The 56880-nt window shown below is 62.6% G+C and carries 50 protein-coding genes and 1 riboswitch (2 of these 51 only partly in view); of the genes, 36 read left to right on the top strand and 14 right to left on the bottom strand.

Going from position 1 to position 56880, the window contains the following annotated elements; translation table 11 throughout:
• The 6 genes from B9N88_RS13185 to B9N88_RS13160 all read left to right on the top strand — a co-directional run.
• Positions 1-240: the 3' portion of a lipopolysaccharide kinase InaA family protein gene (locus B9N88_RS13185; RefSeq protein WP_027604951.1), read on the top strand. Its footprint begins 513 nt before the window's first position; 240 of the gene's 753 nt are visible here — the last part of the coding sequence; its start codon lies beyond the left edge, outside the window; the stop codon is at positions 238-240.
• Positions 240-1682: a lipopolysaccharide kinase InaA family protein gene (locus tag B9N88_RS13180; RefSeq protein ID WP_027604950.1), complete on the top strand. Its 1443-nt coding sequence runs from the start codon at positions 240-242 to the stop codon at positions 1680-1682. Before B9N88_RS13185 ends, B9N88_RS13180 begins: the two co-directional genes overlap by 1 nt.
• A gap of 190 nt (positions 1683-1872) precedes the next feature.
• A complete protein-coding gene (locus B9N88_RS13175; RefSeq protein WP_027604949.1) occupies positions 1873-2859 on the top strand; it encodes a sugar ABC transporter substrate-binding protein in 987 nt (328 codons plus the stop codon).
• Positions 2859-4382, top strand: coding sequence for a sugar ABC transporter ATP-binding protein (locus B9N88_RS13170; RefSeq protein WP_027604948.1), 1524 nt, complete (start codon positions 2859-2861; stop codon positions 4380-4382). The genes B9N88_RS13175 and B9N88_RS13170 overlap by 1 nt, the downstream gene beginning before the upstream one ends.
• The gene (locus B9N88_RS13165) at positions 4375-5361 is read left to right on the top strand and encodes an ABC transporter permease (RefSeq protein ID WP_027604947.1); all 987 of its coding nucleotides are present in this window, start codon (positions 4375-4377) and stop codon (positions 5359-5361) included. Before B9N88_RS13170 ends, B9N88_RS13165 begins: the two co-directional genes overlap by 8 nt.
• Positions 5358-6284, top strand: coding sequence for an ABC transporter permease (locus B9N88_RS13160; protein WP_027604946.1), 927 nt, complete (start codon positions 5358-5360; stop codon positions 6282-6284). The genes B9N88_RS13165 and B9N88_RS13160 overlap by 4 nt, the downstream gene beginning before the upstream one ends.
• A gap of 180 nt (positions 6285-6464) precedes the next feature.
• Here B9N88_RS13160 and B9N88_RS13155 read toward each other — a convergent pair whose 3' ends face one another.
• Entirely contained in the window at positions 6465-8564 is a 2100-nt protein-coding gene (locus tag B9N88_RS13155) for a TonB-dependent receptor family protein (RefSeq protein WP_027604945.1), read from the bottom strand.
• A 284-nt stretch (positions 8565-8848) separates the two neighbouring features.
• On the opposite strand from B9N88_RS13155, the gene B9N88_RS13150 reads away from it, so the two are divergent.
• The 7 genes from B9N88_RS13150 to B9N88_RS13120 are packed head-to-tail and all read left to right on the top strand — an operon-like array spanning position 8849 to position 16943.
• Entirely contained in the window at positions 8849-10606 is a 1758-nt protein-coding gene (locus B9N88_RS13150) for a carbamoyltransferase family protein (RefSeq protein ID WP_027604944.1), read from the top strand.
• Entirely contained in the window at positions 10590-11720 is a 1131-nt protein-coding gene (locus B9N88_RS13145) for a glycosyltransferase (protein WP_027604943.1), read from the top strand. Before B9N88_RS13150 ends, B9N88_RS13145 begins: the two co-directional genes overlap by 17 nt.
• Entirely contained in the window at positions 11720-12616 is an 897-nt protein-coding gene (locus B9N88_RS13140) for a GNAT family N-acetyltransferase (protein ID WP_027604942.1), read from the top strand. Before B9N88_RS13145 ends, B9N88_RS13140 begins: the two co-directional genes overlap by 1 nt.
• Positions 12613-14010, top strand: a complete 1398-nt coding sequence (locus tag B9N88_RS13135; protein ID WP_027604941.1) for a PIG-L deacetylase family protein — start codon at positions 12613-12615, stop codon at positions 14008-14010. Before B9N88_RS13140 ends, B9N88_RS13135 begins: the two co-directional genes overlap by 4 nt.
• A gap of 23 nt (positions 14011-14033) precedes the next feature.
• Positions 14034-14990, top strand: coding sequence for a glycosyltransferase family protein (locus B9N88_RS13130; RefSeq protein WP_027604940.1), 957 nt, complete (start codon positions 14034-14036; stop codon positions 14988-14990).
• A gap of 51 nt (positions 14991-15041) precedes the next feature.
• Positions 15042-15806, top strand: a complete 765-nt coding sequence (locus B9N88_RS13125; protein ID WP_027604939.1) for a hypothetical protein — start codon at positions 15042-15044, stop codon at positions 15804-15806.
• A 39-nt stretch (positions 15807-15845) separates the two neighbouring features.
• Positions 15846-16943: a glycosyltransferase gene (locus tag B9N88_RS13120; RefSeq protein ID WP_027604938.1), complete on the top strand. Its 1098-nt coding sequence runs from the start codon at positions 15846-15848 to the stop codon at positions 16941-16943.
• Here B9N88_RS13120 and B9N88_RS13115 read toward each other — a convergent pair.
• The gene (locus B9N88_RS13115) at positions 16932-17498 is read right to left on the bottom strand and encodes a BUD32 family EKC/KEOPS complex subunit (RefSeq protein WP_027604937.1); all 567 of its coding nucleotides are present in this window, start codon (positions 17496-17498) and stop codon (positions 16932-16934) included. The genes B9N88_RS13120 and B9N88_RS13115 overlap by 12 nt on opposite strands.
• A gap of 148 nt (positions 17499-17646) precedes the next feature.
• Between B9N88_RS13115 and B9N88_RS13110 the strand changes: the two genes are divergently transcribed.
• The 6 genes from B9N88_RS13110 (at position 17647) to B9N88_RS13085 (ending at position 24558) form a co-directional block, all read left to right on the top strand.
• Positions 17647-18825 (top strand): O-antigen ligase family protein, encoded by a 1179-nt coding sequence (locus B9N88_RS13110; protein WP_027604936.1) that lies wholly within the window; start codon positions 17647-17649, stop codon positions 18823-18825.
• 9 nt (positions 18826-18834) lie between these two features.
• Positions 18835-20643, top strand: coding sequence for a lipid A export permease/ATP-binding protein MsbA (gene msbA / locus B9N88_RS13105; protein WP_027604935.1), 1809 nt, complete (start codon positions 18835-18837; stop codon positions 20641-20643).
• Between the two features lie 153 nt (positions 20644-20796).
• Positions 20797-21501 carry a sulfotransferase family 2 domain-containing protein gene (locus B9N88_RS13100; RefSeq protein WP_027604934.1) on the top strand — a complete coding sequence of 235 codons (705 nt, stop codon included), beginning with the start codon at positions 20797-20799 and terminating at the stop codon, positions 21499-21501.
• Entirely contained in the window at positions 21494-22102 is a 609-nt protein-coding gene (gene cysC / locus B9N88_RS13095; RefSeq protein ID WP_027604933.1) for an adenylyl-sulfate kinase, read from the top strand. Before B9N88_RS13100 ends, cysC begins: the two co-directional genes overlap by 8 nt.
• Before the next feature lie 103 nt (positions 22103-22205).
• Entirely contained in the window at positions 22206-23630 is a 1425-nt protein-coding gene (gene hldE, locus B9N88_RS13090; protein WP_027604932.1) for a bifunctional D-glycero-beta-D-manno-heptose-7-phosphate kinase/D-glycero-beta-D-manno-heptose 1-phosphate adenylyltransferase HldE, read from the top strand.
• A complete protein-coding gene (locus B9N88_RS13085; RefSeq protein WP_027604931.1) occupies positions 23623-24558 on the top strand; it encodes an NAD-dependent epimerase/dehydratase family protein in 936 nt (311 codons plus the stop codon). The genes hldE and B9N88_RS13085 overlap by 8 nt, the downstream gene beginning before the upstream one ends.
• Positions 24559-24576: 18 nt before the next feature.
• Here B9N88_RS13085 and B9N88_RS13080 read toward each other — a convergent pair whose 3' ends face one another.
• From B9N88_RS13080 to B9N88_RS13065, 4 genes are all read right to left on the bottom strand, one after another.
• Positions 24577-25545, bottom strand: coding sequence for a hypothetical protein (locus B9N88_RS13080; protein WP_027604930.1), 969 nt, complete (start codon positions 25543-25545; stop codon positions 24577-24579).
• Positions 25546-25586: 41 nt separating this feature from the next.
• Complete coding sequence (locus tag B9N88_RS13075; RefSeq protein ID WP_027604929.1) at positions 25587-26399, bottom strand: aldo/keto reductase; 813 nt, start codon at positions 26397-26399, stop codon at positions 25587-25589.
• Entirely contained in the window at positions 26396-27571 is a 1176-nt protein-coding gene (locus B9N88_RS13070) for an NAD(P)/FAD-dependent oxidoreductase (RefSeq protein WP_027604928.1), read from the bottom strand. The genes B9N88_RS13075 and B9N88_RS13070 overlap by 4 nt, the downstream gene beginning before the upstream one ends.
• A 119-nt stretch (positions 27572-27690) precedes the next feature.
• Entirely contained in the window at positions 27691-28026 is a 336-nt protein-coding gene (locus B9N88_RS13065; RefSeq protein ID WP_027604927.1) for a DMT family transporter, read from the bottom strand.
• A gap of 102 nt (positions 28027-28128) precedes the next feature.
• Between B9N88_RS13065 and B9N88_RS13060 the strand changes: the two genes are divergently transcribed.
• Both B9N88_RS13060 and waaA read left to right on the top strand, forming a co-directional pair.
• Positions 28129-29019 carry a LysR family transcriptional regulator gene (locus B9N88_RS13060; RefSeq protein WP_027604926.1) on the top strand — a complete coding sequence of 297 codons (891 nt, stop codon included), beginning with the start codon at positions 28129-28131 and terminating at the stop codon, positions 29017-29019.
• Between the two features lie 23 nt (positions 29020-29042).
• Positions 29043-30320, top strand: coding sequence for a lipid IV(A) 3-deoxy-D-manno-octulosonic acid transferase (waaA, locus tag B9N88_RS13055; RefSeq protein WP_027604925.1), 1278 nt, complete (start codon positions 29043-29045; stop codon positions 30318-30320).
• Between the two features lie 62 nt (positions 30321-30382).
• Here the strand turns inward: waaA and B9N88_RS13050 are convergent, their stop codons facing one another.
• The gene (locus B9N88_RS13050) at positions 30383-31822 is read right to left on the bottom strand and encodes a TolC family outer membrane protein (protein WP_027604924.1); all 1440 of its coding nucleotides are present in this window, start codon (positions 31820-31822) and stop codon (positions 30383-30385) included.
• Positions 31823-32018: 196 nt separating this feature from the next.
• Positions 32019-32124: riboswitch (TPP riboswitch) on the top strand.
• 149 nt (positions 32125-32273) lie between these two features.
• Here B9N88_RS13050 and thiC point away from each other — a divergent pair.
• Positions 32274-34178, top strand: coding sequence for a phosphomethylpyrimidine synthase ThiC (gene thiC, locus B9N88_RS13045; RefSeq protein ID WP_027604923.1), 1905 nt, complete (start codon positions 32274-32276; stop codon positions 34176-34178).
• A 158-nt stretch (positions 34179-34336) separates the two neighbouring features.
• On the top strand, positions 34337-35629 hold the full coding sequence (gene cytX, locus B9N88_RS13040) for a putative hydroxymethylpyrimidine transporter CytX (RefSeq protein ID WP_027604922.1): 1293 nt from the start codon (positions 34337-34339) through the stop codon (positions 35627-35629).
• Here the strand turns inward: cytX and B9N88_RS13035 are convergent.
• The gene (locus tag B9N88_RS13035) at positions 35598-36344 is read right to left on the bottom strand and encodes an RsiV family protein (protein ID WP_027604921.1); all 747 of its coding nucleotides are present in this window, start codon (positions 36342-36344) and stop codon (positions 35598-35600) included. The genes cytX and B9N88_RS13035 overlap by 32 nt on opposite strands.
• 193 nt (positions 36345-36537) lie before the next feature.
• Here B9N88_RS13035 and B9N88_RS13030 point away from each other — a divergent pair, with 193 nt between their 5' ends.
• From B9N88_RS13030 to B9N88_RS12995, 8 genes are all read left to right on the top strand, one after another.
• A complete protein-coding gene (locus tag B9N88_RS13030) occupies positions 36538-37155 on the top strand; it encodes an NUDIX domain-containing protein (protein WP_027604920.1) in 618 nt (205 codons plus the stop codon).
• The gene (locus B9N88_RS13025; RefSeq protein WP_017526444.1) at positions 37146-37595 is read left to right on the top strand and encodes a DUF1249 domain-containing protein; all 450 of its coding nucleotides are present in this window, start codon (positions 37146-37148) and stop codon (positions 37593-37595) included. The genes B9N88_RS13030 and B9N88_RS13025 overlap by 10 nt, the downstream gene beginning before the upstream one ends.
• 97 nt (positions 37596-37692) lie before the next feature.
• Positions 37693-38508 carry a 3',5'-cyclic-AMP phosphodiesterase gene (cpdA, locus tag B9N88_RS13020; protein ID WP_027604919.1) on the top strand — a complete coding sequence of 272 codons (816 nt, stop codon included), beginning with the start codon at positions 37693-37695 and terminating at the stop codon, positions 38506-38508.
• Between the two features lie 49 nt (positions 38509-38557).
• The gene (locus B9N88_RS13015; RefSeq protein ID WP_027604918.1) at positions 38558-39166 is read left to right on the top strand and encodes a YqiA/YcfP family alpha/beta fold hydrolase; all 609 of its coding nucleotides are present in this window, start codon (positions 38558-38560) and stop codon (positions 39164-39166) included.
• A gap of 44 nt (positions 39167-39210) precedes the next feature.
• Positions 39211-41115 (top strand): DNA topoisomerase IV subunit B, encoded by a 1905-nt coding sequence (parE, locus tag B9N88_RS13010; RefSeq protein WP_027604917.1) that lies wholly within the window; start codon positions 39211-39213, stop codon positions 41113-41115.
• On the top strand, positions 41115-42110 hold the full coding sequence (locus B9N88_RS13005) for an esterase-like activity of phytase family protein (protein WP_027604916.1): 996 nt from the start codon (positions 41115-41117) through the stop codon (positions 42108-42110). The genes parE and B9N88_RS13005 overlap by 1 nt, the downstream gene beginning before the upstream one ends.
• A 73-nt stretch (positions 42111-42183) precedes the next feature.
• Positions 42184-44448, top strand: a complete 2265-nt coding sequence (gene parC / locus B9N88_RS13000; protein WP_027604915.1) for a DNA topoisomerase IV subunit A — start codon at positions 42184-42186, stop codon at positions 44446-44448.
• 173 nt (positions 44449-44621) lie between these two features.
• Complete coding sequence (locus tag B9N88_RS12995) at positions 44622-45332, top strand: PqiC family protein (protein ID WP_027604914.1); 711 nt, start codon at positions 44622-44624, stop codon at positions 45330-45332.
• A 168-nt stretch (positions 45333-45500) separates the two neighbouring features.
• Here the strand turns inward: B9N88_RS12995 and B9N88_RS12990 are convergent, their stop codons facing one another.
• On the bottom strand, positions 45501-47033 hold the full coding sequence (locus B9N88_RS12990) for an AhpA/YtjB family protein (protein ID WP_027604913.1): 1533 nt from the start codon (positions 47031-47033) through the stop codon (positions 45501-45503).
• 133 nt (positions 47034-47166) lie between these two features.
• Between B9N88_RS12990 and serB the strand changes: the two genes are divergently transcribed.
• Entirely contained in the window at positions 47167-48381 is a 1215-nt protein-coding gene (serB, locus tag B9N88_RS12985; protein ID WP_027604912.1) for a phosphoserine phosphatase SerB, read from the top strand.
• 50 nt (positions 48382-48431) lie between these two features.
• Here the strand turns inward: serB and asd are convergent, their stop codons facing one another.
• From asd to B9N88_RS12970, 3 genes are read right to left on the bottom strand one after another with little or no spacing between them, the layout of a single operon-like run.
• A complete protein-coding gene (gene asd / locus B9N88_RS12980; protein WP_003171334.1) occupies positions 48432-49292 on the bottom strand; it encodes an archaetidylserine decarboxylase in 861 nt (286 codons plus the stop codon).
• Between the two features lie 16 nt (positions 49293-49308).
• A complete protein-coding gene (locus B9N88_RS12975; protein WP_027604911.1) occupies positions 49309-50124 on the bottom strand; it encodes a rhodanese-like domain-containing protein in 816 nt (271 codons plus the stop codon).
• A 58-nt stretch (positions 50125-50182) separates the two neighbouring features.
• Positions 50183-51718 carry an HDOD domain-containing protein gene (locus B9N88_RS12970; RefSeq protein ID WP_027604910.1) on the bottom strand — a complete coding sequence of 512 codons (1536 nt, stop codon included), beginning with the start codon at positions 51716-51718 and terminating at the stop codon, positions 50183-50185.
• A 167-nt stretch (positions 51719-51885) separates the two neighbouring features.
• On the opposite strand from B9N88_RS12970, the gene motA reads away from it, so the two are divergent.
• Together motA and motB are read left to right on the top strand one after the other, a co-directional pair.
• Positions 51886-52737: a flagellar motor stator protein MotA gene (gene motA, locus B9N88_RS12965; RefSeq protein ID WP_003171338.1), complete on the top strand. Its 852-nt coding sequence runs from the start codon at positions 51886-51888 to the stop codon at positions 52735-52737.
• A gap of 3 nt (positions 52738-52740) precedes the next feature.
• Positions 52741-53763 (top strand): flagellar motor protein MotB, encoded by a 1023-nt coding sequence (motB, locus tag B9N88_RS12960; protein ID WP_027604909.1) that lies wholly within the window; start codon positions 52741-52743, stop codon positions 53761-53763.
• A gap of 49 nt (positions 53764-53812) precedes the next feature.
• Here the strand turns inward: motB and rsgA are convergent, their stop codons facing one another.
• On the bottom strand, positions 53813-54844 hold the full coding sequence (gene rsgA, locus B9N88_RS12955; RefSeq protein ID WP_027604908.1) for a small ribosomal subunit biogenesis GTPase RsgA: 1032 nt from the start codon (positions 54842-54844) through the stop codon (positions 53813-53815).
• Positions 54845-54952: 108 nt separating this feature from the next.
• Between rsgA and orn the strand changes: the two genes are divergently transcribed.
• Positions 54953-55495, top strand: coding sequence for an oligoribonuclease (gene orn, locus B9N88_RS12950; RefSeq protein ID WP_027604907.1), 543 nt, complete (start codon positions 54953-54955; stop codon positions 55493-55495).
• 175 nt (positions 55496-55670) lie between these two features.
• Positions 55671-56285: a trimeric intracellular cation channel family protein gene (locus tag B9N88_RS12945; protein WP_027604906.1), complete on the top strand. Its 615-nt coding sequence runs from the start codon at positions 55671-55673 to the stop codon at positions 56283-56285.
• On the opposite strand, the gene queG is transcribed toward B9N88_RS12945, so the two are convergent.
• On the bottom strand, positions 56282-56880 hold the 3' portion of the coding sequence (queG, locus tag B9N88_RS12940) for a tRNA epoxyqueuosine(34) reductase QueG (RefSeq protein ID WP_027604905.1). 466 nt of this gene lie beyond the right edge of the window; the window shows 599 of its 1065 coding nt (coding positions 467-1065); its start codon lies beyond the right edge, outside the window; its stop codon occupies positions 56282-56284. The genes B9N88_RS12945 and queG overlap by 4 nt on opposite strands.

Genomic DNA, 56880 nt, shown 5'->3' with positions numbered 1-56880 from the left:
GCCACCGGGGACGGCTACGCCGCGCAGTTGATCGACCTGGAGAAAACCCGCCCGCTGCTGTTCGGCTGGCGTGACCGGGTCAAGGACCTGGAGCCGTTGTTGCGCCGGGCACCGCAGTGGTCGGACGCACAGGTGCGTCAATTGCTGGCGGCTTACCTCGATCAGCCCGAAGGCAGCGCGCTCGTCACCACCTGGCTGCAACGCCTGACGAAGCGGCGTAGCCACAAGGAGAACCGCTGATGCGCCTGTCCGAGTTGAAAAGCGCCGGCCGCACGCCGAGCCTGCCCCTCACTGTCGACCTGGCGGATGCCGCCGGCCCTGGCCAACTGCAACTGCTGAGCCTGTTGCGGGTGTTGCCGGGCGAGCGTTACGTGGGCGCGGCGATCTGGCGCGGGCGTCCGGTGCTGGCCAAGTTATTGGTGGGCGGCAAGGCCGCGCGGCATTTCCAGCGTGAACTCAGCGGCGTACGCCTGCTGGCCGAGCAAGGCCTGACCACCCCGCTGTTGCTCGCCGATGGCTTGCAGGACGGCGAGGGCGGCTGGCTGCTGTTCGAGTTTATCGAAGGTGCCGAGAGCCTGGCCGATGCCTGGCACGCCGTTGAAGCGCTACCGCCACTGGCCGACGAGCAAACCGCCGTGCTGGCCGAGGCCCTGGGTGCGATCGGCCAGATGCATGCCAAGGGCCTGTGGCAGGAAGACCTGCACCTGGACAACCTGCTGCGCCGGGACGGCAAGCTGTACTTGATCGATGGCGCCGGCGTTCGTGTTGAAGAGGCGGGCAAGCCCCTGTCGCGCGACCGCGTGCTGGAAAACCTCGGGGTGTTTTTCGCCCAGTTGCCGAAAAACCTCGAGCCGTTTACCGAAGAACTGCTGGTGTACTACCTGCTGAGCAACGGCGAGCACGCCTTGCCCCTGCAAGCCCTGGAAAAACAGGTGCGCAAGGTCAGCGCCTGGCGTTTGAAGGACTTGTTGAACAAAGTGGGGCGCGACTGCACGCTGTTCAGCGTGGTGCGTGGCGCCTTTGCCTTGCGCGCGATCCGTCGCGAGGAAGAGCCGGCGATGCTGCCGGTGCTGGAGCAGGCGGATGCGTTGCTCGACCAGGGCCACCTGTACAAGACCGGTGGTGCGGCCAGCGTGGCCAAGGTCGATGTGGCCGGCCGGCCATTGGTGATCAAGCGCTACAACATCAAGGGCTTCGCCCATTGGCTCAAGCGCTTCTGGCGCCCGAGCCGCGCCTGGCATTCCTGGCGCGAAGGCAATCGCCTGGCGTTCCTCGGCATCGCCACGCCCAAGCCATTGGCCGTCCTGGAAAAGCGCTGTTTCTGGCTGCGCAGCCGCGCTTACCTGGTTACCGAATACCTGCCGGGCCCGGACATCATCGAGCGTTTCGCGCCCTATATCGAACAGGGTGACGCGCCGGAAAACGAACTGCTGGCGCTGGACCAGTTGTTCGCCGAGCTGATTCGCGAGCGCATCAGCCATGGCGACTTCAAGGGCCATAACCTGTTCTGGGATAAGGATCGCTGGTCACTGATCGACCTCGACGCGATGTGCCAACACAGCTCTGCCGCCAGCTTCGCCCCGGCGTATGCCAGGGACCGTGCGCGGTTTATGCGGAACTGGCCTGAGAGTAGTGCGTTGTATCAGCTGATTGATCAGCGTTTGCCGAAGCAACCGACCTGATCGTTCCCTCCCAGGGTGAACGATCAAGAGCTGTTGCCTGAGCAACAGTTATCAGGCAGTTGTTGCCCCAGAACGACAGTCCGCCTTCATGCGGAAACGTTACCCCCTTGATTTAATGCAATAAAAATCCTGGCACGGGCTCTGCAATGCCTCCTGGTGAACCCTTTCACCGGTCGCAGCGGAGCCCTGTATGCCTTCCAGCCTTTCCTCGCTTTCCCGTTTGATCTGCCTTGGCGCCGCGCTGTTGCTGGGCCATGTCGTCAGTGTCCAGGCTGCCGAGGGCGATGAGGCCGTGCCGTCCCTGGCCGGCAAGCGCATTGCCGTGAGCATGACCGGCACCAGCCACTATTTCGATATCAAGGCGTTCCAGGCCCAGGTCGATGAGATCAAGCGCCTGGGCGGCACGCCGATCACCCTCGATGCCGGGCGTAACGACAAGAACCTGGTGACCCAGCTGCAAACCGTGGTCACCCAGAAACCCGACGCCGTGATCCAGACCCTCGGCACCCTCAGCGTGATCGACCCCTGGCTCAAGCGCATCAGCAAGGCCGGCATCCCGCTGTTCACCATCGATGCACCGTCCCAGTACAGCCTCAACAACACCACCTCCGACAACGTCGCCACCGGCAAGGCGTTGGCCGAACAATTGATCAAGGACGCCGGCGGCAAAGGCAAGATCCTGGTGTTCAACGGTTTCTACGGCGTGCCGGTGTGTGCGATCCGTTATGACCAGTTGAAGCTGGCGCTCAAGGATTACCCCCAGCTGGAAATCATCCAGCCGGAACTTCGCGACGTGATCCCCAACACCGTGCAGGATGCTTATTCCCAGGTCTCGGCGCTGCTCAACAAGTACCCGGCGGGCAGCGTCTCGGCGATCTGGTCGGCGTGGGACATTCCGCAGTTGGGCGCGAGCAAGGCGCTGATCGATGCCAAGCGCACCGAGATCAAGACTTACGGCGTCGACGGTACGCCGGAAGTGCTGGCGCTGCTCGGCCAGGCAAATTCGCCGGTGGGGGCGGTGGTGGCGCAGCAACCGGCGTTGATCGGCAAGACCGCTGTGCAGAACGTGGCGCGCTACCTGGCCGGGCAACGTGACCTGCCGAAGGAAACCCATGTGGCCACGCTGCTGACCACCGCAGCCAACCTGGACCAGGTTCAGCAACTGCGGGGTGACTGATGCTGGCATTGCACCTGCAACACCTGCATAAACGCTTTGGCGCCACCCTGGCGCTGGATGACGCAAGCCTTAAAGTCGAACGTGGCAGCATCCACGGCCTGGTGGGGGAGAACGGTGCGGGCAAGTCGACCTTGATCAAGATCCTGGCCGGCATCCACAAGGCGGACGCGGGGCAGGTGAGTATCGACGGCCAGTCGTATACCGCCTTGTCACCGCGCCAGGTGGATGCGCTGGGCGTGCAGTTCATCCATCAGGAGCGTCTGTTGCCCGCCAGTTTTACCGTGGGCGAGGCGCTGTTTTTCGGGCATGAATTGCGGCGCGGGCCCTTTGTGGATCGACGCCGGCAGCAACGTGAAGCCGAGCGCTTGCTGGCGGAATATTTTGATCTGCAATTGCCCGCCGGTGCGCTGGTGAGCGAGCTGAACAGCGCCGAACGCCAGGTGCTGCAAATCACCCGGGCGTTGATTCGCCAGCCCAAGATCCTGGTGTTCGACGAGCCCAGCGTGGCGTTGGTCAAGCGTGAAGTCGACCAGTTGCTGCGCATCGTCAAGCGCCTGCGCGACCAGGGTTTATCCATCCTGTACATCTCCCATTACCTGCAGGAAATCGACAGCCTGTGCGATGAAGTCACGGTGCTGCGCAATGGTCGGGACGTGGCGGTGGTGCAGCCCCGGCATACGTCCAGTGCCGAGATTGCGCGGCTGATGGTCAATCGCGAGGTGCAGGAGATGTACCCCAAGGCCAAGGTTGCACTGGGAGCGCCGCTGTTGCAGGTACGCGGGTTGAGCCTGGCGCGGCGCTATCGGCAGATCGATCTGGACGTGCGGCGCGGAGAAATCGTCGGCCTGACCGGGCTGGTCGGCTCGGGAGCCAAGGAGTTGTTCAAGGCACTCTTCGGTGTCGAGCGCGCCGACAGCGGCAGTGTACATCTGGACGGGCGTTTGCTGCGCCTGCGTTCGCCGGGTCAGGCGATTGCCGAGGGTCTTGCGCTGGTGCCGGAAGAGCGGCGCAGCCAGGGGATCTCGCCAGTGCTTTCGGTGCTGGAAAACCTCACGCTGGCGGGGCTCGGACGGTTCAGCCGCTGGGGCTTGTTGAGCCGCCGCAAGGAGCAGGGGGAAAGCCTGCGGCTGATCGACGAATTGGCAATCAAGGCGCCGGGTCCCCAAGCGGCGGTCAGCCAGCTCAGTGGTGGCAACCAGCAGAAGGTCGCCCTGGGGAAGTGGCTGAGCCGCCGCTCGGCGGTGTACCTGCTGGATGAGCCCTGCGTGGGCGTGGATGTGGGCGCCAAGGTGGAGATCTACCGCTTGATCGGGCGCTTGGTGGAAGAGGGGGCGGCGGTGTTGGTGCTGTCGTCGGATTTGCCAGAGTTGTTGGGGATCAGTGACCGAATCCTGGTGCTGCATCGGGGGGAGATCGCCGGTGAGTTCCGTGCCGGGGAGGCGGACAGCGATCAGTTGCTGGCCTGTGCGACGGGGGCCGTGGCTGCTGCGGCTTCAAATGCTCGCGAGGTGGAACATGCTTGAAGCGGCGACGCCTGGGTTATCGCAGCGGTTATGGGTGCTGGTGCTGCGCCGTGGTTCGGTGGGGGTGTTTGTGGCGATCCTGCTGGGGTTTGCCGTGGCTGCGCCGAATTTTCTGTCGGTGGGCAATCTGGCCAATGTGTTCAGCCAGTCGGCGATCCTCGGCGTGCTGGCCTTCGGGCTCACCTGCGTGATTATCGGCGGCGGCTCGAACGTGGTGTCCGGAGGACTGGATCTGTCGCTGGCGGCCAACCTGGGCTTGTGCGCGGCGGTATTCAGCCGCCTCAATAACGCCGGCCTGGATCTCGGGTTGACGTTGCTGCTGACCCTGGGCTGCGGTTTGGCGGTCGGCTTGCTGAATGGGCTGGCCGTGGTGGTGCTGCGTTTGCCGCCGTTGCTGGCGACCCTGGCGAGCATGAATGTATTGGCGGGGCTGGAGTTGGTGTTGACGGAGAACACGGTGGTCTCCACGGACTCGCCGCTGCTGGACCTGCTCAGTGGCGGCACCTGGTTGGGCGTACCGGCCCTGGCCTGGGTGCTGCTGGTGACGGCGGGCGCGCTGACGCTGCTGATTCAGCATTCGGCCTATGGGTTGCGCCTGCATGCGGTGGGCGAATACCCCCAGGCGGCCGAAGCGGCGGGCATTGGAGTGCCCGTCTACGTGTTGTCGAGCTATCTGCTGTCCGGTCTATGTGCCGGCGTGGCTGCGCTGTGTTCGGCGGCGTTCTTCAGCGGCAGTACCACCGGCTCCGGCGACATGCTGCTGTCGGTGGTGGCGATCGCCTTTCTCGGTGTGGTGTTTTCCCGCCGGCTGGTGGCGAGCATTCCGGGGACTTTGCTGGCGGCGCTGTTGATTGGTTTTCTGATCAATGGCTTTCAACTGCTTAACCTCTCCAGCTTCTGGGTCAATGGTGTGCAGGGCGTGTTGATCCTGCTGGTCGTCGCAGCCTCCAGTGCAGTGAACCGAGGGTCGACGGCATGAACGCACGCGCAGTATTACCGCTGACATTGCCACTGGTGTTCACCCTGATTGTCGTGGTGTTTGCGCTGCAAGCGCCGGGCTTCCTCAGTGCCGGCAACCTGCAAAGCCTGGTGCTGAACAACTTCGTGCTGCTGGCGATTGTCGCCATCGGCATGACCTACGCGGTGGCGGCCGGTGGCATCGACCTGTCGGTGGGCACGGCGCTGGACTTTGCCAGTTTCAGCTTTGTGGTGCTGCTCAATGGCGGCCATGGCTGGGCGGTGGCGGCCACCGGCGCGCTGGCGGCGGCGCTGCTGGTGGGGCTGGTCAATGCCGGCCTGATTGCCGGGCTGCGGATCAGTCCGTTCCTGGCCACCCTGGGCACATTGTTTATCGGCACCAGCGCCCAGCAACTGCTCTCGGACGGCGGCCAGCCGATCTATATCAGCCAAGGCTTGAAGCCTGAGCTCACTGGGCTGACACCGCTGCTGGTGGTAGTGGGGCTGGCGCTGTTCTACGGCCTGGCCCTGGCGCGCGGACGCCTGGGCCGCGAGTTGCTGGCCCAGGGCACCCAGCCGCTGCTGGCGTATTACTCGGGGTTGTCGGTGCGGCGGATCGTCACCATCGTGGCCCTGGCTACCGCCCTGGCCTGTGGGGTGGCCGGCGTGTTGCTCAGCTCGACAGTCAGCGCCTATGTGCCGCTGTCCGGGAACGCGTTTTTGCTCAACGCGATTGGCGCGGTGTTTATCGGCGCCACCTTGAGTCGACAGGGACGGGCGAATGTTCCGGGGACCCTGCTCGGAGTGCTGTTTATCAACGTGATCGCCAACGGGCTGCTGCTGATCGGCTGGAATTTCTACTGGCAGCAGGTGGCGACCGGGGTGCTGATCTTTATCGTGCTGAGCTTCAGTTTCGCCAGCCGGCGGATGCTGGAGCGCGTCTAGTGTTGCACCCCGAAAGCTGGACTCCATCCGACGCTTGGGGGCATGAGCAAACTCCCCTTATTGCATAAACAATTTCAGGCGACCGCATTCCTGTGGTGAGGGGGACAAGCCCGCTCGCCACAGGGGTTCCGGTTTGCTGCGCGACAGCGCGGGGCCTCCCACATTGAAGGTGTGGTGCGTTCAGAATTGATACTCGGCACCCGCCCCGGCGTACCAGGAGCGCCCGGGCGCCGCTTCGTAGTAGCGGCCATTGCCGTCGCCGACGATCACCGAACCGACGTACTGGCGGTCCAGCAGGTTATCCAGGCGCAGGGTCTGGTGGAAGGTCCAGTGTTCGACCTTCTGCTCGAACCGTGCGCGCCAGTTGAACACGCTGTAGCCCGGCGCGGCGTGTTGGCTGTTGGTGTCTTCGACGTAGACCTTGCTGCGGTACAGGCCTTCGACAGCGGTACTGACCCAGTCCCGGGGTTTCCAGTTCAGCTCGGCGAACAGCGTGGTTTGCGGCACGCCGGGGAGGTAGTTGCCTTTGTCCACGGCAGTTGTGCCACTGGTGAAGTCGCTGTCGTAGGTGGCTTGCAGGCGCGTGTAGGCGAGGTTGGTGCTCCAGTGTTCGGCGAGTTGGCTTTCGATGCCCAGTTCGAAGCCGCGACGCAGGGTGCGGCCGGCGTTTTGGTAAGTGGTGCGCCCTCCGCTGGATTGCTGCACTACCAGTTCGTCCTCGGTGGTGATCTGAAAGAGGGCCGCATTCACGCGGGTGTCCTGGCCAATGCGAGCTTTCAGGCCGATTTCATACTGTTTGCTGACCGATGGCTTGAGCGCAAAGTTGAAGCCGTTCGCCGTGCTGGAGTACGCGGACTCGGCCTGGGTTGGGGTTTCGAAACCTTTGCCCGCGCTTACATAACCGTGCAAGTCAGGTGTGAAGGCGTACATGACGCTGACCGACGGCGTGTTCTTCTGGTAGGTCTTGCTGCCGCTGTCGTTGCCGTCGCTGAGGAAGTGATCGTCTACGTCCATTTCCATGGTGCTGTGGCGCAGGCCGGCTTGCAGGGTCCAGTCACCCAGCAGCCAGTTGGCTTGCACGAACGGGTCGAGGCTGGTGGCGGTGTCGATTTCATCGCGGCCCAAGGCCCCTTTGACACCATGCACCCCATTGACGGTGTTGGAATAACCTTGGCGATCATCCTGGCTGCGGTCGTAGTCGAGGCCGGTGATCAGGGTCAGGTCGCCGGGTGCGCTGGTGATGGGTTGCAGCCAATGGATGGAGCCGCCATAGAACTTGCGGTCGAAAGCTACCACACCGCCGCGAGCGTTAGCCGGGTTGGCGGCGCCACTGCCGAACCTGTCCGGGATCGACAGATACTGAATCACACTCCGCCGCCCGGTATACCCGTTCACCTGCAGCGTCGCATCACCGAAATACCGCTCATAATTCATGCCCAATTGCTGATGATCGATACTTTTGCGCGTGTTGTACGTCAGCGCATTGCTGCTCACCGAGCGCGGGTCGGCCTTGTAGGCGTCCCAGGTCTGCCCCAGTGGATCCTGGGTACCGTTCTGCTCCAGGCTGCTGTAGATCAGCGCCAGCTTGCTGTCGTCATCCGGTTGGAAGTTGAGCTTGGCGAAGGTCTGGTCGCGACGGGCGCTGCTGTGGTCGCGGTAGCCGTTGGTATCCATGCGCGAGGCGTCGAGTACAAAGCCTGCGCCGTTCGCCGCGCCTTCAGCGCTCAGGTGGTTCTTGTTCAGGCCGTCGCTGCCCACCAGGGTTTCGGCGCCGATGCGCGGCGGGCCTTCGCCATCGCGGGAAAACATCTGGATCACGCCGCCGGCATTGCTGCCATACAGGGTGGCGGCCGGGCCGCGCAGCACTTCGATACGCTCGGCGGTGTCGAGGTTGAACGTGGCGGCCTGGCCCTGGCCATCCGGGGTGCTGGCGGGGATGCCGTCGGCGATCAGCTTGATGCCGCGCACACCGAACGCCGAGCGGGCGCCGAAGCCACGGGAGGAAATCTGCAGGTCCTGGGCATAGTTCTGGCGGTTCTGCACCACCAGGCCGGGCACGCGGGACAAGGCTTCGGAGGCGTTGATGCCCAATTGGCCGTCGCTGATCTGCTCGCGGCCGATGCCGTCCACGGAGTAGGGCAGGTCGAAGGTCGGGCTGGCGCTGCGCGAGCCGGTGACGACGCTGGGGTCGAGGATCAGCGCGGGGTCGTCAGCCTGGGCGACGCCGCACAGGGCGAGCAGGCCGGGCAGCAACAGGTTGAAGCGAGCGAGAGGGGTCATGAGTCAGCCGGAATCCGTGGCGCTTAGGGTGTAAACGCGCAAAAGGGCGCGAGTTTAGTGACTGGGAAGATTTTTATCATTCAGGAATTCGGCTACGCGCCCCATCAGCGCGCTCGCACTGTGCACACGGCGATGCTGCAGGCGACTCTTGCCGCTCGCCGCTAACAGCTTCCCACTGCTTTTGAGCTATAATCCCGCCCTTTAGCTGTTTCCTGCCCAGGCGGGAAGCACACTTTTTTCAGGCGCAACCCGCCTGCATGCAGACTAAAAGAGGCTAGACCCCTGTGGCATTGACGATTCTTGGCCTGTCCGGCGCCCTTAGCCATGATCCTTCCGCAGCCTTGTATATCGACGGCAAGCTGATCGCGGCCGCCGAAGAAGAGCGCTTCGTACGCGACAAACATGCAAAGAACCGCATGCCCTACGAGTCGGCGAAGTTCTGCCTGGAACAGGCCGGCATCAAGCCTTCCGACGTCGATGTGGTGGCGATCCCGTTTGCACCGATCAGCCTGTTCGGCGAGGCGCGCTGGCACTACGCCAAGCGTTACTGGTACGCCCCGGACCGCGCGCTTGACGCGATCCTGATGGGCAACCGTCGCTACAAGCGCTATCGCAACAAGATCGTCTGGTGCCTGGAGCAACTGGGCTTCGATCCGAAGAAAATCAAGATCGAACCGGTTGAACACCACCTGGCCCACGCGTCCAGCGCCTACCACTGCTCCGGCTTCCAGGAGAAGACCGCGATCCTCGGCATCGACGGCAAGGGTGAGTACGCCACCACGTTCTTCGGCTACGGCGAGAACGGCAAGATCCACAAGATCAAGGAATTCTACGATCCGGACTCCCTCGGCGGCCTGTACGGCGCGATCACCGAGTTCCTCGGTTTCGAGATGCTCGACGGCGAGTTCAAGGTCATGGGCATGGCGCCGTACGGCGATGCCAGCAAGTACGACTTCTCGCGCCTGGCCTCGTTTGAAAACGGCGAGTTGGTGATCAACACCGACTACGCCAACGTCATCGGCCTGCGCCGTTATAAAGAGAAGGGCAAGGGCTTCTACTTCTCGCCGAAACTGATCGAGTGGCTGGGCCCCAAGCGCGAAGGCGATATCGCCGACGAGCCTTACATCCACTACGCTGCCAGCATGCAGGCGCTGTTCGAAAAACTGGCCCTGCAGATGATCGACCACTACCTGGGCGACATCCTCAAGGACACCGGCAAGCTGGCCTTCGCCGGCGGCTGCGCGCTGAACGTCAAGCTGAACCAGAAGATCATTGCCCGTGACGACGTGAAAGAGCTGTTCGTGCAGCCGGCGTCCGGCGACGCCGGCACCGCCGTCGGTGCCGCCGCCTACGTGTCCCACGCCCGTGGTGTACCGGTGGAGAAGATGGAACACGTCTACCTCGGCCCGTCCTACAGCAACGAAGACGTGATCGCCGCCTGCGCCAAGCACGAGAGCAAGCCGAACTGGCGCAGGATCGAGAACATGCCCAAGCGCATCGCCAAGATCATGGTCGACGGCAACCCGGTGGCCTGGTTCCAGGGCCGCATGGAGTTTGGCCCGCGCGCCCTGGGCGGTCGTTCGATCATCGGTTGCCCAAGTGCGACCGGCGTGGCCGACCGCATCAACCACCAGATCAAGTTCCGCGAGCGCTGGAGGCCTTTCTGCCCGTCGATGCTCGACACCGTAGCGCCCCAGATGATCAAGGTCGACCACCCGGCGCCGTTCATGACCTTCACCTTTGAAGTGTCGGAAGAGTGGAAGACCCGCGTGCCGGAAGTGGTGCATGAAGACGGTACCTCCCGCGCCCAGGTGCTCAAGCGCGAATACAACCCGCGCTACTACGACATGATGAAAGAGCTGGAAGTACTGACCGGCAACGGCGTGTCCCTGAACACCTCGCTCAACCGTCGTGGCGAAGCGATGATCTGCTCGCCGACCGACGCGCTGAACATGTTCTTCGGCTCCGACCTGCAGTACCTGATCATGGAAGACATCCTGGTCGTCAAGGACGGCGTGGACCCTTATGACGCGCTCGGCTGAACGCCACGTCCTGCAGTTCTGCCATGGCTATGACGGGCCGTTCCTGGACTGCGCGCGACAGTACGCGAGCCTGTTCGCAGGCTCCGGCTACAAGGTGACCACGGTGTTTCTCACCGGGGTCGCCGACCCGCACGTGGCCGCCGGTTGCGCGTCCGATGAAGTGTTGTTCATGGAATTCAGCTCCAAGGCCATTCGTGGCCTGAAGCTGGGTGCCATCCGTGAATTGCGCAAGATCGCCGCATCGCGCAACTTCAGTTTTTGTATCGCGCACCGTTTCAAGCCGATCTACATCGCCTTGCTCGGCACGCGGCTGCCGGTGATTGGCGTGCATCACGCCTTTGGTGACTACCAGCGTCGCAGTCGCAGGCTGTTTGCCGGGATCTTCCGCAAGCGCCTCAGCCTGCTGGGGGTTTCCGACGCGGTGCGTGACGATATGCGCCGCTGCCTGCCGACCTGGCCGGCGGCGCGCATCCAGACGTTGTACAACCGCATCGACGTCGACGCCTTGCAGGCCACCCAGGTGCCTGCACATGAGGCGCGTGACGCGTTGGGGTTGTCGCCGGACGAATGGGTGGTCGGCAATGTCGGTCGCCTGCACCCGGACAAGGACCAGGCCACATTGCTCAAGGGCTTTGCCCAGGCGCTGGCGCACTTGCCGGCCGAAAGCCGCCTGGCCATCCTCGGCAGCGGGCGCCTGGAGCAGGACCTCAAGGCCCTCGCACGGGAGCTGGGCATTGCCGACAAGGTGTTGTTCCTCGGCCAGGTGCCGGAGGCGCGCCGCTATTTCCGTGCTTTCGATGTGTTTGCCCTGAGCTCCGACCATGAACCCTTTGGCATGGTGCTGCTGGAAGCCATGGCGGCCGGCGTCCCGTTGCTGGCCACGGCCTGTGGCGGCGCGAAGGAAGTGGTCGAAGGCGTGGGTATCCTGTTTCCCTTCGGCGATGCCGGACACCTTGCCCAGGGGCTGCGGCACCTGGCAGCGATGGACCAACACCAGCAACGGCAGTGCGCCGAGATGATGCTGGTGCGCCTGCGCGAGCGTTTCTCGGATCAGGCGGTACGCGATACCTTCTGGCAATTGCCGCACGTTATTGAACTGACCGCGGGGGCTTGATGCTCAATCGATTCCAAGGCTGGCGCGAGCGTGGCTGGTCCGTCGTCGACGCGCCGGTCTACAGCGATGCCTGGCAACGTTTTGGCGGCAGTGTCGCGACCCACCCGCAAGTGATCGAACGTCTGGCCGGGCTGGCCGACATCCCGGTGCGTTACCTGGCCTGGGAGCAGGGTGGCGAGCTTCAGGCCTGCATCGCGACCTGGGGGCGCGACCTGGCCTTGTCCAAGGATGTGCTCAAGCAGCGCGGCAAAAAAGGCCTGTTCGACCTGGGCAACGCCGAGTTGATCCTGCCCGCCGCGCCTGCAGCCCAGGCGCCCTTGCGGCACCGTGCACGCTATTTGTCGGCCCTGAATGAAGGCCGTTTCAGCGGCCTCAAGCCCCAGGCCGAACAGTTGGCCATGGCCCGCACCCCGGAAGAACTGTCGAAGAAGTTTCGCTACAACCAGCGTCGCGAACTGCGCTTGCTGGAAGAGGCCGGTGGGGTGGTGCGACCGGTGAGCGAGTTTTCCAGTGGGGAGTTGGCCGCGATCTACTGCGATCTGTTCCTGCGCCGCTGGGGCTTTGTCGCCACCGGCGCCGAGCGCATGGCCGAGGTGATCGAGCTGCTGCGCGAATGGCTGATCGGTTCGGTGATCTTCCTCAATGATGCGCCCATCGCTGTCCAGTTGGTGTACCGGGTCGAGTCGCCGGAGTGGATCAGCGTGGAGTACGTCAACGGTGGTGTCGACCCTGAAACCCGTGCGTTCAGCCCGGGCAGTGTCCTGAGCTTCCTCAACACCCAGGGCGCCTGGGAACAGGCCCGTGAAGTGGGCAAGCCGCTGCGTTTCTCCTTTGGGCGTGCCGACCGCGAGTACAAGGACCGTTGGTGCAACCCTGTGCCGGTGCTGACCGTATGAGCCGCAAACAGCAATTGCTCAAGCGCCATCGGCGCAACAAACGGGTCGGTTTGCTGATCGGCTTGCTGCTGCTGGTGGTGATCGGTATCTGGGTGGCGTGGTGGCTGCCGTTGGTGCTCGGTGTGCTGGCCTGGGTCGCCCACGAGGCATGGTTTGCCGACCATCTGTTTTATGCGCCCAACGAAGACTACCGATACCGGTTTTCGACGGATGCCGAGGTGGCTGGGGTTCGCTTCGACGGTGACCGGCTGCGGGTGGATTCGCTGCTGCAAGCCGAGGCGACCCTGGTATTGGCTATCAAGGTCAAGAGTGGTTGGTTGGGACGTTTCCTGGATCCGGCCATTGAGATTCTGGGCGGCGAGAGCACTGACCGACAGGCCTTCGAGCGCGGGGTGAATGGCGTTCGCTACCTGAACCTCAGTGGCTGGGCGCCGGCCCTGATGTCCGGTGAGCTGCGCTTGCGCGGGCGTTTTTGTACTGTGCAGGGCGCTCCTCGGCTGTGGGCCTGGGGCACGCCGGATTATTCGGCGCAGCGGGTCATGGTTATCGCGCCTCATGCCGACGATGCCGAATTGGCTGCCTTCGGTCTTTACAGCCAGGCCGAGAAGCCGTGGATCGTGACCCTTACCGCCGGTGAAATCGAAGCCGAGCACTATCAACGCATGGGCCTGGATCCGGTCGAGGCCGCGCGGACCAAAGGGCGTTTGCGCGCCTGGGACAGCATAGCCGTGCCGCTTTGGGCCGGTGTGCCACAGGCACACTGCGTGCAGCTGGGTTACTTCTGCCTGCAACTGCCGGCGATGCGCGCTGCGCCTGATCAGCCGATCGCTTCGCGCGAGGCCGACCTGTCGGATACCCGCCTGTTCCGCCAATTCAACCCTTTCCCGTTGCTGGCGGATGCCGATGGCCTGCCGACCTGGCAAAACCTGCTCGCCGATCTGCGTCAGTTGCTGCTGACCGCGCGCCCTGAAGTGATCGTCTTGCCCCATCCGGTCCTGGATCCCCATCCGGACCACATCTGCGCGCAGCAAGCGGTGATCGAAGCCTTGCAAGGTCTGGAGTGGCAGCCGACCACCGTGCTCGGCTACGCCAACCATCTGCATGACAACGACCGCTGGCCCATGGGCGACGCGGGCGCCGGAATTGCCCTGCCGCCGCTGTTCGATGACACGCTGGAACTGTGGCCGTGCAGCCTGTCGCTGTCGCCGGCCCGGCAGCGCGACAAGGCCATGGCGCTGGGCATGATGCATGACCTGCAACCCGCCCCTCCGTTCAAGCGTCGTGTGCGGCGCTGGCTGCAACGGGTCTTGGCGGGGCGGGCGCGGTCGCCTTATGGTGAGAACGAGTTTTTCCGCAAGGCCGTACGACGGCATGAGTTGTTCTGGCGTTTGTGACGGCAGTTGTGAAAGGGAAGGTCATGAAAGTTTTGTTTCTGGTACAGAAAGAACAGCGCGCGATTCTGGATCGCCTGTACGAAGGCATTGCCGAGCACTGCGAGTGTGATACCCGCTGGCTGAGCAGTGCTGAGCAGCGCAACCTGCGCGGTTACTTCAAGCGTGAAGTCGACGTGAGCCGTTATGACCGCATCGTGTTCTTCCTGCGGTTCAAGCAGGAGATTCGCCAGGTCGGCTTTATCCGTACGATCCCGAACCTGGTGATCCTCGAACACGATGCCTACCAGAACTACATTCCCTGCAAGTACACGGGCAAGTTCAGTGCCCATTACCGTCGCTTGCCGTGGGTGCGGGTTATCAGTTCGGGGCATATGGTGACCGAGCGCCTGCGCGCCGAAGGCTTCGATGCGGTGTTCGTGCCCAAGGGCTACGATCAGGCGCTGTTGCAGGCCCAGGGATTGGAGCGCGACATTGAGCTGGCATTTGTCGGCAGCACCAACAGCGTGGCCTACAGTGGTCGCAAGGCATTGCTCGATGAGTTGGCCCGCGTTGAACCTTTGGTGGTTACGCGCACCAAATCCGGTGAGGAATATTGCGCAACCCTCAACCGGATTCGTTTTTTCGTCAGTGCCGACGTGGGCATGGGCGAGTATATGATCAAGAACTTCGAAGCCATGGCCTGTGGTTGTGTGCTGCTGGCGTTTGACCAGGGCGCCGCGGAAAACCAGGCCCTTGGCTTCAAGGACATGGTCAATGTGGTGTTCTACAAAGACATTCCCCAGTTGCAGGAAAAACTCGCTGCATTGCGATCCAATCCTCAACTGGCGGCCGAGATTGCGCGCAACGGGCAGGACCTCGCGGTCAGCCAGTTCAGCTTTGCGCGCATCGGCCAGCGCATTGTCGAGGCGCTGAAGCCGCCGCTGCGGCCCCGGGCACCGTTGAGTTTGCTGGAAACGCTGCGCTTGAAACTAGGCGTTTGATATCTGCCAGGTGGCCGCGCTTGGTGGCCTTATGATATTATCGAGGCTTGAATGCAATTCTCCGCTCAAAGCGATATAACGCTCGTCGTGACCAGTTGTGGTCGCTTCGATTTGCTGAAGCGCACGCTCGCGAGCTTCGATCTGTTCAATACAGCGGCCATCCGCGAAGTCTTCATTACCGAAGACTCTGGCGATGACGCGGTACGCCTGGCGATTCCCGAGCATTGGCTCGGCCATTGCACGTTCCTGATCAACCGCCCGAAGCTGGGGCAATTGGCATCCATCGACTTGGCCTACGGGTCGGTCAAGACCCCGTACATATTCCATTGCGAAGATGACTGGGCGTTTTATCGACCCGGGTTTGTCGAGGATTCGAAGACCGTGCTGGAGCAGCGTCCCGATATTCTCCAAGTCTGGTTGCGCAATTACGTTTACGACTTGCAGGTGCACAGCCCCTATATTCATCTGGGGCCGCGCGAGGTGATTGGCGGGGTACCTTGTTATTCCTTGCTGTCCGATAAGCCTGAGTGGCAAGGGTTCTCGCTGAACCCGGGGCTGCGACGTATCAAGGAATACCGGTTATGTGCGCCCTATGCCGGGTTCGAGGGTGAGAAAGGGCTTTCCAGGCGTTACGCGCAGCTGAACCTGGGCGCCGTCACCCTGGAGGGCGATGCGGTCTTGCACACCGGTTTCGGTTTGCATGTGGCGACGGCGGAAGAGCGCTTGACCAAGGCGCGGCGCAAGCGGCGAGAGCGGGTCAAGCTGGTGCTCATGCTGATCCTGGGGGTCGGCATCGGTTGGTTGATCCGCCAGTAAATACGACGAGCCACACCAACGCCGCATAAGGTTTTTTCGATGAGTATTCTCAACATCATGTGGGCTGGTGGCTCTGCATTCGCTTCGGTGCAGAAGGTTCATCAGCAAATACTGGCCCAGGCCGACAGCGATGTACCGGTGCACACCTGGTTGCTTCAGGGCAGCGCCGCCGGCAGCGATGGCCTGGTAGAGCAGGCCGTCGAGTGGAACCTCTCATCCGCCAGGCTCAAGGGGCGGCACCTGTGGAAGTGGCTGATGCCGTGGATGCGTGCGCGCTTCCAGAAGGCCCTGCCTGAGGATGTGCAGGTTGTACTGCTGGATGGCATCGGTGTCGCGCGGGTGCTTTTACCGGTGCTCAAGCACCTGCCGCAGGTGCGGGCCGTGGTGATTTTTCATGGTGTCACGCGCTTGCGCAAAGCTGATCGCAAACTCTTCGAGCAACTCCCGGCGTCGCAACTGACGCTGGCGGCCGTGTCGCAAACCCTCGCCGGTTCCCTTGAGCGTTACCTGCAAAGGCCCGTGGCGGTGCTGCGCAGTGCCTTCGATCCTGCGGTGTTTCGTGCCGCCGCGCTTGCCCGTGAGCCGGCGCGATCCCGCCTGGGGCTGCCGTTGGATGGCTCGCCGGCAGTGGGGGCGGTAGGTAGACTGGTCGACGGCAAGGGGTTCGGCTGTTTGCTGGAGGCCTTTGCCAGTGCGACGGCCGATCGGCCGGATGCGCGCCTGGTGATCATCGGCGAGGGGCCGGCGAGGCCCAGGCTTGAGGCGCGTATCGAGGCGCTTGGCTTGCGCGACAAGGTGTACCTGCCGGGGCATATTCCTGAGGCGGCGACCCTTTATCGGGCGTTTGACTGGGTCGCCATTCCGTCGACGGAAGAGGGCCTGGGGTTGATCCTGCAAGAGGCGGTGATGGCCGGCGTGCCTGTACTGACCAGCGAACTGGCAGTGTTCCGCGAACAACTGGGTGATGCCGGCTGGTACGCGCCCGTAGACAGCGCCACGTCCTGGGGGCAACTCCTGGCACGCGCGTTCGTGAGTTCCGGCGTGCAGGTTGTCGAGGCTCAATCGCGGGCGTTGGCGCCGGAGCAGGCCTGGAACGATTTCACTGAAACCACCCGGCGGCTGTTCTCATGCCGCTAGCAGTGCTTGCTCCAGTGCTTGCATTGGAAAGTGTTCGTTCAGCTTCTCGCGCGCAATATAGCGGGCGAAGTGTTGCAGGTTGCGCCTTGCCAGTTCCGGGTTCAGGGGCGCGCGCAGGAAGCGCATGTCGGCCACGTCGATCAGGCCCATTTCATTGTCCGGTGTCACGACAATATTGCCCAGGTGCAACGAACGGAAGTAGATGCCCGCGCCATGCAGGCGGCGAATAAGGGCCACCAGCGGGTCGAGGTTGGTGTGCCAGTCAAAGCCTTCACGGTTGGAAATCTGGCGCAGCGTTTCGCCCGGCAAGGGGCGGTAGAGTACGGCGGTCATGCCGGGCGCCGTCAGTTGAAAGAACGCGAGCACGGTCAGGGTCGGGATGCCCCGTTGTTGCAACTGCGCCACGTTGTCGATGAAACGCTTGGAGTACGGGCGGAACAGCGCGGACGACAGCAGGCGCTTGCGGCGAAACAGCTTGAGGATGTTCCCGTCGGTCAGCAGGTAGACTTTGGGCCCGTAGCTGTCCTGTTCCAGGATTCTGGCACCTTCAATCATCGCGGTTAAATCGGCTTGGGAAAGCCTTGAACATTGCATCGTCGGAAAGCCTTGTGGGAGTCGCGGGCACAGTGATCGGTAATAATGCCGAAAGTTTTGGGTTTTAACCATGCCGGGTTGGCGGGTTGAACGTATTCAGGAGCGGGTGATGCAAGCAAGTCGTTGGGCGCAGGTATGGATGATTTTCGGGTTACTTTGGTTTTTGCTGGCGATTGCTTTTGCCCCGACCAATAAGATTTATCAACAGGGTTTGACGCTGTTCCTGTGGTTGCCGGCGATGGTGTTTGCCTGGTCGGCCCGTGAGCGTCTCATGGAGGTCTGGCGCGAGCAGCGCTGGCTCTGCGTGATGGTCGGGTTGCTGGCAGCTTGGGGGGCGATCAGCCTGACGTGGACCAATGCCGAGGACCCTTCGCGCGAAGCCAAGCGTCTGCTGTACATCGGCGTGTTCCTGCTGTTTTTCCCGGTACTCGCCTGTGGTCGGACCGAGCAGGTGATCCGCGTGATGCAATGGGGTGGTTTCGGCCTGGCCCTGTCGTCGCTCCTGGCGATCATCAAATTCTATGGCTTTGAGCATAACGACTGGTATGCGCGTCTCGAAGGCCTGGGTCAGTTGAGCCATCCCATCCTGGGTGCCTATGTGATCGGCCTGGCCGCCGTGTGGTTGCTGCACTGGCTGCCGCGCGGTCGCTGGATGCAGGTGGCATGGGCAGTGTCCATCGCGTTGCTTGGGTTGTTCGTGGTGCTGAGTCAAAGCCGCGGCGCCGCACTGGCGTTGTTGCTGACTGTCGTGGCAATGCCGGCCTGGTGCCGTGACCGCCGTAGCACGGTGATTGCCATTGGTGCGGTCATCGCGGCGCTGGCGGTGTTCTTCGCCATGCAGTCCCTGGTGCTGGCCCGGGGTGTGTCTTACCGCCCGCAGATCTTCATGGCCGCCGTGCAGATGATCAGCGAGCGCCCGTGGACCGGCCTGGGGCTGGGCGGGGACTACAAGGTATTTGCCGACAACCTCTTTTTCGATCACTCCCACAACCTGTTCACCCACGTGAGCATCGAGTTGGGCCTGCCCGGCCTGCTGCTGTGGTGCGGCCTGTGGTTCGGTGTGCTGTGGCAGGCCTGGAAGGCCCGCGACACGCTCTATGGCAAGGGCATCATCGGCATGTGGGTGTTTTCGTTCCTGGCCATGCAATTCGATGCCGCCAGCCTGACCGGCACGCCGCGGGCCGAGTGGTTTATCTCCTGGCTGCCGATTGCCCTGGCCAGTGTTTTGGTCTGGGCTCGGGCCAAACCCGACGCGTGTGATAAAGTTCGCGTCCTACCCAATCAGTGAGCTCGACACATGAGTGACGCACCGCCCAAAGCGGACCAGGAATCCAGCCTGAAAATCTATTTCCGGCTGCTGGGCTATGTGAAACCGTACCTCGGCATGTTCCTGCTGAGTATCGTGGGCTTCGTGATCTTCGCTTCGACCCAGCCAATGCTCGCCGGGATTCTCAAGTACTTCGTCGATGGCTTGAGCAACCCCGATGTGGTGTTCCTGCCCAAGATCCCGTTGTTCAAGGACCTGAAGTTGCTGATGGCCGTGCCGCTGCTGATCATCCTGATCGCCGCGTGGCAGGGGCTGGGGTCGTTCCTGGGCAACTACTACCTGGCCAAGGTTTCCCTGGGGCTGGTGCATGACCTGCGGGTCCAGTTGTTCAACAAGCTGCTGGTGTTGCCGAACCGCTATTTCGATACCCACAACTCCGGGCACCTGATTTCCCGTATCACCTTCAACGTGACCATGGTCACCGGTGCGGCCACCGATGCAATCAAGGTGGTGATCCGCGAAGGCCTGACGGTGGTGTTCCTGTTCGGCTACCTGCTGTGGATGAACTGGAAGCTGACCCTCGTGATGCTGGCGATCCTGCCGCTGATCGCGATCATGGTCGGCAGCACCAGCAAGAAATTCCGCAAGCAGAGCAAGAAGATCCAGGTGGCAATGGGCGATGTGACGCACGTCGCTTCGGAAACCATCCAGGGTTACCGGGTGGTGCGCAGCTTCGGTGGCGAAAGCTACGAGGAGCGTCGCTTTGCCGCCGCCAGCCAGGGCAATACCGACAAGCAACTGCGCATGAACAAGACCGGTGCGGTCTATACGCCGATGCTGCAACTGGTGATCTACACGGCCATGGCCGCGTTGATGTTCCTGGTGCTGCTGTTGCGCGGTGAAGCCACGGCGGGTGACCTGGTGGCCTACATTACTGCGGCGGGCCTGCTGCCCAAGCCGATTCGCCAGCTGTCGGAAGTCAGCTCGACGATCCAGAAAGGCGTGGCCGGTGCCGAGAGCATCTTCGAACAACTGGATGAAGAGCCCGAAGTCGACAGCGGCACTGTGGAGCGTGATCGCGTCAGCGGTCGCCTGGACGTGCGCAACCTGAGCTTCACCTACCCGGGTACGGAGCGTGAGGTGCTCAAGAACATCAGCTTCAGCGCAGCCCCTGGGCAGATGATCGCCCTGGTCGGCCGCTCGGGCAGCGGCAAGTCGACCCTGGCCAGCCTGATCCCGCGTTTCTACCATCACGAAACCGGGGAAATCCTGCTGGACGAGGTCGAGATCGAAGACTATCGCCTGCGTAACCTGCGTCGTCACGTGGCCCAGGTGACCCAGCATGTGACCTTGTTCAACGACACCGTGGCCAACAACATCGCCTACGGCGACCTGGCCGATGCACCCCGTGCCGACATCGAGAAAGCCGCCGCCGACGCCTACGCCATGGACTTCATCTCCGAGCTGCCAAAAGGCCTGGACACCGAAGTCGGTGAAAATGGCGTGCTGCTTTCCGGTGGTCAACGTCAGCGCCTGGCGATCGCCCGGGCCCTGCTGAAAAATGCCCCGCTGCTGATCCTCGATGAGGCCACTTCGGCCCTGGATACCGAGTCCGAGCGGCATATCCAGGCTGCACTGGACAAGGTCATGAAAGGTCGCACCACCCTGGTGATTGCGCACCGGTTGTCCACCATCGAGAAAGCCGACCTGATTCTGGTGATGGACCACGGCGAAATTGTCGAGCGCGGGACACATCTCGAACTGCTGGCCATGGGCGGCTATTACTCGCGCCTGCACGCCATGGGGCTGGACGAGCCGGCGACGGCAAACATCACCTGACCAGCCGGGGCGCGCAATGCGCCCCGGTGTTTGTATCGGGCCCGTTACAGGGCTTGACCAAAGCCAAATAATCCAGCGCTTGTCGTTTGTTATGTTGGCCTTCTCGATTCGAATGACGAACGAGAGGGCTAACCTTCTTGCGTGGGTATTGGAATGCTGCAACGTCTACTGTGGAAGCTGCTTCCCAAGCACCAGAGGGTGTTTCTGCTGGGGCGTTTGTCGGTGGTGGATCGCCAGGCGGTGAACAAATCCCTGTCTGGGGTAGCAACGCTTAACCCGGCTTTCGAACGACACCAGTGCGTGTTTATCCATGTGCCCAAATGCGCCGGTAGCAGCCTGTGCTCGGCACTTCTCGAGGGGCGCTGGCCGGGGCATCTGCCGTATTACTGGTATGAGCAGCAATTTCCCCAGCACTGCGAGCGCAGCTTCAAATTTGCCTTCGTACGCGACCCGCTGGAGCGTGCCTACTCGGCCTACACCTATTTGCGCGGCAACGCCATGGGCCCTCGCGACCTGCAAGCCCAGGCGCTGGTTTCCAGCTACCGTGACTTCGACCATTTCGTTGCCGGCTGGCTGCACCCGGATAACCTGCGACGCCAATTGCACTTCGCTCCCCAGACCGACTTCCTGGTCGACCATATGGGCCAGATGGCCATGGACTTTCTCGGGCGCCAGGAGTCTTTGCAGGAGGACTTCCTGCACCTGTGCGAACGCCTCGGGGTGGACTCATCCCTGCCGCATCTGAATGTTTCACTGGGGCGTCGCCACGAGGCGGTCAGGGACTTTTGCTCCTCGCGAACGCGCCGATTGGTCAGGCGTGCCTATCAACGTGACTACGAGGTGTTGGGTTATGAATAGCCAGTTGCTGACCGGCGGTTGCGCTGCCATCCGTCCCTTTTCCCTATCGCTGTCCGTGGCCGCACGGGCGGCGCTCAAGCATCAGCAGCCCTGCTGCGTATGGCTGACGGGGCTGTCCGGGTCCGGCAAGTCGACCCTGGCCAATGCCCTGGAGGTGCAACTCAATGAGCAGGGACGGCACACCTTCGTGCTCGATGGCGATAACTTGCGCGCGGGGCTGTGCAATGACCTGGGCATGAGCGATGCGGCGCGCAAGGAAAATATCCGGCGTATCGGCGAAGTGGCGCGCCTGATGGTGGACGCCGGCTTGATTGTCATTGTGTCGGCGATCTCGCCGTTCAGCGTCGATCGCGCGAGCGCCAGGGCGCTGTTCGGGCCGGAGCAGTTCTTTGAGATTTATGTCAGCACGCCCTTTGACGTATGTGCCCGGCGCGATCCCAAGGGCTTGTACCGCGCCGCACTGGAGGGGCGCATCAAGGCCTTCACCGGGTTGGACAGCCCCTATGAGGCACCGCTTGCGGCCGACTGCGAAATCAATACCGATGAGGTCGAGCTGGCCGAAGCCGTGGAGCACATCCTGGCGACACTGTTTAAAAAGTGATCAGTTTCAGTGCCTGATGCATCGCGGATAAAGCTCTCGAACTAGGCGGCGCTCACCCTGTGCTAATATCGCGCCCCTGTTCATTTTGTATGTGGGTTGCTCCATGAAGTTGTCCATGCCGCGATTCGATCAAGCCCCTGTCTTGGTGGTCGGCGATGTCATGCTCGACCGTTACTGGCATGGCGGTACCTCACGGATTTCCCCTGAGGCGCCGGTACCGGTAGTCAAGGTCGAGCAAATCGAAGACCGTCCAGGTGGCGCTGCCAACGTTGCCCTCAATATTGCCGCCCTCGGCGCCCCGGCCTCCCTGGTCGGTGTGACCGGCGACGACGAAGCCGCCGACAGCCTGGCCAACAGCCTGCGCGGCGCCGGCGTGCGCGCGCTGTTCCAGCGCATTGCCCATCAGCCGACCATCGTCAAGCTGAGGGTGATGAGCCGTCACCAGCAATTGCTGCGTATCGATTTTGAAGAACCCTTCGCCACCGACGCCCTGGCCCTCAGCGGCCAGGTCGACGCGTTGCTTGAAGGTATCAAGGTGCTGGTGTTGTCCGACTACGGCAAAGGCGCCCTGAAGAACCACCAGGAACTGATCCAGGCCGCCAAGGCGCGGAACATTCCGGTACTGGCCGATCCCAAGGGCAAGGACTTCTCGATTTATCGAGGTGCCAGCCTGATCACACCGAACCTCAGCGAGTTCGAAGCCATCGTCGGCGGTTGCGCCGATGAGCACGACCTGGTGAGCAAAGGCGCGGCACTCATGGCCGACCTTGACCTCGGCGCCTTGCTGGTGACCCGTGGCGAGCACGGCATGACCCTGCTGCGTCCCGGTCACCCGGCGATGCACCTGCCGGCGCGTGCCCGTGAAGTGTTTGACGTCACCGGTGCCGGTGACACCGTGATTTCCACCCTGGCGGCCTCCATTGCGGCCGGCGAAGAGTTGCCCCACGCCGTGGCCCTGGCCAACCTGGCGGCGGGTATTGTGGTCGGCAAGCTGGGGACGGCCGCGATCAGCGCGCCTGAACTGCGCCGGGCGATCCAGCGCTCCGAAGGTTCGGAACGTGGTGTGCTGAGCATCGAGCAATTGCTGCTGGCGATTGACGATGCCCGTGCCCACAACGAAAGCATTGTGTTCACCAATGGCTGTTTCGACATCCTCCACGCCGGCCATGTGACCTACCTGGAGCAGGCTCGCGCCCAAGGTGATCGGCTGATCGTCGCGGTCAACGATGACGCGTCGGTCAGCCGCCTGAAAGGCCCTGGCCGTCCGATCAACAGCGTCGACCGACGCATGGCGGTATTGGCCGGGTTGGGCGCGGTGGATTGGGTGATCAGCTTCCCTGAAGCCACCCCGGAAAACCTGCTGGCCCAGGTCAAGCCGGACGTGCTGGTCAAGGGCGGCGACTACTCCGTCGACCAGGTGGTCGGTGCCGACATCGTCAGCGCCTACGGCGGCAAGGTCAAAGTGCTGGGCCTGGTTGAGAACAGCTCGACCACCGCCATTGTCGAGAAGATCCGCAGCAATGAGTAAGGCTGATCCGTTGGTCCTGATCACCGGTGGCGCGGGCTTCATTGGCTCGCACCTGGTCGACGCGCTGCTTGCCAAGAGCTACGCAGTGCGAGTGCTGGATAACCTGTCCACGGGCAAACGCAGCAACCTGCCGCTGGACAACCCGCGCGTCGAGCTGCTCGAGGGGGATGTCGCCGATGCCGGAATGGTGGCGCGTGCCGCTGTCGGTGCGACGGCGGTGGTGCACCTGGCGGCGGTCGCTTCCGTGCAGGCTTCGGTGGATGACCCGGTCAGCACGCACCAGAGCAATTTCGTCGGTACCTTGAATGTCTGCGAAGCCATGCGCAAAGCCGGTGTGAAGCGGGTGGTATTCGCTTCCAGCGCGGCGGTGTATGGCAACAACGGCGAAGGTGCTTCCATTGACGAAGAGACCGCCAAGGCGCCGTTGACGCCCTATGCCTCGGACAAGTTGGCCGGCGAGCATTACTTCGACTTCTACCGGCGCCAGCATGGCCTGGAACCGGTGATTTTCCGCTTCTTCAATATCTTCGGCCCGCGCCAGGATCCGTCATCGCCGTACTCCGGCGTGATCAGCATCTTCAGCGAACGGGCTCAGCAAGGCCTGCCGATTGCCGTGTTCGGCGATGGCGAGCAGACCCGCGACTTCATGTACGTGGAAGACCTGGTGGACGTGCTGGTGCAGGCCATCGAAGCCCCGGACGCGCCGTTGGGGGCGATCAACGTCGGCTGGAACCGCACGACTACCCTCAAGCAGGTGCTGCAGGCGCTGGAAGAGGCCATTGGTACGTTGCCTGCCGTGACTTACGGCCCGGCACGCTCGGGAGACATTCGGCATTCGCGGGCAAATAACCAGCGTTTGCTGGCCAGCTTCAAGCTGCCTGAGCCGACCCCGTTGACGGTTGGCCTGGCGCGGTTGCTCAAGGGCTGATCCAGCAGAAACCAGCCCTCATCGGCTGGTTTTTTTCTTTGGCACGATCTTGCGCAGCATCTGGCGCGCCTTGCCGGTCAGGCGCTTCAATTTCGATTCTTTCTCAGGCTCCGCCAGGCCTTGCTGCCGCAGCCAATCCTTCCAGCGAATGCGTTCGTCGCGCACCAGCCAGCCTTCCTGCTGGGCGAAGCTTTCCGCCAGGTACAGACCGCGGGTGCTGGCGGGGTAGAGCTGGTCTTTCTTGACGGTGTAGAGCTCGGCGAGCGGTTGGCCGTCTTTCAATGGCATCAGGTACAGGTCCGGGCGCTGGCGGTCCAGGCGTGCCACCAGTTGGTCGCCTTCAAGCCGCTCATCCACATGGAACAGGCTCAGGGATTTGGCTTCCTTCGGCACTTCCAGGCGCAAGTCATAAATCAGTTGCAGCGACGCGGTCGGCACATGCACATAGGCCCGCGGGCGCTCGATCAGTTGGGTGGTTGCGCAACGTACCGGGCGTGCGGCCCCTGACAAAGGGCTCAGGCGAAACGGCAAGGCTTCGCGGTAATGCAGCGCGGCGGAGTAGGGGGCCGGCAACCAGGTGTCGTTGAAGCGCCCGCCGAGCCAGCCTTCCGGGGTCTCCAGCAGGCACTCCTCGGCAATCTCCTGGATGGCGGTGTGCAGCGGCAGGTTCAGTTCATGGGCGGGCACGTAGCCGGAGATCAGCTTGAGCACCACATCGCCACGGTCCTGGCGACGCTGGCGCACCAACACCCAGTAATCCTTGTTTTGCCAGTGCAGTGTCAGGCGCACCGATACGCCGAGGTTGGCCAGTTCCAGGGCGAAGCGTTCGGCATCCGGCACCTCTACCGGCTTGCGCCGTTGCAGGGTCTGGGCGAAGTTGAGCGGCATACCCACGCTCTGGTAGCTCAGGCCTTCGGGGGTGGCTTCGACGTGCAGGGGCAGTGTCTTGAAGTTGCTGGGGTTTTTTCTTATGAGCGTTCGCGGCATGTCGGCTCCTTCTTGCGACGGGGTCGGCCGCGTCGGCGGCATCAGAGTTGACGAATGACCTTGGCAGCGGTCGCCACGTTATGGGCCAGGTGCAGCGGATTGATGGTCCCGACAATAGCACTGGCGACGCCCGTTTGCGCAAACAACAGCATGAAACTGGCGTGTATTGGATCCATTCCCGGTTCCAGGCAGACGTGGCCGCTGGCCAGCGCCTTTTTGACCAGGATGCCCTTGCCATGGGCCGCCGCATGCTCAATGACGGCTTTTTCCGCCTGTTCGTTCAGATTGTAGGTGACCATCGCGCAATCACCTTGTTCCAGAGCCCTCACGCCACCTTCGACGGTTTTGCCGGAGAAGCCGAAACCGCGAATCTTGCCCTCTTGTTTCAACTGCGCGAGGGTCGGGTACACCTCACAGTCGTTGAGGATGTGCAGGTCGTTGCCATCGGAGTGCACCAGCACCAGATCGATAAAATCCGTTTCAAGTCGTTTCAAGCTGCGCTCGATCGACATCCGTGTATGGGCAGCGCTGAAATCATGGCGGGACAGGCCTGCTTCGAACTCCTCGCCGACCTTGCTGACAATCACCCAGTCCTGGCGCTGGCCGCGCAGCAGTGGCCCCAGGCGTTCTTCGCTGCGCCCGTAGGCGGGTGCGGTATCGATCAGGTTGATGCCCAGCTGGCGGGCCTGGCGCAGCAACATCCGTGCTTCGTCGTCATCGGGAATGGTGAAACCGCTGGGGTACTTCACACCCTGGTCGCGGCCCAGCTTGACGGTGCCGAGGCCGAGCGGCGACACCAGCAGGCCGGTGCTGCCCAAGGGGCGGTGCAGGTCGTGCAGGGTCGGCAGGCTCATGGCAACAGTTGCTCCCAGGCCGGTACGCCGATGGCGGGTTTTGGCAGGTCGGGCAAAGGCTCCGATGCGGTTGGGCGGATGCCGTCGCGTTCGAGGCTGTTGATCACGCGATCGGCGAAATCCGGCGCCAGCGCCAGTTTGGTCGGCCAGCCCACCAGCAGGCGGCCCTCTTCGGCGACGAAGGCGTTGTCAGGCCGGCTCAGGCCCGATTGCAGGGGTTCTGCGCGGTCGACCCGCAGCGTCGCCCAGCGGGTCTGGCTCATATCGATCCAGGGCAGCAGGTGCGCCAGCTCTTTCCGGGCGGTGGCTATCTGTTCTTCGGGTGTGCGTGCCACGCCGTCGGCCTCGGCAATGTCGCCGCCCAGGTACCACACCCAATTGCCATCGGCAGCCGGGTGCGTGGTGACGGTGATGCGCGGCTTGGTACCGCCGCCCAGGCAGTGGGCGTACAGCGGCTTCAGGCCTGGGCCCTTGGCGATGATCATATGCAACGGGCGTTTCTGCATGGCCGGCTGGCTCAGGCCGAGGGCGGCGAGCAGTTCGGCGGTACCGCCGCCGGCGCTCAGGACGATGCGCTGGGCGCGGATTTCGCGGCCATCGACCTTCAGGCCCACCAGGGTGTCGCCTTCGCGCAGTGGTTCGATGCGCTGCCCGGCGAGCAAGCCGTCACCGGCCAGTTGCGCCAGGCGTTCGATCACGCTGGGTACGTCCACCACCAGTTCGGCCAGGCGATAGACCTTGCCCTTGAAGCCACGGTCTTGCAGGGCCGGCGGCAGGTCGTCGCCCTTGACCTGATCGACACGGCCGCGCACGGCCTTGCTGGCAAAAAAGCTGGTGAGGTTGCCGGCGATCGTGCCAGGGGACCACAGGTAATGGGCTTGCGAGAGCACGCGCACGCCGGACAGGTCCAGCTCGCCGTCACCGGCCAGGGCTTCACGCCAGCGGCGCGGCATATCGGCAATGGCTTCGGAGGCGCCGGTGAGGGCGCCGTGCAGGGCATATTTGGCACCGCCGTGGATAATCCCCTGGGATTTCACGCTTTGCCCGCCACCTAATGTGGCGTTTTCCACCAGCACCGTGGAAAACCCCTGGCGGCGTAGGCGCGCATTCAGCCAGAGGCCGGCAACTCCGGCGCCGACAATCAGGACGTCGGTGGAAATAACGGATGGCATGGGCGACCTCATTTCAAAACAAGGCCGCAAGTATACATCCCGCACCATGCACACCGCAGGCGCTGTCGCGCTTTAGCGAGGCGGCGAGTCCTGGATTCAATGGAGGCTCAAGTGAACACTCAATGCCCGGCGGTTTTCGAAAACAGCTGGATGACCACCACGCCCAGCACAATCAGGCCCATCCCCAGCATCGCCGGCACATCGAGCTTCTGCCCATAGATAAACAGCGCGGCAATGCTGACCATCACGATGCCCATCCCGGCCCATACCGCATAGGCCACGCCGACGGGCACGGTACGCACCACCAGGGTCAGCATCCAGAACGCCACGCCATAGCCGACGATCACCAGCAACAGCGGGATGGGAGTACTCCAGCCCTTGATGGCTTTCATGGAAACGGTAGCGATCACTTCCGAGCAGATGGCAATAGCCAGGTAGCAGTAGGCGGCGTTCATGGGTGAGTCCTCGGTGTAAAGCAATCTGATAAGGCCGGCATTCTAGAGTTTTATCAGATGGGGTAAAGTCATTACCTATCCGAAATTAAGATGGGTTGTGGCATGAGCATGCAATGGAACCTGGAGCAGATGCGTTTGTTTGTCAGCGTCGCCGAGCAGCGTTCGTTTTCAGCGGTGGCGCGCGGGCAGCGCAAGGCGCAATCGGCAGTCAGCAACGCGATTGCGATGCTGGAGACGGACCTTGGCGTGAGCCTGTTCGACCGTAGCAGCGGCCGCCAGCCCAGCCTGACCGAAGCCGGCAGTGTGTTGCTGGAGGAGGCCCGCGAAGTGCTGCGCCAATGTGAGCGCCTCAATGGCCGGGCACTGTCACTGACCCGCGGTGAAGAAGCCTGCCTGCGCCTGGCCCAGGATGAAGCCATGTTGTTCCAGCCGGTACTCGACAGCCTTGAGGCGCTGGCGGGGCAGTACCCGCTGCTGGAAGTACAACTGTCCAGCGCCGCCCAGGGCGATGTGGCGCGCAAGTTGGTGGAGCGCCAGGCCGACCTGGGCCTGCTGTTCTATCACGACCAGATCCCCGAAGCCCTGGAGCGGCGGGTGGTGGGCAGTGTGGAGATGGTCACGGTGTGCGGCGTGAACCACCCGCTGGCCAAGGAGTCGTACGTGACCTGCCAGCACCTGGCCCAGTTTCGCCAGTTGTTGATGTCGACCCAGACCAGTGTCTACCCCGGCAGCGAAGCGGCCAGCCCGCTGGTGTGGCGTGCCGACAGCTTCTACGTACTGGCCGAGTGGCTGATGAGCGGCCTGGGCTGGGCGTGGCTGCCACGGCATATCGTGCAATACCCGACCTATCAGCAGCAGATGGTGGAATTGGACAGCGAATGGACGCCACCGGCCCTGGTGGTGGAGCTGGTCTGGCGGCGCGACGAGCACCTGGGCCCCGCCGCGCGCTTTCTCGCCAAACGTTTTGCCGAGTGCTTGCAGGCGATCGACTGAAAAAGCCGATAAACTCCGCCGCCATGAATAGAACTCTCTACAGCTGTCTGTTTTACCTGGCGCTGCCGTTGGTGGCCTTACGTCTCTGGTTGCGTGCACGCAAGGCGCCGGCCTATGCCCGGCGCGTCGGCGAGCGGTTTTCCTATGGCTTGCCGGTGATGCAACCGGGCGGGATCTGGGTGCATGCGGTGTCGGTGGGCGAGAGCATTGCCGCGGCGCCGATGATCCGCGGTTTGTTGGCGCGTTATCCACAGCTGCCGGTCACCGTCACCTGCATGACGCCCACCGGTTCCGAGCGCATCCAGGCGTTGTTCGCCAACGAGCCGCGCATCCAGCATTGCTACCTGCCTTACGATTTGCCCTGTGCAGCCAAGCGTTTTCTCGATCGTGTACAGCCCAGGCTGGCGGTGATCATGGAGACGGAGTTGTGGCCCAACCATATCCACGCCTGTGCCCGGCGCGGTATTCCGGTGGCTTTGGCCAATGCGCGGCTGTCGGCGCGCTCGGCCAAGGGCTATGCGCGTTTTGCCAGGCTGACGGCGCCGATGTTATCGGAAATGAGCCTGTTCGCGGTACAGACCGAGACCGAGGCCCAGCGCTTCCTGAGCCTGGGCGCACGCGCGGAAACCGTCGAAGTCACCGGTTCGATCAAGTTCGACCTGACCATCGACCCCGAGCTGCCGCTGCGCGCCGCCGCCCTGCGCGAGCAATGGGGCGCCGCCGAGCGCCCGGTGTGGATCGCTGCCAGCACCCACGAAGGCGAAGATGACGTGGTGCTGGCGGCCCACCGGCAACTGCTCGAGAGCTATCCCAACGCGCTGCTGATCCTGGTGCCGCGTCATCAGGAGCGCTTCGGCCCGATGTTCGAGTTGTGTGCGCAACAAGGGTTTGCCACGGTGCGTCGCTCCAGCGGCGAGCCGGTGACCGCGCAAACCTCGGTACTGCTCGGCGATACCATGGGCGAGCTGTTGTTTCTCTATGCCCTGGCGGACAGTGCCTTTGTCGGCGGCAGCCTGGTCGCGACCGGCGGGCACAACCCGCTGGAACCGGCGGCGCTGGCCAAGCCGGTGATCATGGGGCCCCATGTGTTCAACTTCCTCGAAATCAGCGCGATGATGCGCGAAGCGGGGGCGTTGCGAGAGGTGGAGGACGCAGAAGGGCTGGCCGAGGCCGTACGCCAGCTGTTCGAACTGCCGCAGGATGCACGCCGGATGGCACAGGCGGGGCTCAAGGTGATGCAGGCTAACCAGGGGGCGCTTAAGCGCTTGCTGGATGGTTTGGATCGACTGATAGCTCACTGACTTAACACCGTTACCAATATGGGAGGGAACAAGCCCGCTCCCACATTGGTTTCGCGGTGCGCTCAGTAGCCCGGGCGAGCCTTGAGCTGCTCGGCGGCCGCCTTGGCCAGGTCCGGTGGCAGGAAGTCACGATCCGGGTTGTAGTCGGCCTTGAGGTAGCGCGTCAGGTCCTGCAGGTCCCCTGGGTTCAAGGTGCCCGCCGCCTGTTTCAGGCGCAGGTTGTCGAGGATGTAGTCATAGCGGCTGTTGTTGTAGTTGCGCACCGACGCGTAGAGCTGGCGCTGTGAGTCCAGCACATCGACTATATTGCGCGTACCCACCTGGTAACCGATTTCCGTGGCTTCCACGGCGCTCTGGTTGGAGATGATCGACTGGCGGCGCGCCTGGACCTGTTCCACATCGGTGTTCACCGCACGGTGCAGGTTGCGCGTGTTTTCCACCACCTGGCGACGCAGGCCTTCGCGTTGCTGCTCGGTCTGGCCCAGGCGCGAATACGACTCCCGCACCTGCGAGCTGGTCAGGCCGCCGCTGTAGATCGGGATGTTCAGGCGCAGGCCGATGGTGCGCTGCTCCACATCGCCACGGTAGGGCGTGCCAAAGGCATTCGGGTTGCTGAAGCCAAGGGCGTCGTTGTCACCTTTTTCATACTGTGCGACGGCGTCCAGGGTCGGTGCGTGGCCGGCCTTGCGCTGCTTGAGGGTTTCTTCGGCGGCCGTGACGGCGTAGTTGCTGGCCAGCAGGTTCAGGTTCTGGCGACCGGCGGTCTCGACCCAGGCCTTGGCGTCGTTGGGCAGCGGCGGCAACACCGGTAGCGTGTGGACAATGCCCTGGATCGAGTTGTACTGGCGGTTGGTCAGGGTAATCAGCGCTTCAAAGGCATCGTCCACCTGGCGCTGGGCCAGGATCCGGTTGGCCCGTGCAGTGTCATAGCTGGCCTGGGATTGCAGCACATCGGTCTTGTCCGACAGGCCCACGTCGAAGCGCTCGTTGGATTGATCCAGCTGGCGCTTGAAGGCATTTTCCTCGGCCTTGGTCGAGGCCAGGTTGTCCTGGGCGCGCAGCACGGCGAAGTAGCTCTCGGCGCTTTGCAGGATCAGGTTCTGTTCGGTGGCCGAGAGTTGCAGCGCCGCCTGTTCGTTGGTGGCTTCGGCGGCTTGCAGTTGGAACCAGCGATCGGCGCGGAACAGCGGCTGGCTCAGGGTTGCGCGCCAGGAGTGGGCATCGCGGTTGGCGGTGGCGGCGGGTGTGTCGATCTGGGTGCGCACGTTATTGATGTCGGCACCGCCCGACAGGTTCGGCAGCAACCCCGCGCGGGCCTGGGGCACGACTTCTTTCTGCGCGCCGTATTGGGCGCGGGCGGCGGCCAGGTCGGCGTTGTTGTCCACTGCTTCCTGATAGACGCTGACCAGGTCAGTTTTGGCGGACAAGGGCGCTTCAGCTGCCCAGACCATTCCGTTGGTCGCACAAGACACGGCGAGAGCCAGTGAGAGTTTGCGCAGCATGAGGCGATCCCTAGTGTGAATATTACGGCGATAATTTAGCGCCCAAGGCTAAGACGGGCCATTCCTGGCGTCAAGCATTGTGGCGGCAATCGAGTGTAGTGGCGCTGACTCGGCGCAACAATCCCGCAATCACGCCATTCATCACGCTGAATGCACCGCTATTGGCAATTTGCCCACGGCATGGTCTAGACTGGCCAAGTTCTTGTCGGGGTGCCTTGTTGGAAGGCTGAGATCGGTAAATACCGGATCCCGTTGAACCTGATCAGGTTAACGCCTGCGTAGGGAACAAGATTTCTCGTCCCCCGGCGAGTCCTCTTGTGCTTCGTCCGGGATGTTGTTCGACCTTCGAACAACCCTCGTGCACCAAGCACAGCACTGGTTTCAGTGCATCCGTCCGTCACAGGTTCGCTCCGACAAAAAATCCACCGCCTGGATAGTTGGAGAGCCCGTGATGAGCACAGAAATAAAAAGTACAAAACTGAAAAACACCGTGCACTTGAGTGAATCGGCCAAGGTCGACTCCGGCTCTGTGCAGCCGTTTACCCGCTCGCAAAAAATCTACGTGCAGGGCACTCGCCCGGACATTCGCGTACCCATGCGTGAAATCAGCCTGGACGTGACCCCCACCGACTTCGGCGGCGAAATCAATGCGCCCGTGGTGGTCTACGACACCTCCGGCCCGTACACCGACCCGAATGTGATCATCGACGTGCGCAAAGGCCTGGGCGATGTGCGCTCGCCGTGGATCGAAGCGCGTGGCGACACCGAGCGCCTGTCGGGCTTGAGTTCGCACTTTGGCCAACAGCGCCTGAGCGATGCGGAGCTGACTGCGCTGCGTTTCGCCCACGTGAAAAACCCGCGCCGCGCCAAGGCCGGGGCCAACGTCACCCAGATGCACTACGCGCGCAAAGGCATCATCACCGCCGAGATGGAATACGTCGCCATCCGCGAAAACATGAAGCTGGAAGAAGCCCGCGCCAGTGGCCTGCTCGACCAGCAACACGCCGGCCACAGCTTCGGCGCCAGCGTGCCGAAAATCATCACCCCTGAATTCGTGCGTGAAGAAATCGCCCGTGGCCGAGCGATCATCCCGGCCAACATCAACCACACCGAACTGGAACCGATGATCATCGGCCGTAACTTCCTGGTGAAGATCAACGGCAACATCGGCAACAGCGCCCTGGGTTCGTCCATCGAAGAAGAAGTGGCGAAACTCACCTGGGGCATTCGCTGGGGCTCGGACACCGTGATGGACCTGTCCACCGGCAAGCACATCCACGAAACCCGTGAGTGGATCATCCGCAACTCGCCGGTGCCGATCGGTACCGTGCCGATCTACCAGGCCCTGGAAAAAGTCGGCGGCGCGGCCGAAGACCTGACCTGGGAGCTGTTCCGCGACACCCTGATCGAACAGGCCGAGCAGGGCGTCGATTACTTCACCATCCACGCCGGCGTGCTGCTGCGCTACGTGCCGCTGACCGCCAAGCGCGTCACCGGCATCGTGTCCCGTGGCGGTTCGATCATGGCCAAGTGGTGCCTGGCGCACCACAAAGAGAACTTCACCTACACGCATTTCGACGAAATCTGCGAAATCATGAAGGCCTATGACGTCAGCTTCTCCCTCGGCGACGGCCTGCGCCCGGGCTCGATTGCCGACGCCAACGACGCCGCGCAGTTCGGCGAACTGGAAACCCTTGGCGAGCTGACCAAGATCGCCTGGAAGCACGACGTGCAAACCATGATCGAAGGCCCTGGCCACGTGCCGATGCAGTTGATCAAGGAGAACATGGACAAGCAGCTCGAATGCTGCGACGAAGCGCCGTTCTACACCCTTGGCCCACTGACCACCGACATCGCGCCGGGCTATGACCACATTACCTCCGGCATCGGTGCGGCGATGATCGGCTGGTTCGGTTGCGCCATGCTCTGCTACGTCACGCCCAAGGAGCACCTGGGTCTGCCGAACAAGGATGACGTGAAGACCGGGATCATCACCTACAAGATCGCCGCCCATGCGGCGGACTTGGCCAAGGGGCATCCGGGCGCGCAGATCCGCGATAACGCCTTGAGCAAGGCGCGCTTCGAGTTCCGCTGGGAAGACCAGTTCAACCTCGGCCTGGACCCGGACACCGCGCGTTCGTACCACGACGAAACCCTGCCGAAGGACTCGGCCAAGGTCGCGCACTTCTGCTCCATGTGCGGGCCGAAGTTCTGCTCGATGAAAATCACCCAGGAAGTGCGCGAGTACGCGGCCAACCAGCGCATTGACGCGGTGGATGTGGACGTGGCCAAGGGCCTGGCGGAGCAGGCGGAGCGGTTCAAGCAGGAAGGCAGTCAGTTGTACAAGAAGGTCTGACCCAGAGACGGCGGTGCCTGTACCGCCGTCATCGGGGGCAAGCCCCCTCCCACATTTTGAATGGCGAACACATTCAAGTGTGGGAGGGGGCTTGTCGAGTCGTCGCACCGCCCCGATAGCAATCTTTCAAACAAAAATGCCCCTCAGAGATAACACCCTTGAGCATTCAACCCAGCACCTACTCCCCCGACATCGCGGTGCCTGCTGACAAACGCGTCTTCGGCGCCCGCGACCTGTTCTCCCTGTGGTTCTCCCTCGGCATCGGCCTGATGGTCCTGCAAACCGGCGCCTTGCTCGCGCCGGGCCTGGGCTTGTCCGGTTCCTTGCTGGCGGTTTTCCTCGGCACCCTGGTCGGCGTGCTGTTGCTGGCCGCCGTCGGTGTAATCGGCAGCGACACCGGCCTGTCCGCCATGGCCGCGCTCAAGCTCAGCCTCGGGGCCAAAGGCGCGAGCCTGCCGGCGTTGCTGAACCTGCTGCAACTGATCGGCTGGGGCTCGTTCGAGATCATTGTGATGCGCGATGCCGCCAGCCTGTTGGGCGTACGCGCGTTCAGCGACGGCAGCCTGTTGGCCAGTCCGTTGCTGTGGACACTGTTCTTCGGTGGTTTGGCGACCTTGCTGGCGGTCAGCGGGCCATTGACCTTCGTACGGCAGATCCTGCGCAAATGGGGGATCTGGCTGCTGCTGGCGGCCTGCCTGTGGCTGACCTGGAACCTGTTCGCCAAGGCTGACCTCGGCGCACTCCGGGCCCAGGCCGGTGACGGTTCGATGCCCTTTGCGGCGGGCTTTGATATCGCCATCGCCATGCCGCTGTCGTGGTTGCCGCTGATTGCCGATTACTCCCGCTTCGGCAAGCGCGCCAAAAACGTGTTTGGCGGCACGGCGCTGGGCTTCTTTATCGGCAATTTCTGGCTGATGAGCCTGGGCGTGGCCTACACCCTGGCGTTTGCGCCCAGCGGTGAAGTGAATGCGCTGCTGCTGGCGCTGGCCGGGGCCGGCCTGGGGATTCCGCTGCTGCTGATCCTGTTGGACGAGTCGGAAAACGCCTTTGCCGATATTCACTCGGCGGCGGTGTCCAGTGGGATGCTGTTGCGTGTGAAGGTCGAGCACCTTGCCCTGGCCATTGGTGTGATCTGCACCCTGATTGCCTGTTTTGCCCCGTTGGCGCAATACCAGAACTTCCTGTTGCTGATCGGCTCAGTGTTTGCGCCGTTGTTCGGCGTGGTGCTGGTGGATCATTTCATCCTGCGCCGTCGTGGTCATCATGGCACGCTCGCCGGCCTGCGTTGGCCGGCTCTGTTGGCCTGGCTGGGTGGCATCGGCACGTATCACCTGTTGGCCAACCTGTACCCGGACATCGGCGCAACCCTGCCGGCGCTGGTGCTGGCAGGGTTGTTGCAGTTCATCCTGGGACGGGCCTTCAGCGGCGCGCGGGCACCAGCTCAGGCTTGAGGATGCCTTCCAGGCGCGAGTAGGGGATCTGCAACTCGACATGGCCCAGGGCGTACGGCGCGATGGTGCTGGTGGGGTACTTGAGGATCACGCCCCCGTAGGTCAGCGCCACGTTCGGGGTTTTCTGGAACGGGTAGGTTTTCACGAACTCCGGTTCCAGGCTCAGGCGGGTGCTGATCAGCCAGCTGTTATGCGCCACCTGGGCGGCTTTCCAGAACGCGTCTTCCTTGCCTGGCAGCAGCATATCGCTCAGCCACAGGGCCTTTTGCTGCTGGCGCGAATAGTTGATGAACGCGCGGCCAGGCTCGCCGTGGGTGGCGCCCTGATCCAGGTAGCTGGACAGCTCGATGATTACCAAACCGTCATGCTGCTCCCGTACCTTGGCCTGCAAGTACATGCTGTTGCGTGGGGCGGCGGTGCCGAGGAATTGCTCGCGATAGGACTCCAGGCTCGACGGCAGCGGGTCGCCCGCGTTGGTACGGGTCATTTCCAGCAGGCGTTGTTCGATCAGGGCATCCAGCTTGGGTTCCTTGGCAAAGTGCACGGTGTCGATATTCACCAGCGGGCAATCGCTGGCGGCGCAGCCCGGCTTGCTCTGCTCGCTGGCGTCGCGGGTGGCTTCCAGCGGTGTGCGATAGCTGGGTTGGAACAGGCTTTGGCAGGCGCCGAGGGTCAGGGCGATGCAGGCCACGGAGGCGATTTTTAAAAGCGACATGGATGTCCTTCGTCTATCGATAAGAGCGAAATTGTGCAGCTTCGACTACCAGCAAGGCAGTCAGTTCGCCACTAAGCTGATTGAGCGTGAGTTTGACCTCCTCCGTCTGGCCCGGCAACCGCAAAGGGGCTGCACCAAGGGGCACGAGCGCGTTAGGATGGCGCGAATTGCACCGGACATGATGAGGAAGGGTATGACAGACATTGCGAAATCGACGCCGAGCACGATCGAGATTGTTCAGCGCGACAATGCCTACAAGGGCTTCTACCAGCTCGATCGCGTGCAATTGCGCCACGAAAAATTCGCTGGCGGCATGAGCCGAGTGATCAATCGCGAAGTCTTCGTCCGTCACGACGCCGTGTGTGTTCTGCCCTACGATCCGCAGCGTGATGAAGTGGTGCTCAACGAGCAGTTTCGCGTGGGTGCCATGGGCCGTACCGACAATCCATGGTTGATCGAGATGGTCGCCGGCCTGATCGACAGGGATGAGCAGCCGGAGGAGGTTGCACACCGCGAGGCCGAGGAGGAAGCTGGGCTGACGTTCTCCGCACTGTGGCCGATCACCAAGTATTTCCCGTCGCCCGGTGGCAGTACCGAATTTGTCCACTTGTACCTGGGTCGCTGCGACAGCTCGGGGGCCGGTGGTGTCCATGGACTGGAAGAAGAGGCAGAAGACATCCGCGTCACGGTCTGGGCTTTTGAAGACGCCCTGCAAGCCGTGCGCGACGGCAGGATTTCCAACGCAGCCAGCATTATCGCCCTGCAATGGCTTGCGCTTAATCGCGCGGAAGTGAGGGGGTTATGGCAGTAAAGGCACGGGAACGTTATCGAGTCGACCTGATCGGGCTGCAAGCCGCCTGCGAGGCCAACTATGCGCGGCTGATGCGCCTGTTGCCCGACATGCGCCACACCCCGGAGGCGCGCCGCATCGGCGTGACCCATGGCGACCAGATGCTGGGCGTGCTGGCCCTGGAAGTCATCGTCAATTGCCCGTACACCACCACCCTGCGGGTGCGCCAGGAACACAGCCTGCCGTGGCTGCCGGTGCCGCAGCTGGAAGTGCAGGTGTACCACGATGCGCGGATGGCCGAAGTGATCAGCGCCGAACATGCGCGGCGCTTTCGCAGCATCTATCCTTACCCGAATGTGTTCATGCACCAGCCCGATGAGAAAGCACAGCTCAATGTGTTCCTTGGTGAGTGGTTGAGCCATTGCCTGGCCCTGGGCCACGAGTTCGAAGTCGTGCGGTAGATGTGAACTGCGTCTGCTTCCTGGGTTTCCTCTTTGTATCCTGCCCCAGCATAATCGCCCTACCTCCATTTTCCTGTGATTGCCCTGGGAGAGCGCCTTGCCGAGCGTATCCACCGTGAACCCCGATGCGCCGGCGTTGCTGGTGCAATTGTCCGACAGCCACCTGTTTGCCGAAGCCGACGGCACGCTGCTGGGCATGAACACCCGCGAGAGCCTGCAGCGGGTGGTTGAGTTGGTGCGCCGGCAGCAGCCGCACATCGACCTGATGCTGGCCACTGGGGATCTGTCCCAGGACGGCACGCTGGAGTCATACCAGCAGTTTCGCGCTCTGACCGCGGCCATCGGCGCTCCCATGCGCTGGATTCCCGGCAACCACGACGAGCCGCAGATCATGGCCCACGCCGCGGTACACAGCGACTTGCTCGAACCGGTGGTGGATGTCGGCAACTGGCGCGTTACCCTGCTGGACTCCGCCGTTCCCGGTTCCGTGCCCGGCTACCTGCAGGACCAGCAACTGCAACTGTTGGCCCAAGCGCTCAGCGAGGCGCCGAGCCGGCACCATCTGGTGTGCTTCCATCATCACCCTGTGCCCATCGGCTGTGCCTGGATGGAACCGATCGGCCTGCGCAACCCCGAAGCCCTGTTTGCCGTGCTCGACCGTTTTCCCCAGGTCAAGGCCGTGCTCTGGGGCCATGTGCACCAAGAGATCGACCGCGAGCGCAACGGCGTGCGCCTGCTGGCTTCGCCGTCCACCTGCATTCAGTTCGCGCCGGGCAGCGAGGATTTCAGCGTCAGCGAGCAAGCGCCGGGTTATCGCTGGCTGCGCCTGCATGCCGACGGACGGCTGGAAACCGGGGTGGAACGCCTGGTCGGCTTCGCGTTTACGGTGGATTACGGTAGCAACGGCTACTGAGATTTACCTGTAAACTGCGCCTCTTTGGCTGAAGCACGGAGAGCCCGGCATGTCCGCTTCGATCCTGTATATCCACGGTTTCAACAGCGCGCCCGCGTCCAACAAGGCCTGCCAACTGGTGACCGTGATGGATGCCCTCGGCTTGGCCGACCAACTGCGTGTGCCGGCCCTGCATCACCATCCACGTCAGGCAATTCCTCAATTGGAGGAAGCCATTGCCCAGCTGGGGCGGCCGCTGCTGGTCGGCAGCTCGCTCGGCGGCTACTATGCAACCCATCTTGCCGAGCGCCATGGCCTCAAGGCACTGCTGGTCAACCCGGCGGTCAGCCCCCATCGGATGTTCGACGGTTACCTGGGTACCCAGAAGAACCTCTACACCGATGAAACCTGGGAACTGACCCACGACCATGTCACGGCGCTGGCCGAGCTGGAAGTACCGGCGCCCCAGGACGCCGCGCGTTACCAGGTGTGGTTGCAGACCGGCGATGAAACACTGGATTATCGCCTCGCCCAAGGGTATTACCGTGCCTGTGCCTTGCGCATCCAGGCCGGTGGCGACCATGGTTACCAGGGGTTCGCCCGGCAATTGCCGACGCTGTTGAGTTTTGCCGGCATTGGCGCAGATCAGTATCAATCCTTCGACTTTGCAGCACTGTAAAGCCGCAGGTCACTTTTTAATCGAACGACTCACGACGAGACCCCATGGCCACTCCCAGCGCTAGCTCTTATAACGCCGACGCCATCGAAGTCCTCTCGGGCCTCGACCCGGTGCGCAAACGCCCCGGCATGTACACCGACACCAGTCGGCCGAACCACCTTGCCCAGGAAGTCATCGACAACAGTGTCGACGAAGCCTTGGCCGGGCACGCCAAGTCGGTGCACGTCATTCTTCACGCCGACCACTCCCTGGAAGTGTCCGACGATGGTCGCGGCATGCCGGTGGACATTCACCCGGAAGAGGGCGTGTCGGGCGTCGAGCTGATCCTCACCAAGCTGCACGCCGGCGGTAAGTTCTCCAACAAGAACTACCAGTTCTCCGGTGGCTTGCACGGTGTGGGTATTTCCGTGGTCAACGCCCTGTCCACGCTGGTGCGGGTCAAGGTCAAGCGCGACGGCAACGAGTACGAGATGACCTTCGCCGATGGCTACAAAGCCACCGACCTGCAGGTCATCGGTACCGTCGGCAAGCGCAACACCGGCACCAGCGTGTACTTCGCGCCGGACCCTAAGTACTTCGACTCGCCGAAATTCTCCATCAGCCGCCTCAAGCACGTGCTCAAGGCCAAGGCCGTATTGTGCCCGGGCCTGTTGGTGACCTTTGAAGACAAAGGCACTGGCGAGAAAGTCGAGTGGCACTACGAAGACGGCCTGCGTTCCTACCTGGAAGACTCCGTCAGCGATTTCGAACGCCTGCCCAACGAGCCGTTCTGCGGCAGCCTGGCCGGCAACAAGGAAGCCGTCGACTGGGCGCTGCTGTGGCTGCCCGAAGGCGGCGACAGCGTGCAGGAAAGCTATGTCAACCTGATCCCCACCGCCCAGGGCGGCACCCACGTCAACGGTTTGCGCCAGGGCCTGCTGGATGCCATGCGCGAATTCTGTGAATACCGCAGCCTGCTGCCCCGTGGTGTGAAGCTGGCGCCGGAAGACGTGTGGGAGCGCATTGCGTTCGTGCTGTCGATGAAAATGCAGGAACCGCAGTTCTCCGGTCAGACCAAGGAGCGCCTGTCGTCCCGCGAAGCGGCGGCGTTTGTCTCCGGTGTGGTCAAGGATGCTTTCAGCCTGTGGCTCAACGAGCACCCGGAGCTGGGCCTGGCCCTGGCGGAACTGGCGATCAACAACGCCGGCCGTCGCCTCAAGGCCAGCAAGAAGGTCGAGCGCAAGCGTATTACCCAGGGCCCGGCATTGCCGGGCAAGCTGGCCGATTGCGCCGGGCAGGACCCGATGCGCTCCGAGCTGTTCCTGGTCGAAGGTGACTCCGCCGGTGGTTCCGCCAAGCAAGCGCGGGACAAGGAGTTCCAGGCGATCCTGCCGTTGCGCGGCAAGATCCTCAATACCTGGGAAGTCGATGGCAGCGAAGTCCTTGCCAGCCAGGAAGTGCACAACATCGCCGTGGCCATCGGCGTCGACCCGGGCGCAGCCGACATGAGCCAGCTGCGCTACGGCAAGATCTGCATCCTCGCCGACGCCGACTCCGACGGCCTGCACATCGCGACCCTGCTGTGCGCGTTGTTCGTGCAGCACTTCCGGCCGTTGGTGGATGCCGGTCACGTCTACGTCGCCATGCCGCCGCTGTACCGGATCGACCTGGGCAAGGAGATTTTCTACGCCCTGGACGAAGCCGAGCGCGATGGCATTCTCGACCGCCTGGTGGCCGAGAAGAAGCGTGGCAAGCCGCAGGTCACCCGATTCAAGGGCCTGGGTGAAATGAACCCGCCGCAACTGCGTGAAACCACCATGGACCCCAACACCCGGCGCCTGGTGCAGTTGACCCTGGAAGACTTCGCCGCCACCTCGGAAATGATGGACATGCTGCTGGCGAAGAAACGCGCGCCGGACCGCAAGTCCTGGCTGGAATCCAAAGGCAACCTCGCCGAGGTCCTGGGCTGATGCGCACAGGTTTCGCCCTGGCGATCCTGATGTTGAGCGGGCTGGTGGCCACTTCGGTAGTTGCCGCGCCCTTGGCTGAGCTCAAGCTGGTGTCTGAACACCCGGTGGACGGCATGCGCGGCGGGAACCTGTCGGGCCTGGCGCTGTGTGGCAAGGCGCTGTGGACGGTTTCCGATCGTGATGACGACCAGATCTACCGTCTCGATACCCGTGCGCCGACCTGGCAAGCCGAAGCGGTAAGCATCGATGTGCCGCCGGTGCCGGAATCCGGGTTGCCCTGGGGGCTGCGTTCGCGCACTAAGGCTGCGTCGTTCATTCGCGGTGGCGACCTGGATTTCGAAGGCATCACCTGCGATGCCGCCGGCAATCGCTACATTGTCAGCGAAGCCCATGCGGCGGTGCTGCAGGTGCCGGTGAACGGTGCGCCTGAATGGTTGAAGATCGCCCCGGGCATGGTGCGTGAAGCCCGGGCCAGTGGCATGTTGCTGCACTTCAATGCGTTGTTCGAAGGCCTGGCAATCAACCCCGAGGGCAATCAGCTCTGGCTGGCTGCGGAGCGTGAGCGGCGCGGCCTCATCTCCATCAAGCGCCCGCAAAGCCTTTGGGATTGCGACGGCCCTTGCGTGTTGCTGAGCGAGGCCGGCCAGGAGATGCAGCCGGCCAAGTTCGTCGGTGCCAAGGCGGTGTCCAAGGATTTCGCCGATCTGTCACTGTTCAACGGCAAGCTGTTTACCCTGGAGCGCAATGCGTTCCAGATCTGCCGGCGCGATACGGTCACGGCCAAGGTCGAGCTGTGCTGGTCGTTCGCCGACGAAACCCTGACGCCCGAGCGGCGTTACGCCCAGCCCTATGGCCTGGCCGAAGCCCTGGTGGTGGACGCAGACGGTGCCTGGCTGGGCATCGACAATAATTTCGGCCCCCGCGCCGATGGGGAAAAACGCCCCATGGTCTATCGTTTTGCCGCCCCCGCCGGCGGCTGGAGCGCCCAGCCATGAGCGGCTACTTTTTTGAATCGATCCGGCGCGGCGGCATTTCCGCTGCGCCTTACCAAACAATGATGAGGCCCGCATGAGTGACATCCTCGCAGACAGCTTAGATGGCGTAGAACGCCGGTCGCTGGCTGACTTCACCGAAAATGCCTACCTCAACTACTCCATGTACGTGATCATGGATCGTGCCTTGCCGCATATCGGCGACGGCCTCAAGCCCGTACAGCGGCGCATCATCTACGCCATGAGTGAGTTGGGCCTGGACGCCGATTCCAAGCACAAGAAGTCGGCGCGTACCGTCGGTGACGTGCTCGGTAAGTTCCACCCCCATGGCGATTCGGCGTGCTACGAAGCCATGGTGCTGATGGCCCAGCCGTTCAGCTACCGCTACACCCTCGTCGACGGCCAGGGTAACTGGGGTGCGCCGGATGATCCCAAGTCCTTCGCGGCCATGCGTTACACCGAGGCGCGCCTGTCGCGCTATTCGGAGGTGTTGCTCAGCGAACTGGGCCAGGGTACCGCGAACTGGGGGCCGAACTTTGACGGTACTCTCGACGAGCCCCTGGTGTTGCCCGCACGTTTGCCGAATATCCTGCTCAATGGCACCACCGGTATCGCGGTCGGCATGGCCACCGACGTACCGCCGCACAACCTGCGCGAAGTCGCCACCGCCTGCGTGCGCTTGCTGGATGAGCCAAAGGCCACGGTCGAGCAGCTGTGCGAGCATATCCAGGGCCCGGATTACCCGACCGAAGCGGAAATCATCACGCCGCGCGCCGACCTGCTGAAGATGTACGAAACCGGCAAGGGCTCGGTGCGCATGCGTGCCGTGTATCACATCGAAGACGGCGACATTATCGTCACCGCCCTGCCGCACCAGGTATCCGGGGCCAAGGTGCTGGAGCAGATTGCTGCGCTGATGCAGGCCAAACCGTCGAAACTGCCCCAGGTCGCTGACCTGCGTGACGAGTCCGACCACGAAAACCCCTGCCGCATCGTGATCATCCCGACCAACAGCCGGGTCGACCACGAAGTGCTGATGCAGCATCTGTTTGCCAGCACGGACCTGGAGTCCAGCTACCGGGTCAACGTCAACATCATCGGCCTGGACGGCAAGCCGCAGTTGAAGAACCTGCGCAACCTGTTGGTCGAGTGGCTGGAGTTCCGGATACAAACCGTACGCCGCCGCCTGCAGTTCCGCCTCGACAAGGTCGAACGCCGCCTGCACCTGTTGGACGGCTTGCTGATTGCCTACCTCAACCTGGATGAAGTGATCCACATCATCCGTACCGCCGAGCACCCGAAAGCCGAGCTGATCGCGCGTTTCGAGCTGAGCGAGATCCAGGCCGACTACATCCTCGACACCCGCTTGCGTCAGTTGGCACGCCTGGAAGAGATGAAGCTGCGCGACGAACAGGACGCGCTGCTCAAGGAGCAAGCCAAGCTGCAAGCCCTGCTGGGCAGCGAAGCCAAGCTGAAGAAGCTGGTGCGCAGCGAGTTGATCAAGGACGCCGAAACCTATGGCGACGACCGCCGTTCGCCAATCGTGCAGCGTGCCGAAGCCAAGGCGCTGACAGAGACCGAACTGCTGCCGAACGAGAAAATTACCGTCGTTCTGTCGGAAAAGGGTTGGGTTCGTTCAGCCAAAGGGCATGATATTGACGCCACTGGTCTGTCGTACAAGGCCGGTGATGGCTTCAAGACCGCTGCGGCTGGGCGTTCCAACCAGTTTGCGGTGTTTATTGACTCCACCGGGCGCAGTTATTCGGTGCCGGCCCATACCTTGCCATCGGCGCGGGGGCAGGGCGAGCCGTTGACCGGTCGCCTGACGCCGCCACCTGGGGCGAATTTTGAATGTGTGCTGCTGCCGGATGACGATTCTCTGTATGTGATCGCTTCCGACGCGGGTTACGGGTTCGTGGTCAAGGGTGAAGACCTGCAGGCCAAGAACAAGGCGGGCAAGGCATTGTTGAGCCTGCCGAACAACGCCAAGGTCATCCTGCCGCGTCCGGTGGAAGACCGCGAAGGCAACTGGCTGGCGTCGGTGACCACCGAAGGGCGCTTGCTGGTGTTCAAGATCAGCGATCTGCCGCAGTTGGGCAAAGGCAAGGGCAACAAGATTATTGGTATTCCCGGCGAGCGGGTGGCCAGTCGCGAAGAGTACGTGACCGACATCGCGGTGATCCCGGAAGGTTCCACCCTGGTGCTCCAGGCCGGCAAGCGCACGTTGTCATTGCGCCCCGACGACCTCGAACACTACAAGGGCGAGCGTGGTCGTCGCGGTAATAAACTGCCCCGCGGCTTCCAGCGTGTGGATGCTTTGCTGGTGGAGACGCCGGTTTAAGGCGTATTAGAGCCCTCGATCTACGATTTAAAGCGTAGATCGACGCTTTGGCGCTGGAGTCATGGCGCATATTCACGGATGATATGGCCTTTCCAGCGCCGGCGTGGCCGAGCGTGTTTAGGTTATTTTTAGTATTACATTGTGGTTCGCCTTGTGGCAGCCACCTGGATGGGATGATGACTGCTCCACGCGTTCCTCTATTTTTGATGCTCGCTGGCCTTTTGGGGTTGGCGGGTTGCAGCACACACCAGCCTGTGTCGCTGTACCAGCTGGACAGCGGAAGTCCAGCTCAGCCAGCCCAGACCGCTGGCATGGCCGTTTTGCTCGGGCCGGTGGTCGTCGCCGACTACCTGCAACGCGAAACCCTGCTGCAACGTCAGAACGATGGAAGCCTGCAAGGTTCCACCGATGGTCGCTGGGCAGGCAGTTTATCGTCTGACATCAACCAGTTGATGTTGCGTCAGGTGGCCGGTCAGTTGGACAGCCAGCGTGTGGTCCTGGCGCCCGCGCCAACCGGCTTCAGCCCGGATGTGCAGGTGTTACTGACCATTACCCGGCTCGACTCCGGTAAATCACAACCGGCGATCCTCGATGCGCAATGGCGCTTGATCGACCGTCGCGGCCAGGTGCGTGATAACCGCATCGTGCACCTGCAGGAAGAACATGCCGGCACCACTGCGTCTCAGGTTCAGGCCCAGGGCGTGCTGCTGCAGCAATTGGCGCAGCAGTTGTCGGTGGCCCTCAAGCCCCTGGCCAACCAGCCTCCCATCGCCGAGGCGCCCCGTAAGTCGGCCCCGGTACAGGCCAAGCCGGCAGAGCCGCAAAAGCCGAAGATGCCGATGGCTACGCCGATCCGTACGGATATGGAAGTGTTCAGGTTCTGATCTGAATGCCACACAAACAAAAGGCCCGCTGATCCAGCGGGCCTTTTGTTTGTGTGCGATTTACTTGAGGTTTGTGGAGATCCAAATATGGGAGGGGGCAAGCCCTAATGTCTCCTGTAGGAGCGAGCAAGCTCGCTCCTACAGGAGACATTAGTCCGGCGGTGTGCTTCAGGGCTTGGAGCGGGTCTCATGCATCCGTGCCAACTGCCGCTCCAGCATCGATGGATACGGTTCCATCAACCGTTCCACGCAGCTTGCCCCCTCGGGGCTGGCAATCGGGCGGATACGCGCGCGTTGGCGGATCAGCGTGTCTTCACTGATCTTGCGCTCCACCAGCAGCAGGTTGCGGCTGTGCTGGGACAAGGCCAGTGCGTCCTGGGCGTTTTCAGTCAGCAGCAGGTCGATCTGGCTCATGCCGAACAGGTCGTCGCCCACGGTGAGGCCCAGTTGCAGTTGCAGGGTGATGCCGCTGTCGGCGACTTCGATCTGCAATTCATGGCCCAGGGCGCGCAGCAACTCACCACAGCAAATCGCATTGGTCAGGTAGTCTTCGCCGCTGTCTTCGCTGTGGAACAGCATCAGCGTGCTGCCGTCGTTCAGGGTGTGCAGTTCGCTCTGGTACAGCGAGGCGGCCTGGTCGAGGCAGTCGCGGTAGCGCTCCAGCAGTTCGGTCAGGCGTGCGCGGGGCAGGCGACGCAATTGGTCCTGGGCACCCAATTGCACGGCGAGCACAGCGCTGTACTGCGGCTCGCTGCTGCGTACCGGCGCCGCCTTGGGGGCGATTGCGGGGCTGTCGGCTGACGTATCGCGCAGGTCGGCGAAGGGGTCTTCATCGTCCAGCTCGTCTTCTTCGGCCTTGAAGGCATGGCGCGGTGCAGGCTTGAGGCCCGCCACCGGCGGACGCTCGTCGAAACCCGGGTCACGCAGGTTGCGCACTTCGAACTCGGGCTCTTCGTCGTAATCGGTGTCGTCGTATTCAGGCTCTGGCTCGACCTCGGGCACCACCGGTTCCGGGGCGAAGCTGGCGTGCAGCTGGCGGGCAAGGTCGCCGATTTCATCCTGGCGGTCGGTTGCCGGGGTGTGCTCGTCGATGTCCCGCAGCCAGATGCGCAGTTGCATGAGCGGCGTGGAGATATGCCGCCCCAGGCGCAGGCTCAGGGCCAGGGCCAATGCCAGCAGGATGGCGCTGAGGATGCCCATGCTTTGCAGGCTGATGGTCATCGGCTGCTGGAACTGCTGCATGTCGAGGCTGATACGCAGTTGGCCGGCCTTCACATCCTGAAACGTGATATTGCTCTGGTACAGGCCTTCTGCTTCGCCCAACAGGCCGTTTTTCGGGCGCTGCCCGGCTTCGGCCATGATGCGGTTGTCCACGCTGTAGATGGCGGCATGGGCCACCAACGGGTTCTTGGTCAGGTTGTTGAGCAGCACGTTGAGGCTGAGGATGTCATTGGACACCAGCAGCTCAGTCGCCGAAGTGGCGGTCTGCGTGGTCAGGCTCTCGCCCAGGGCGTCGGCTTGCTCGTGCATGGCCTGCTTGAATTGCAAACCCATCACGCAGGCGTAGATCACCAGGGCCAATGCGACCAGGATCACGTTATGGCTGGCGATGCGTAATGCGATCGGTACACGGCGGTGGCGCAGTGCCCGGAAGATCAGCAGGAAGAAGTTGTCGGTTTTTACTGGCGTGGGCCGGTTCACTTGAGCTCGGCTCTTGGTCCGTGAAGTTGACGCGCAGTATAGCGACAGGCCCAAGACCGGCAAAGCGCTGGCTGTGCCCGATGGTCACTGAAAGTGGGTAGAATGCGGTTTTTTTCCAGCATGGGGGTGCGCCTTGCGCGAAATTGTCCTGATTAACATCACTGGTGAAGACCGCCCAGGTCTTACCGCAGCCATTACCGGCGTTCTGGCCCAGGGTGGTGTGAACATTCTCGACATCGGCCAGGCGGTGATCCACGACACGCTGTCGTTCGGCATCCTGGTGGAAATCCCCAGCACCGAGCAGGCCTCATCGGTGCTCAAGGACATCCTGTTTACGGCGTATAAGCTCGATCAGCAGGTGCGTTTCACCCCGGTGTCCGAAGCGGATTACCAGCAGTGGGTGGCCGGCCAGGGCAAGAAGCGCCATATCGTGACGCTGCTGACCCGCAAGGTCACCGCCGAACAGCTGCAGCGCGTCAGCTCCATTACCGCGCAGTATGGTTTGAACATCGACCATATCGACCGTCTGTCGGGGCGCATGCCATTGGACACCCCGGCCGACAAGGGCAAGGGCTGCATTGAGTTCTCCGTGCGCGGTGAGCCGGCCGACCCGCAAGCCCTGCGCGCCGAATTCCTCAGCGTGGCCCAGGAGCTGAATGTCGATATCGCCTTCCAGGAAGATTCGCTGTTCCGCCGCAACCGCCGCCTGGCGGTGTTCGACATGGACTCCACGCTGATCGAAGCCGAAGTTATCGACGAGTTGGCCAAGGCGGCCGGCGTGGGTGAGCAGGTGTCCGAAATCACAGAGCGCGCCATGGCCGGGGAATTGGATTTCCGCGCCAGCTTCAAGGAGCGCCTGGCCTTGCTCAAGGGCCTGGACGTGAGCGTGCTGGACTCCATCGGCGCGTCGCTGCGCCTGACCGAAGGCGCCGAAACCCTGTTTGCCGAACTCAAGCGCCTGGGCTACAAGACAGCAATCCTGTCGGGTGGCTTCACCTACTTCGCCAAGCAATTGCAGGCCAAGCTGGGCATCGACTATGTGTTCGCCAACGAATTGGAAGTGGTGGATGGCAAGGTGACCGGCGTCGCGGTCGAGCCGATTGTCGATGCGCAGCGCAAGGCGGACCTGCTGAAGGAATTGGCCCACAAGGAAGGTTTGCGTCTGGAGCAGACCATTGCGGTCGGTGACGGCGCCAACGACCTGCCGATGCTGGCCATTGCCGGTTTGGGTGTGGCATTCCGTGCCAAGCCATTGGTCAAGCAATCGGCCAAGCAGGCGATTTCTACCCTGGGGTTGGATGGCGTGCTGTATCTGCTGGGTTTTCGCGACCGCGACGGTCAGTTGTAACTGACTAAATGTGGGAGGGGGGCAAGCCCTCTCCCACATTGGGTTCGGCGTCAGGCTTTAGGTAACGCGATGCCTTGGCCCATCTGCACCGGCGAACCTGCCACCAGTTCTTCAGCCCACTTCACCTGATCCGGCCCGAACAGCACGATCGCAGTGGAGCCCAACTTGAAGCGACCCAATTCCGCACCCTTCTCCAGGTGAATCGGCGCGCGGGCAGCTTCGTCATAGCGGAAGGTTTTCAGCTCGCGCTTCGGCGGAGTCACCAGGCCGGCCCATACGGTTTCAATCGACGCGACAATCATCGCTCCCACCAATACCACGGCCATCGGGCCGCGTTCGGTGTCGAACAGGCAGACAACGCGCTCGTTACGCGCAAACAACTCCGGCACGTTTTCGGCGGTGGTCTGGTTCACCGAGAAAATCCGCCCAGGTACGTAGACCATTTCACGCAGGGTACCGGCCAGAGGCATATGCACCCGGTGGTAGTCCTTCGGCGACAGGTAGATGGTGGCGAAATCACCGCCCATGAACGGCGCGGCGACCGCTGCATCGCCGCCCAGCAGTTCCAGTACGCTGAAGCTGTGGCCTTTGGCCTGGAACACGCGACCGTGTTCGATGGGGCCAAGCTGGCTGACCGCGCCATCGGCTGGGCTCAGCACTGCGCCAGGGGTCTGGTCGAGTGGGCGGGCGCCGTCTTTCAGGGCGCGGGTGAAGAAGGCGTTGAAGTGCTCGTAAGCGGTCACGTCTTCTACCAGGGCCTGGGACATATCCACTTGATAGCGCTTGGCGAACCACGTGGTGAAGGCATTCTTGAACCAGCGCACGCGGCACTCGGCGATGCAGCCGGCCAACCGCGACAGCAGGTGGTGCGGCAGCAGGTACTGGCTGAGGATAAACAACTGCTTTTTCATTGACTGTCCTTAAACCTTAAATCTCGACGGGGGTGTCGGGGTGGTTGCCCCATTCGCCCCAGGAACCGGCATAACCTTTGACTCGCGGATAACCGAGCGCCTTGGCCACCAGGTAGGTGAAGCCAGAGCGATGATGAGTCTGGCAGTGGGTGATGATTTCTTTGTCTTTGGTCAGCCCGAGGTCTTCGAGGATCTGCGGCATGTCGCGGCGAATGCGCAGGTTGCGCGCCTTGTCCATGCCGGCGGTCCACTCGAAATTCACCGCGCCGGGGATGTGGCCGCCTTTGGCCGCGAGGACTTTCTCGCCGGAGTATTCCAGCGGGCCACGCGCATCCCAGATGCCCAGGTCGGCAGCGCCGAGACGGCTTTGCAGGTATTCGCGGGTGGCAGTGGGGCCATCGTGCAGCGTAAGGCTGACCGGGCCGCCGGCCGGGGCGGGCACGTCGGTGGAGAGCGGGTGCTTGCCCTCCAGCCACGCCAGCAGGCCGCCATCCAGGTAGTGGTATTTCTGGTGGCCGATCACATCGAGCATCCAGATGAAACGCCCGGCCCAGCCACCGCCTTCGTCGTCATAGACCACGTAGGTGGCGTCGGGCGTGTGGCCCAGTTCGCCGAACAGTTTCTCAAGCTCGGCCTTGCCGGGCAGCAGGCCGGGCGCCGGCGCCTGGCCCAGTTGGGTGCGCTTGGGGTCAACGAAGTGCGCGCCGGGGATGTGCCCTTCGGCGTAGCGGGCGGCACTGGTGAGGTCCACCAGAATCAGGTGTTCGGCATCCAGTTGAGCGAGCAGGTCACTGGATTCGATCACCAGCGGCAAGCCAGAGAAGTCAGGCATGTGAGGTCTCCTGGGCACGAATGTTGGCGATTAAAGGACGGCGATTGTAGCGCAAGCATCAAGCGCTGCGGTTGGTAAAGCTGTGCAGGGCTTTCTCGATGCATTGGGCGGTTTTACCGAAGGCCTGCACGGTGGTTTCCGAGAACGGCCCGCCGCCCTGGTCGGCGACCATCACCATCACCACGCGACCGTTGCAGCTCATGGACCGCAACAACAGGTGCTCGCCGGTGAACAGGCGGCGCAGGATCGGCGGCAGCAGTGCCGAGAACTGGGCGTGGTTTTCCGGTGTGAGGCGCACCTGGGCGGACTTTTCCAGCAGGCGCTGCAGCAGCGTACTGTTGACCACGTCCAGGCTCAGGTTGGCGGCGTCCTTCGGCAGGCCGTCGGCCTGATGCACGCGCAAGGTGCTCAGGGCACGATCGGCCATGAACAGCAGGACGCGCTGCATGCCGCTGGCCACCAGGGCTTCCTTGGCGCACGTGGTCAAATGCATGGCGTTGGCAAAGCGGCTCGGCTCTACCAGCAGTTCGGTACAACGCTTGCGCCAGACGGCCAGGGCTTCGGCGGTGGGCGGTGGTGCAGGCAGCAGGCCGCGATGAATCTTGTGCACATGCCACGGCCAGATCAGCGACAGCGCCGGGTGCCAGAGGTCGGGCATCAAGGTGCTGCGAGCGCTGGTGACGGCTTGCTGGTGCACCTGTTGCTGCACCTCGCCCAGGGGCTGTTGCAGGTACAACGCGGTGAGGTACTGCCAGCGCTGGGTGTGCGGGCAGGTCCAGGACTCCTGGGCCGACATCGCCAGGCCGTTGGCCAGCAGCACGGTATTGGCCGGCTGATTCAACCAGCGGCGCAGGTTTGGGTCGGCGTCGAGCAGTTGCTGGTGACGAAGAGGGTCGTCTTCGCGGGCGATGTGCAGGGCCTTGACCAGTAAGCGCTGCTCGGTCCGCAACAGGGTATAACCCTGGGATACCCAGATCGGCAGGTGCCAGGTCTCGGTCAGGCCGAGGCACAGGTCCAGCAGGCGCACGCCGAACAATGCCTGTTCGACCTTGCGTGCCGACTCGCCCTTGTGGATGACCCGCAGTTCCCATTCTTCCAGGAGCTTGGGGTAGGCAACGGCCATCGGCCACAGCGGTGAAAGAAACAGCAGGCTGCCCCAGTGAATGTCCTGCCACAGCCGCGCCAGGCGACTGCCGAACAATCCATTGGCTTGTTGCGAGGCGTGCTGGCTGACCAGCAACAGCTGGCGCAGCGCTACGGGAATTTCATGGGCCGGCACCGACGGCAGGCGTGCCAGCAGTTCCTCGGCGCGTTTGAGGCCCAGGCGGTTAAGCGCCACTTCGAGGTTTTCCGCCGGCGCCGTCAGGCTGCCATGGGTGTGGCTGTTGGCCTCGCGCATGACACTGAGTACGAGGGCCGGGCTGTCTTGCATCAGCTCGGCAATATCCCGCAACGAACTGCGGCTATCGCGGATGGCTTTGCACACGCGGTCATGGCTGGCCTGTGGAACAGGCAGCAGCACTTCGTCCAGGCGCTTGATCCAAGCGGCTAGAGAAGCAGGTTTTGCAGTTGGGACTGTCGTTTCATTAGCCATGATTGGGGCGCGATCATCACTTGCGGTCAACACACCCGGAGCGGGCCGAACTGGCTTTTCGCCTTAACGGGCTATAGTCTGGCGCAGTTTTGCCGATAAGTAGAACAAGAGTTTTCCAGTTCCCCCAAATATGTCCATGAACCCGACGGCGCAAGTACTCATCTCCTATGGCTAAAATTATCGGCATTATCGTCGTCTTCGCGAGCGTGCTCGGCGGCTACGTCCTGTCCCACGGTAAAATTGCGGCACTGATCCAGCCTTTCGAGGTGATGATTATCGGTGGTGCGGCACTGGGTGCCTTCCTGCAGGCGAACCCCGGCTACATGACCATGCACGTGATCAAGAAGTCGCTGAGCATGTTCGGTTCGCGTTTCACCCACACGTTCTACCTGGAAGTGTTGGGCCTGGTTTACGAGATCCTCAACAAGAGCCGCCGCGAAGGCATGATGGCCATCGAGGCCGACATCGAAGACGCCGCGGCCAGCCCGATTTTCGCCAAGTACCCGGCCGTGCTCAAAGATGAGCGCATGACCGCCTATATCTGCGACTACCTGCGCATCATGTCCTCCGGCAACATGGCTCCCCATGAGCTTGAAGGCCTGTTCGACATGGAATTGTTCAGCCTCAAGGAAGAATTGGAGCATCCTTCCCATGCCGTGACCGGTGTAGCCGACGGCATGCCCGGCTTCGGTATCGTCGCGGCGGTACTGGGTATCGTGGTAACCATGGCTTCCCTGGGGGAAGGTGACCAGGCGGCTATCGGCATGCACGTAGGTGCGGCGCTGGTGGGTACCTTCTTCGGTATTCTCGCGGCCTACGGCTTCTTCGGCCCGCTGGCGACCTCCCTGGCCCACGACGCCAAGGAAGAAATCAACCTGTACGAATCGATCAAGGCCAGCCTGGTGGCGTCCGCTTCCGGCATGCCGCCTTCGTTGGCGGTGGAGTTCGGTCGCAAGGTGCTGTACCCGAAGCATCGCCCAAGCTTCGCCGAGCTGGAACAAGCGGTTCGCGGTCGCTAAGCCATGGAAAACAACCAGCCGATAATCATCAAGCGCGTCAAGCGCTTCGCTGCGGGGCACCACGGCGGCGCCTGGAAAATCGCTTTCGCCGACTTTGCCACGGCGATGATGGCGTTCTTCCTGGTGCTGTGGCTGATGTCCACCGCCACGCCCGAACAGAAGATCGCCATTGCCGGCTACTTCAAAGACCCGATTGGCTTCTCGGAAAGCGGCACGCCCTTCGTGATCGACCTGGGCGGTTCGCCGCAGTTGGCGCCTGAGCGCACCATCAACCCGGAAGTCAAGACCGAGGCACCGCAGGAAAAAATCCCGATCGAGCGCGATACCGTCGAAGCCATGGCCGAGCAGGTCGAGCAGGAACGTCTTGAGCTGTTGCTGCAAGAGTTGCAGAACAAGGTCGAGGAAAACCCGCAACTGCTGAAGTTCAAGGATCAGATTTCGTTCGAGATCACCCCGGATGGCTTGCGTATCCAGATCACCGACGCCGCCAACCGGCCGATGTTCGACTCTGGCAGCGCGCGTTTGAAACCGTACTTTGAAGACATCCTGCTGGCCATGGCCGACACCATCAAGGCGGTGCCGAACAAGATCAGCATCAGCGGCCACACCGATGCCAAGCCTTACGCGGGCCAGGGTGACTTCGGCAACTGGGAGCTTTCCGCCAACCGTGCCAACGCCGCGCGTCGTGCGCTGGTGGCTGGCAGCTATCCGGACCCGCAAGTGGCGCGGGTGGTGGGGTTTGCGTCCTCGCAACTGTTTGATGCGAAGGATCCGTTCAACCCGATCAACCGCCGCATCGATATCGTGGTGCTGACCAAAAAGGCCCAGCGTGCGATTGAAGGTGACCAGCATGTACCACCATCGGTCCCAACCTCAGGGGCGGGCGCGCCAGGTGAGGCCCCGGCCGACCCGAACACCATTCCGCACGGCCAGGAGCCATTGCCGGCCCATGAGCTGCGGCAGAAGCTGAACCTGTTTGATGATGGCGGGGTGAAAGATCCTACGGTGCCGGGGACGGGTTCCTAAGCCATATACAACAAGGCCGCGATGATCGCGGCCTTGTTGTTTCGCCAGTTTAGTAACTGCTTTCCGGCAAGCTCGCAATAATCGACCGATAGCTGTTCATTCGCTGCTGCTGCACGCGGCCGTCTTCCAGGGCCTTGAGCAGGGCGCAGCCCGGCTCGCGATCGTGTTTGCAATCGCGGAAGCGGCAGGTGCCGATCAGGTCGTTGAATTCGATAAAGCCCGCTTCCACATCGCTGCGGCTGACGTGGCCGAGGCCGAATTCACGGATACCCGGGGAGTCGATCAACTCACCGCCGCCCGGGAAGTGGAACAGCCGCGCGGTGGTGGTGGTGTGGGTGCCCTGGCCGGACAGCTCCGACAGCGGGCCCACGCGGGTATCGACTTCCGGCAGCAGGCTGTTGACCAGCGAGGATTTGCCCACGCCCGACTGGCCGACAAAGACGCTGATACGTCCGTCCAACTGCTGTTGCAGCTGTTCCATGCCATTGCCGTGATGGGCCGAGACTTCCAGCACCGGGTAGCCCAGGGTGCGGTAGACCCCCAGCAGCGCGTTGAGCGCGGGGGCATTCTGCTCGTCGATCAGGTCGAATTTGTTCAGCAGCAACAACGGGCGAATGCCGGCATGCTCGGCTGCCACCAGGTAGCGGTCGATCAGGTTGGCATGGGGCTCGGGCAGCGGTGCAAACACGATCACGATCATGTCGACGTTGGCCGCTACCGGCTTGAGCTGGCCACGGCTGTCGGGGCGGCGCAGTTCGGTGCTGCGCGGCAGTTGGGCGACGATTACGCCGATGCCCTGGTTGCCGGCGCGCCAGACCACCTTGTCGCCGGTGACCAGCGCAGGCAGGTTGGCACGCAAGTGGCAGCGGAACACCTGGCCCGCGAGTTCGCCTTCCAGCGCCTCGACTTCGACCTGCACACCGAAGTGCGCGATTACCAGGCCCGTCTGTTCGGGGCCCAGGTCGCCGCCCTCGAGCGCTTCCACGGCGGAGGATTCACGTTTGGCGGCGCGGGCGGCGCGTTCACCTTGAATCTTTTCGATGCGCCAGTTTTGGCGACGATTGAGCTGGCGTTTGGCCATTGGTGTTCCGTGTCGATAATGCAAAGGTTGGGTAAAACGGTCGCGAGTCTAGCACGGCCCCGCCTGCTAAACTGCGCAGCTACGCCAAGGTGCCAAGAGAATCAAGCCATGCAAAACCCACAGAACCTGATTTGGATCGATCTGGAAATGACCGGTCTGAACCCTGACACCGACGTCATCATCGAGATGGCGACCATTGTCACCGACAGCAACCTCAACACCTTGGCCGAAGGTCCGGTGATCGCGATCCACCACAGCGACGCCGTGCTCGCCACCATGGACGAGTGGAACACCCGCACCCACGGCAACTCCGGCCTGACCCAGCGTGTGCGTGACAGCCGCATCAGCATGGCCGAAGCCGAAGCCGAAACCATTGCCTTCCTGGAGAAATGGGTGCCCAAGGGCAAGTCGCCGATCTGCGGCAACAGCATCTGCCAGGACCGCCGCTTCCTTTATACCCACATGAAGGCGCTGGAAAGCTACTTCCACTACCGCAACCTGGATGTGTCCACGCTCAAGGAACTGGCTGCGCGCTGGGCGCCGGAGGTCAAGGAAAGCTTCCATAAAGGCAGCACCCACCTGGCGCTGGATGATATTCGCGAGTCGATCGCCGAGCTGCAGCACTACCGCAAGCATTTCATCAAGGCTTGAAACGGTTTCTTACCGTGTCCGGGCTTTCTGTAGTGAGCGGGCTTGCCCCGCGCTGGGCTGCCTAGCGGCCCCACTGCTGTTGCCGCATTTTTCCCTATAGATATCATCGCCAAGTATTTGGGGCTGCTGCGCAGCCCAGCGCAGGGCAAGCCCGCTCACTACAAGGATCGCCTTCATGCTGCTGATGCTCTACCTCATCGCCATCACCGCCGAAGCCATGACCGGCGCGTTGTCCGCCGGCCGGCGCGGCATGGACTGGTTTGGTGTGGTGCTGATCGCCTGCGTGACGGCATTGGGCGGCGGCTCGGTACGCGACGTATTGCTCGGTCACTACCCTCTGACGTGGGTCAAGCACCCGGAATACCTGGTGCTGACCTCCATCGCGGCGCTGGTGACGATCTTTATCGCACCCTTGATGCGTCGCCTGCGCTCGCTGTTCCTCGCGCTGGATGCCGTGGGCCTGGTCGCGTTCACCTTGATCGGCTGCATGACCGCCCTGGAAATGGGCCACGGCATGCTGGTGGCCTCGGTCAGCGGGGTGATCACCGGCGTCTTCGGCGGCATTCTGCGGGATATCTTCTGCAACGACATTCCGCTGATCTTCCGTCGTGAACTGTACGCCAGCGTGTCATTCCTCGCCGCCTGGTTCTACCTGCTGTGCCTCTACCTGGAACTGCCCAGCGAGCAGGCGATTCTACTGACCCTGTTCAGCGGCTTTCTATTGCGCCTGCTGGCGATCCGTTTTCACTGGGAAATGCCCAAGTTCGTCTACAACGACGACGTGCACTAGCGCGATGCGTGCTGGTTCAGCGCCCATTCCACATGTTCGCGTACCAGCTCCGACGGGTAATCCCGACGCGCCTTCAAGGCTTCCAGCACCGGAATGCTCGACGGCGCATTGCCCAGGCCCACCGCCAGGTTGCGCAGCCAGCGCTCGTAACCGGCGCGGCGCAACGGTGAACCTTCGGTACTGCTGAGGAATTTATCCTCATCCCACATGAACAGTTCCGCCAGCTCGGCGTTGTCCAGGTTGTGCCGTGGCTTGAAATCGCTTTCGGCAGTGGGTCGCGCGAAACGATTCCACGGACAAACGATCTGACAGTCATCGCAGCCGAATACCCGATTGCCGATCAGCGGGCGCAGGTCTTCCGGGATCGCGCTCTTGAGTTCGATGGTCAGGTAGGAAATGCAGCGCCGGGCGTCCAGCACATAGGGGCCGACAAACGCGTTGGTGGGGCAGATGTCCAGGCAGGCGGTGCAGCGGCCGCAGTGCTCGGTGGCGTGGGGTGGATCCACGGGCAGCGGCAAATCGACAAACAGTTCGCTGAGGAAGAAATAACTGCCGGCCTTGCGATTGAGCACCAGGGTGTTTTTACCGATCCAGC

The organism is Pseudomonas sp. LAMO17WK12:I1 (genome assembly GCF_900177315.1).
GTDB lineage: Bacteria > Pseudomonadota > Gammaproteobacteria > Pseudomonadales > Pseudomonadaceae > Aquipseudomonas > Aquipseudomonas marginalis.
Note: the sequence above shows the minus strand (reverse complement) of the source record. Positions and strands in the feature narration are given on the sequence as shown.

Bases quoted from the DNA above. Each gene is read 5' to 3' on its own strand.
- B9N88_RS13085 (WP_027604931.1), top strand. From the start codon at position 23,623: ATGAGTAAGGCTGATCCGTTGGTCCTGATCACCGGTGGCGCGGGCTTC.
- B9N88_RS13025 (WP_017526444.1), top strand. From the start codon at position 37,146: ATGGCAGTAAAGGCACGGGAACGTTATCGAGTCGACCTGATCGGGCTG.
- B9N88_RS13180 (WP_027604950.1), top strand. From the start codon at position 240: ATGCGCCTGTCCGAGTTGAAAAGCGCCGGCCGCACGCCGAGCCTGCCC.
- B9N88_RS13015 (WP_027604918.1), top strand. From the start codon at position 38,558: ATGTCCGCTTCGATCCTGTATATCCACGGTTTCAACAGCGCGCCCGCG.
- B9N88_RS13140 (WP_027604942.1), top strand. From the start codon at position 11,720: ATGCTCAATCGATTCCAAGGCTGGCGCGAGCGTGGCTGGTCCGTCGTC.
- thiC (WP_027604923.1), top strand. From the start codon at position 32,274: ATGAGCACAGAAATAAAAAGTACAAAACTGAAAAACACCGTGCACTTG.
- B9N88_RS13080 (WP_027604930.1), bottom strand. From the start codon at position 25,545: ATGCCGCGAACGCTCATAAGAAAAAACCCCAGCAACTTCAAGACACTG.
- B9N88_RS13125 (WP_027604939.1), top strand. From the start codon at position 15,042: ATGCAATTCTCCGCTCAAAGCGATATAACGCTCGTCGTGACCAGTTGT.
- B9N88_RS13065 (WP_027604927.1), bottom strand. From the start codon at position 28,026: ATGAACGCCGCCTACTGCTACCTGGCTATTGCCATCTGCTCGGAAGTG.
- B9N88_RS13170 (WP_027604948.1), top strand. From the start codon at position 2,859: ATGCTGGCATTGCACCTGCAACACCTGCATAAACGCTTTGGCGCCACC.
- B9N88_RS13100 (WP_027604934.1), top strand. From the start codon at position 20,797: ATGCTGCAACGTCTACTGTGGAAGCTGCTTCCCAAGCACCAGAGGGTG.
- B9N88_RS13035 (WP_027604921.1), bottom strand. From the start codon at position 36,344: ATGTCGCTTTTAAAAATCGCCTCCGTGGCCTGCATCGCCCTGACCCTC.
- parC (WP_027604915.1), top strand. From the start codon at position 42,184: ATGAGTGACATCCTCGCAGACAGCTTAGATGGCGTAGAACGCCGGTCG.
- hldE (WP_027604932.1), top strand. From the start codon at position 22,206: ATGAAGTTGTCCATGCCGCGATTCGATCAAGCCCCTGTCTTGGTGGTC.
- cysC (WP_027604933.1), top strand. From the start codon at position 21,494: ATGAATAGCCAGTTGCTGACCGGCGGTTGCGCTGCCATCCGTCCCTTT.
- asd (WP_003171334.1), bottom strand. From the start codon at position 49,292: ATGAAAAAGCAGTTGTTTATCCTCAGCCAGTACCTGCTGCCGCACCAC.
- B9N88_RS13175 (WP_027604949.1), top strand. From the start codon at position 1,873: ATGCCTTCCAGCCTTTCCTCGCTTTCCCGTTTGATCTGCCTTGGCGCC.
- B9N88_RS13160 (WP_027604946.1), top strand. From the start codon at position 5,358: ATGAACGCACGCGCAGTATTACCGCTGACATTGCCACTGGTGTTCACC.
- orn (WP_027604907.1), top strand. From the start codon at position 54,953: ATGCAAAACCCACAGAACCTGATTTGGATCGATCTGGAAATGACCGGT.
- B9N88_RS12975 (WP_027604911.1), bottom strand. From the start codon at position 50,124: ATGCCTGACTTCTCTGGCTTGCCGCTGGTGATCGAATCCAGTGACCTG.
- B9N88_RS13050 (WP_027604924.1), bottom strand. From the start codon at position 31,822: ATGCTGCGCAAACTCTCACTGGCTCTCGCCGTGTCTTGTGCGACCAAC.
- B9N88_RS13155 (WP_027604945.1), bottom strand. From the start codon at position 8,564: ATGACCCCTCTCGCTCGCTTCAACCTGTTGCTGCCCGGCCTGCTCGCC.
- B9N88_RS12970 (WP_027604910.1), bottom strand. From the start codon at position 51,718: ATGGCTAATGAAACGACAGTCCCAACTGCAAAACCTGCTTCTCTAGCC.
- B9N88_RS13030 (WP_027604920.1), top strand. From the start codon at position 36,538: ATGACAGACATTGCGAAATCGACGCCGAGCACGATCGAGATTGTTCAG.
- motB (WP_027604909.1), top strand. From the start codon at position 52,741: ATGGAAAACAACCAGCCGATAATCATCAAGCGCGTCAAGCGCTTCGCT.
- B9N88_RS13115 (WP_027604937.1), bottom strand. From the start codon at position 17,498: ATGATTGAAGGTGCCAGAATCCTGGAACAGGACAGCTACGGGCCCAAA.
- waaA (WP_027604925.1), top strand. From the start codon at position 29,043: ATGAATAGAACTCTCTACAGCTGTCTGTTTTACCTGGCGCTGCCGTTG.
- B9N88_RS13060 (WP_027604926.1), top strand. From the start codon at position 28,129: ATGAGCATGCAATGGAACCTGGAGCAGATGCGTTTGTTTGTCAGCGTC.
- B9N88_RS13130 (WP_027604940.1), top strand. From the start codon at position 14,034: ATGAAAGTTTTGTTTCTGGTACAGAAAGAACAGCGCGCGATTCTGGAT.
- motA (WP_003171338.1), top strand. From the start codon at position 51,886: ATGGCTAAAATTATCGGCATTATCGTCGTCTTCGCGAGCGTGCTCGGC.
- B9N88_RS13110 (WP_027604936.1), top strand. From the start codon at position 17,647: ATGCAAGCAAGTCGTTGGGCGCAGGTATGGATGATTTTCGGGTTACTT.
- B9N88_RS13165 (WP_027604947.1), top strand. From the start codon at position 4,375: ATGCTTGAAGCGGCGACGCCTGGGTTATCGCAGCGGTTATGGGTGCTG.
- B9N88_RS13005 (WP_027604916.1), top strand. From the start codon at position 41,115: ATGCGCACAGGTTTCGCCCTGGCGATCCTGATGTTGAGCGGGCTGGTG.
- B9N88_RS13145 (WP_027604943.1), top strand. From the start codon at position 10,590: ATGACGCGCTCGGCTGAACGCCACGTCCTGCAGTTCTGCCATGGCTAT.
- B9N88_RS13135 (WP_027604941.1), top strand. From the start codon at position 12,613: ATGAGCCGCAAACAGCAATTGCTCAAGCGCCATCGGCGCAACAAACGG.
- B9N88_RS13070 (WP_027604928.1), bottom strand. From the start codon at position 27,571: ATGCCATCCGTTATTTCCACCGACGTCCTGATTGTCGGCGCCGGAGTT.
- rsgA (WP_027604908.1), bottom strand. From the start codon at position 54,844: ATGGCCAAACGCCAGCTCAATCGTCGCCAAAACTGGCGCATCGAAAAG.
- B9N88_RS12995 (WP_027604914.1), top strand. From the start codon at position 44,622: ATGATGACTGCTCCACGCGTTCCTCTATTTTTGATGCTCGCTGGCCTT.
- B9N88_RS12945 (WP_027604906.1), top strand. From the start codon at position 55,671: ATGCTGCTGATGCTCTACCTCATCGCCATCACCGCCGAAGCCATGACC.
- msbA (WP_027604935.1), top strand. From the start codon at position 18,835: ATGAGTGACGCACCGCCCAAAGCGGACCAGGAATCCAGCCTGAAAATC.
- B9N88_RS13075 (WP_027604929.1), bottom strand. From the start codon at position 26,399: ATGAGCCTGCCGACCCTGCACGACCTGCACCGCCCCTTGGGCAGCACC.
- B9N88_RS13120 (WP_027604938.1), top strand. From the start codon at position 15,846: ATGAGTATTCTCAACATCATGTGGGCTGGTGGCTCTGCATTCGCTTCG.
- parE (WP_027604917.1), top strand. From the start codon at position 39,211: ATGGCCACTCCCAGCGCTAGCTCTTATAACGCCGACGCCATCGAAGTC.